Annotated in this window: 53 protein-coding genes; 29 read left to right on the top strand and 24 right to left on the bottom strand. The window is 65.6% G+C overall.

Annotation, left to right across the window (positions count from 1 at the left end; translation table 11 throughout):
- Nucleotides 1-763: SDR family NAD(P)-dependent oxidoreductase (locus tag AC5RWT_RS16285; RefSeq protein WP_494081046.1), on the bottom strand; the 763-nt coding region annotated here is incomplete at its 3' end.
- A gap of 121 nt (nucleotides 764-884) precedes the next feature.
- Between AC5RWT_RS16285 and AC5RWT_RS16280 the strand changes: the two genes are divergently transcribed.
- Nucleotides 885-1373 (top strand): MarR family winged helix-turn-helix transcriptional regulator, encoded by a 489-nt coding sequence (locus tag AC5RWT_RS16280; protein ID WP_494081045.1) that lies wholly within the window; start codon nucleotides 885-887, stop codon nucleotides 1371-1373.
- Nucleotides 1374-1661: 288 nt separating this feature from the next.
- On the opposite strand, the gene AC5RWT_RS16275 is transcribed toward AC5RWT_RS16280, so the two are convergent.
- The 5 genes from AC5RWT_RS16275 to AC5RWT_RS16255 all read right to left on the bottom strand — a co-directional run bounded on the left by AC5RWT_RS16275 (nucleotide 1662) and on the right by AC5RWT_RS16255 (nucleotide 5440).
- A complete protein-coding gene (locus AC5RWT_RS16275; RefSeq protein ID WP_494081044.1) occupies nucleotides 1662-2525 on the bottom strand; it encodes an ABC transporter ATP-binding protein in 864 nt (287 codons plus the stop codon).
- Nucleotides 2515-3288: an ABC transporter permease gene (locus AC5RWT_RS16270; protein ID WP_494043013.1), complete on the bottom strand. Its 774-nt coding sequence runs from the start codon at nucleotides 3286-3288 to the stop codon at nucleotides 2515-2517. Before AC5RWT_RS16270 ends, AC5RWT_RS16275 begins: the two co-directional genes overlap by 11 nt.
- Complete coding sequence (locus AC5RWT_RS16265; protein ID WP_494043014.1) at nucleotides 3285-4130, bottom strand: ABC transporter permease; 846 nt, start codon at nucleotides 4128-4130, stop codon at nucleotides 3285-3287. The genes AC5RWT_RS16270 and AC5RWT_RS16265 overlap by 4 nt, the downstream gene beginning before the upstream one ends.
- Before the next feature lie 246 nt (nucleotides 4131-4376).
- Nucleotides 4377-4625: a PLD nuclease N-terminal domain-containing protein gene (locus AC5RWT_RS16260; RefSeq protein WP_494081043.1), complete on the bottom strand. Its 249-nt coding sequence runs from the start codon at nucleotides 4623-4625 to the stop codon at nucleotides 4377-4379.
- Nucleotides 4626-4696: 71 nt separating this feature from the next.
- Nucleotides 4697-5440, bottom strand: a complete 744-nt coding sequence (locus tag AC5RWT_RS16255) for an NUDIX hydrolase (RefSeq protein ID WP_494081042.1) — start codon at nucleotides 5438-5440, stop codon at nucleotides 4697-4699.
- Between the two features lie 72 nt (nucleotides 5441-5512).
- On the opposite strand from AC5RWT_RS16255, the gene AC5RWT_RS16250 reads away from it, so the two are divergent.
- Nucleotides 5513-6115: an NAD(P)-dependent oxidoreductase gene (locus AC5RWT_RS16250; protein WP_494081041.1), complete on the top strand. Its 603-nt coding sequence runs from the start codon at nucleotides 5513-5515 to the stop codon at nucleotides 6113-6115.
- A gap of 59 nt (nucleotides 6116-6174) precedes the next feature.
- On the opposite strand, the gene AC5RWT_RS16245 is transcribed toward AC5RWT_RS16250, so the two are convergent.
- Complete coding sequence (locus AC5RWT_RS16245) at nucleotides 6175-7218, bottom strand: LLM class flavin-dependent oxidoreductase (protein ID WP_494081040.1); 1044 nt, start codon at nucleotides 7216-7218, stop codon at nucleotides 6175-6177.
- Between the two features lie 29 nt (nucleotides 7219-7247).
- The gene (locus AC5RWT_RS16240; protein WP_494081039.1) at nucleotides 7248-7898 is read right to left on the bottom strand and encodes an NADPH-dependent F420 reductase; all 651 of its coding nucleotides are present in this window, start codon (nucleotides 7896-7898) and stop codon (nucleotides 7248-7250) included.
- A 93-nt stretch (nucleotides 7899-7991) separates the two neighbouring features.
- Here AC5RWT_RS16240 and AC5RWT_RS16235 point away from each other — a divergent pair, with 93 nt between their 5' ends.
- The 4 genes from AC5RWT_RS16235 to AC5RWT_RS16220 all read left to right on the top strand — a co-directional run bounded on the left by AC5RWT_RS16235 (nucleotide 7992) and on the right by AC5RWT_RS16220 (nucleotide 10207).
- The gene (locus AC5RWT_RS16235) at nucleotides 7992-8498 is read left to right on the top strand and encodes a MarR family winged helix-turn-helix transcriptional regulator (protein ID WP_494081038.1); all 507 of its coding nucleotides are present in this window, start codon (nucleotides 7992-7994) and stop codon (nucleotides 8496-8498) included.
- A gap of 10 nt (nucleotides 8499-8508) precedes the next feature.
- Nucleotides 8509-8802, top strand: coding sequence for a DUF503 domain-containing protein (locus AC5RWT_RS16230; RefSeq protein ID WP_353918177.1), 294 nt, complete (start codon nucleotides 8509-8511; stop codon nucleotides 8800-8802).
- Between the two features lie 112 nt (nucleotides 8803-8914).
- On the top strand, nucleotides 8915-9346 hold the full coding sequence (locus tag AC5RWT_RS16225) for a hotdog fold thioesterase (RefSeq protein ID WP_494043021.1): 432 nt from the start codon (nucleotides 8915-8917) through the stop codon (nucleotides 9344-9346).
- Nucleotides 9347-9376: 30 nt separating this feature from the next.
- Complete coding sequence (locus tag AC5RWT_RS16220; RefSeq protein WP_494043022.1) at nucleotides 9377-10207, top strand: aldo/keto reductase; 831 nt, start codon at nucleotides 9377-9379, stop codon at nucleotides 10205-10207.
- A 58-nt stretch (nucleotides 10208-10265) separates the two neighbouring features.
- Here the strand turns inward: AC5RWT_RS16220 and AC5RWT_RS16215 are convergent, their stop codons facing one another.
- Entirely contained in the window at nucleotides 10266-11369 is a 1104-nt protein-coding gene (locus tag AC5RWT_RS16215; RefSeq protein ID WP_494043023.1) for a fatty acid desaturase family protein, read from the bottom strand.
- A 303-nt stretch (nucleotides 11370-11672) separates the two neighbouring features.
- Between AC5RWT_RS16215 and AC5RWT_RS16210 the strand changes: the two genes are divergently transcribed.
- The 4 genes from AC5RWT_RS16210 to AC5RWT_RS16195 all read left to right on the top strand — a co-directional run bounded on the left by AC5RWT_RS16210 (nucleotide 11673) and on the right by AC5RWT_RS16195 (nucleotide 14618).
- Entirely contained in the window at nucleotides 11673-11879 is a 207-nt protein-coding gene (locus AC5RWT_RS16210) for a cold-shock protein (RefSeq protein WP_353918173.1), read from the top strand.
- 154 nt (nucleotides 11880-12033) lie between these two features.
- Nucleotides 12034-12732, top strand: coding sequence for a hypothetical protein (locus AC5RWT_RS16205; protein ID WP_494081037.1), 699 nt, complete (start codon nucleotides 12034-12036; stop codon nucleotides 12730-12732).
- A gap of 1 nt (nucleotide 12733) precedes the next feature.
- Nucleotides 12734-13423: a PspA/IM30 family protein gene (locus AC5RWT_RS16200; RefSeq protein WP_494081036.1), complete on the top strand. Its 690-nt coding sequence runs from the start codon at nucleotides 12734-12736 to the stop codon at nucleotides 13421-13423.
- A gap of 223 nt (nucleotides 13424-13646) precedes the next feature.
- Nucleotides 13647-14618, top strand: a complete 972-nt coding sequence (locus tag AC5RWT_RS16195) for a D-2-hydroxyacid dehydrogenase (RefSeq protein WP_494081035.1) — start codon at nucleotides 13647-13649, stop codon at nucleotides 14616-14618.
- Here the strand turns inward: AC5RWT_RS16195 and xdhC are convergent.
- The 3 genes from xdhC to AC5RWT_RS16180 are packed head-to-tail and all read right to left on the bottom strand — an operon-like array spanning nucleotide 14615 to nucleotide 19313.
- Complete coding sequence (gene xdhC / locus AC5RWT_RS16190) at nucleotides 14615-15475, bottom strand: xanthine dehydrogenase accessory protein XdhC (protein ID WP_494081034.1); 861 nt, start codon at nucleotides 15473-15475, stop codon at nucleotides 14615-14617. The two genes, AC5RWT_RS16195 and xdhC, sit on opposite strands and share 4 nt — an antisense overlap.
- Nucleotides 15475-17853 (bottom strand): xanthine dehydrogenase molybdopterin binding subunit, encoded by a 2379-nt coding sequence (xdhB, locus tag AC5RWT_RS16185; RefSeq protein WP_494081033.1) that lies wholly within the window; start codon nucleotides 17851-17853, stop codon nucleotides 15475-15477. The genes xdhC and xdhB overlap by 1 nt, the downstream gene beginning before the upstream one ends.
- Nucleotides 17850-19313: a xanthine dehydrogenase small subunit gene (locus AC5RWT_RS16180; RefSeq protein ID WP_494081032.1), complete on the bottom strand. Its 1464-nt coding sequence runs from the start codon at nucleotides 19311-19313 to the stop codon at nucleotides 17850-17852. Before AC5RWT_RS16180 ends, xdhB begins: the two co-directional genes overlap by 4 nt.
- 253 nt (nucleotides 19314-19566) lie before the next feature.
- On the opposite strand from AC5RWT_RS16180, the gene AC5RWT_RS16175 reads away from it, so the two are divergent.
- Nucleotides 19567-20052 carry an SRPBCC domain-containing protein gene (locus tag AC5RWT_RS16175; protein WP_494081031.1) on the top strand — a complete coding sequence of 162 codons (486 nt, stop codon included), beginning with the start codon at nucleotides 19567-19569 and terminating at the stop codon, nucleotides 20050-20052.
- Nucleotides 20053-20065: 13 nt separating this feature from the next.
- Here AC5RWT_RS16175 and AC5RWT_RS16170 read toward each other — a convergent pair whose 3' ends face one another.
- Nucleotides 20066-20854 (bottom strand): IclR family transcriptional regulator, encoded by a 789-nt coding sequence (locus tag AC5RWT_RS16170; RefSeq protein ID WP_494043031.1) that lies wholly within the window; start codon nucleotides 20852-20854, stop codon nucleotides 20066-20068.
- 242 nt (nucleotides 20855-21096) lie between these two features.
- Between AC5RWT_RS16170 and AC5RWT_RS16165 the strand changes: the two genes are divergently transcribed.
- The 8 genes from AC5RWT_RS16165 to AC5RWT_RS16130 all read left to right on the top strand — a co-directional run bounded on the left by AC5RWT_RS16165 (nucleotide 21097) and on the right by AC5RWT_RS16130 (nucleotide 29765).
- Entirely contained in the window at nucleotides 21097-22500 is a 1404-nt protein-coding gene (locus AC5RWT_RS16165) for an LLM class flavin-dependent oxidoreductase (RefSeq protein ID WP_494081030.1), read from the top strand.
- Nucleotides 22501-22547: 47 nt separating this feature from the next.
- The gene (locus AC5RWT_RS16160) at nucleotides 22548-23870 is read left to right on the top strand and encodes a flavin monoamine oxidase family protein (RefSeq protein WP_494081029.1); all 1323 of its coding nucleotides are present in this window, start codon (nucleotides 22548-22550) and stop codon (nucleotides 23868-23870) included.
- Nucleotides 23871-23879: 9 nt separating this feature from the next.
- Nucleotides 23880-24392: a flavin reductase family protein gene (locus tag AC5RWT_RS16155; RefSeq protein WP_494081028.1), complete on the top strand. Its 513-nt coding sequence runs from the start codon at nucleotides 23880-23882 to the stop codon at nucleotides 24390-24392.
- Nucleotides 24393-24506: 114 nt separating this feature from the next.
- Nucleotides 24507-25205, top strand: coding sequence for a dienelactone hydrolase family protein (locus AC5RWT_RS16150; protein ID WP_494081027.1), 699 nt, complete (start codon nucleotides 24507-24509; stop codon nucleotides 25203-25205).
- 180 nt (nucleotides 25206-25385) lie between these two features.
- Nucleotides 25386-26390 (top strand): lactate/malate family dehydrogenase, encoded by a 1005-nt coding sequence (locus AC5RWT_RS16145; RefSeq protein WP_494043036.1) that lies wholly within the window; start codon nucleotides 25386-25388, stop codon nucleotides 26388-26390.
- Between the two features lie 44 nt (nucleotides 26391-26434).
- On the top strand, nucleotides 26435-28045 hold the full coding sequence (mdlC, locus tag AC5RWT_RS16140) for a benzoylformate decarboxylase (protein WP_494043037.1): 1611 nt from the start codon (nucleotides 26435-26437) through the stop codon (nucleotides 28043-28045).
- 147 nt (nucleotides 28046-28192) lie between these two features.
- Complete coding sequence (locus AC5RWT_RS16135; protein ID WP_494043038.1) at nucleotides 28193-29179, top strand: squalene cyclase; 987 nt, start codon at nucleotides 28193-28195, stop codon at nucleotides 29177-29179.
- 136 nt (nucleotides 29180-29315) lie between these two features.
- Nucleotides 29316-29765 carry a hypothetical protein gene (locus AC5RWT_RS16130; protein WP_494043039.1) on the top strand — a complete coding sequence of 150 codons (450 nt, stop codon included), beginning with the start codon at nucleotides 29316-29318 and terminating at the stop codon, nucleotides 29763-29765.
- 305 nt (nucleotides 29766-30070) lie between these two features.
- Here AC5RWT_RS16130 and AC5RWT_RS16125 read toward each other — a convergent pair whose 3' ends face one another.
- From AC5RWT_RS16125 to AC5RWT_RS16115, 3 genes are all read right to left on the bottom strand, one after another.
- Nucleotides 30071-30871, bottom strand: a complete 801-nt coding sequence (locus AC5RWT_RS16125) for a hypothetical protein (RefSeq protein ID WP_494081026.1) — start codon at nucleotides 30869-30871, stop codon at nucleotides 30071-30073.
- A gap of 17 nt (nucleotides 30872-30888) precedes the next feature.
- Nucleotides 30889-31047 (bottom strand): hypothetical protein, encoded by a 159-nt coding sequence (locus AC5RWT_RS16120; protein ID WP_494081025.1) that lies wholly within the window; start codon nucleotides 31045-31047, stop codon nucleotides 30889-30891.
- Nucleotides 31048-31173: 126 nt separating this feature from the next.
- Complete coding sequence (locus AC5RWT_RS16115; RefSeq protein WP_494081024.1) at nucleotides 31174-31317, bottom strand: hypothetical protein; 144 nt, start codon at nucleotides 31315-31317, stop codon at nucleotides 31174-31176.
- A gap of 198 nt (nucleotides 31318-31515) precedes the next feature.
- Here AC5RWT_RS16115 and AC5RWT_RS16110 point away from each other — a divergent pair, with 198 nt between their 5' ends.
- From AC5RWT_RS16110 to AC5RWT_RS16100, 3 genes are all read left to right on the top strand, one after another.
- On the top strand, nucleotides 31516-33081 hold the full coding sequence (locus AC5RWT_RS16110; RefSeq protein WP_494043043.1) for an amino acid permease: 1566 nt from the start codon (nucleotides 31516-31518) through the stop codon (nucleotides 33079-33081).
- Nucleotides 33082-33399: 318 nt separating this feature from the next.
- Nucleotides 33400-33825, top strand: a complete 426-nt coding sequence (locus tag AC5RWT_RS16105; RefSeq protein WP_494081023.1) for a pyridoxamine 5'-phosphate oxidase family protein — start codon at nucleotides 33400-33402, stop codon at nucleotides 33823-33825.
- A gap of 164 nt (nucleotides 33826-33989) precedes the next feature.
- Nucleotides 33990-34439 carry a hypothetical protein gene (locus AC5RWT_RS16100; RefSeq protein WP_494081022.1) on the top strand — a complete coding sequence of 150 codons (450 nt, stop codon included), beginning with the start codon at nucleotides 33990-33992 and terminating at the stop codon, nucleotides 34437-34439.
- An 88-nt stretch (nucleotides 34440-34527) separates the two neighbouring features.
- Here AC5RWT_RS16100 and AC5RWT_RS16095 read toward each other — a convergent pair whose 3' ends face one another.
- Nucleotides 34528-35721, bottom strand: a complete 1194-nt coding sequence (locus tag AC5RWT_RS16095) for an AI-2E family transporter (protein ID WP_494081021.1) — start codon at nucleotides 35719-35721, stop codon at nucleotides 34528-34530.
- A 205-nt stretch (nucleotides 35722-35926) separates the two neighbouring features.
- Here AC5RWT_RS16095 and AC5RWT_RS16090 point away from each other — a divergent pair, with 205 nt between their 5' ends.
- The 3 genes from AC5RWT_RS16090 to AC5RWT_RS16080 all read left to right on the top strand — a co-directional run bounded on the left by AC5RWT_RS16090 (nucleotide 35927) and on the right by AC5RWT_RS16080 (nucleotide 37346).
- Nucleotides 35927-36439, top strand: coding sequence for a hypothetical protein (locus tag AC5RWT_RS16090; protein WP_494081020.1), 513 nt, complete (start codon nucleotides 35927-35929; stop codon nucleotides 36437-36439).
- A 91-nt stretch (nucleotides 36440-36530) separates the two neighbouring features.
- Nucleotides 36531-36893, top strand: a complete 363-nt coding sequence (locus AC5RWT_RS16085) for a hypothetical protein (RefSeq protein ID WP_494081019.1) — start codon at nucleotides 36531-36533, stop codon at nucleotides 36891-36893.
- A gap of 81 nt (nucleotides 36894-36974) precedes the next feature.
- Nucleotides 36975-37346, top strand: a complete 372-nt coding sequence (locus AC5RWT_RS16080; RefSeq protein WP_494043049.1) for a VOC family protein — start codon at nucleotides 36975-36977, stop codon at nucleotides 37344-37346.
- A gap of 62 nt (nucleotides 37347-37408) precedes the next feature.
- On the opposite strand, the gene AC5RWT_RS16075 is transcribed toward AC5RWT_RS16080, so the two are convergent.
- The 4 genes from AC5RWT_RS16075 to AC5RWT_RS16060 form a co-directional block, all read right to left on the bottom strand.
- Nucleotides 37409-37612, bottom strand: coding sequence for a cold-shock protein (locus AC5RWT_RS16075; RefSeq protein ID WP_127512273.1), 204 nt, complete (start codon nucleotides 37610-37612; stop codon nucleotides 37409-37411).
- 559 nt (nucleotides 37613-38171) lie between these two features.
- Nucleotides 38172-38678 carry a ferritin gene (locus tag AC5RWT_RS16070; protein WP_494043050.1) on the bottom strand — a complete coding sequence of 169 codons (507 nt, stop codon included), beginning with the start codon at nucleotides 38676-38678 and terminating at the stop codon, nucleotides 38172-38174.
- A gap of 83 nt (nucleotides 38679-38761) precedes the next feature.
- Complete coding sequence (locus AC5RWT_RS16065; RefSeq protein ID WP_494081018.1) at nucleotides 38762-39280, bottom strand: YbaK/EbsC family protein; 519 nt, start codon at nucleotides 39278-39280, stop codon at nucleotides 38762-38764.
- Complete coding sequence (locus AC5RWT_RS16060) at nucleotides 39277-39999, bottom strand: alpha/beta fold hydrolase (RefSeq protein WP_494081017.1); 723 nt, start codon at nucleotides 39997-39999, stop codon at nucleotides 39277-39279. Before AC5RWT_RS16060 ends, AC5RWT_RS16065 begins: the two co-directional genes overlap by 4 nt.
- A gap of 141 nt (nucleotides 40000-40140) precedes the next feature.
- Between AC5RWT_RS16060 and AC5RWT_RS16055 the strand changes: the two genes are divergently transcribed.
- From AC5RWT_RS16055 to AC5RWT_RS16040, 4 genes are all read left to right on the top strand, one after another.
- Nucleotides 40141-41265 (top strand): DNA alkylation repair protein, encoded by a 1125-nt coding sequence (locus AC5RWT_RS16055; RefSeq protein ID WP_494081016.1) that lies wholly within the window; start codon nucleotides 40141-40143, stop codon nucleotides 41263-41265.
- 261 nt (nucleotides 41266-41526) lie between these two features.
- Nucleotides 41527-42291, top strand: a complete 765-nt coding sequence (locus tag AC5RWT_RS16050) for a glucosamine-6-phosphate deaminase (protein WP_494081015.1) — start codon at nucleotides 41527-41529, stop codon at nucleotides 42289-42291.
- Nucleotides 42292-42337: 46 nt separating this feature from the next.
- Nucleotides 42338-43342, top strand: coding sequence for an LLM class flavin-dependent oxidoreductase (locus AC5RWT_RS16045; RefSeq protein ID WP_494081014.1), 1005 nt, complete (start codon nucleotides 42338-42340; stop codon nucleotides 43340-43342).
- A gap of 225 nt (nucleotides 43343-43567) precedes the next feature.
- Nucleotides 43568-44710 carry a hypothetical protein gene (locus tag AC5RWT_RS16040; RefSeq protein ID WP_494081013.1) on the top strand — a complete coding sequence of 381 codons (1143 nt, stop codon included), beginning with the start codon at nucleotides 43568-43570 and terminating at the stop codon, nucleotides 44708-44710.
- 52 nt (nucleotides 44711-44762) lie between these two features.
- On the opposite strand, the gene AC5RWT_RS16035 is transcribed toward AC5RWT_RS16040, so the two are convergent.
- The 3 genes from AC5RWT_RS16035 to AC5RWT_RS16025 form a co-directional block, all read right to left on the bottom strand.
- A complete protein-coding gene (locus AC5RWT_RS16035; RefSeq protein WP_494081012.1) occupies nucleotides 44763-45743 on the bottom strand; it encodes a GmrSD restriction endonuclease domain-containing protein in 981 nt (326 codons plus the stop codon).
- Between the two features lie 124 nt (nucleotides 45744-45867).
- On the bottom strand, nucleotides 45868-47418 hold the full coding sequence (locus tag AC5RWT_RS16030; protein WP_494081011.1) for a hypothetical protein: 1551 nt from the start codon (nucleotides 47416-47418) through the stop codon (nucleotides 45868-45870).
- Nucleotides 47419-47823: 405 nt separating this feature from the next.
- A partial coding sequence (locus AC5RWT_RS16025; RefSeq protein WP_494081010.1) for an NAD(P)/FAD-dependent oxidoreductase occupies nucleotides 47824-48941 on the bottom strand: 1118 nt, incomplete at its 5' end.

Here is a 48941-nt window from a genome sequence, read left to right as displayed (position 1 = left end):
GCAGCCGGTCGCCGCCCACGCCGATCGCCTGTCCGGTCACCTTGGCGGCCGCATCGGAGGCGAGGTAGGCAACCAGGCCGGCAACGTCGTCGGCCGTGCCAAAGCCCAGGTCCTTGCGGAAGAAGTCCGGCATGGCCTCGCCGCGCTCGTCCGCCTCGACGGCCTTCTGGAAGAACGGCATGGTCTTGGTCATAGCCGTGGCGGCCACCGGGATGACGGCGTTGGCGGTGACGCCGGCCTTTTTCATCTCCAGCGCCCAGGTGCGGACCATCCCCACGATGCCGGCCTTGGCGGCCGCGTAGTTGGTCTGGCCGAAGTTGCCGCGCTGGCCGGTGGGCGAGCCGATGGTGATGATCCGGCCGGCCACGCCGTTTTCCTTGAAGTAGGCGTAGGCCTCGCGTGCGCAGGTGAAGGTGCCGCGCAGGTGCACGTTGATCAGCAGGTCGAAGTCCTCGTCCGTCATCTTCAGCAGCGACTTGTCCCGCAGCACGCCGGCGTTGGTCACCAGGATGTCCAGGCCGCCGAAGGTCTCGACGGCGGTGCTCACCAACTGCTTGGCCGTTTCGGTGGAGCCCACCGGAGCGACGACGGCGGTGGCCTTGCCACCGGCTGCCGCGATGCTGGCGACGGCCTCCTCGGCCACCTGTGCGTCAACATCATTGACCACGACGGCGGCGCCCTGGCGGGCAAGCTCCTGGGCGTAGGCCAGACCGAGGCCGCGGCCGCTTCCGGTAACGATGGCTACTTTTCCGGCCAGTGACATTTAATGCTCCTTGTTCCTGCCCCAAAGGGGTACATGGGTTTATGCTGGTCTGAAACCAATGACAACCCATATGATTGAAAAAGTCAATCATATTTCCGGTATCGAGATGTAGCGAGGGAACATGCCCGCACCAACCACGGCCGAGGCGACCGTCTCCAGCCAGCCAACGGCAGGAAACGGCCTTGAGCGGCTGTACACCACGGACCTGGCCAGCGAGATCGAATTCCTCACCGCACGCGCGCGGTCGCTGGGCTCCGGGCGCGCCAACAACATGCTGGCCGAACTTGACTTGAAGGTGCGCTCCTACTCGGTCCTCTCGCTGGCCTGCAGCGGGCAGAACCCGTCGCAGCGTGAACTGGCAGACTTCCTGAGCCTGGACCCCAGCCAGATCGTGGCCCTGGTGGATCAGCTGGAGAACCGCGGCGCCGTGAGCCGTGAAGCCGACCCACGCGACCGCCGGTCCAAGGTCATCGTCCCCACCGCGGCCGGCCGCCGGCTCTACAAGCGCGCCGAAGCAATCGTCCGCCAGGCCTCCGACCAGTCCCTGGCCCCGCTGAACGATCAGGAGCGCGAGACGCTTCGCGACCTGCTCCGCCGCATCGCCTTCTAGCGGGCCAACCACTCCCCCTGCCAGGCCCCTCGCTGCCCCTCCCCGCGACCAAACACCCCTCCCTTCGCAGCCAAACACCTCTCCCTAACACCCCCTCCGAGTCCCACCCCCAGCCCCCCTCATCGACTGCTCAGATAACGCCCTTTTCAGCGCTGAAAAGGGCGTTATCTGCGTACTCGATTTCGGCGGTGTCGCCGGGGTGGGACGCCGGTTAAAGAACCCGGCTAAAGAACGGAGCCGGCCACTTCCACGAAGGAAGTGGCCGGCTCCGGCCGTTTTGGTGCTTGCCTAGCTTGCGCTGCCGGCCTGGGTGGCGGCGGCGGGGCGGTGGCCTTGCTTGGCCCGCTGGATCTGCTCGTAGACGTGGTGGCGCAGCTCGATGAACCGCGGCAGTGCGCGGGTGTTGAGCTGGTCGCGCTCGTCCGGCAGATCGATCTCCAAGTCTTCCTGGATCACGGTCGGCGAGGAGGACAGGATGATCACGCGCTGGCCCAGGTACACCGATTCGTCGATGTCATGGGTGACGAACAGGACGGTCACGCCGAGCTTCTTCCAGACCGTGCGGATCAGATCCTCCAGATCGGCCCGGGTCTGCGCGTCGACCGCGGCGAACGGCTCGTCCATCAACAGCACCTCGGGCTGGTAGGCCACCGCGCGGGCGATCGCCACGCGCTGCTGCATACCGCCGGAGAGCTGCCACGGGTAGGACTGCGGCACGTGGTCCAGGCCCACGGCCTCCAGCGCCTCGTCCACCAGTTTGTCCCGCTCGGCCTTTGCCATGCCGGCGTTCTTCAGCGGCAGCTCCACATTCTCGCGCACCCGCATCCACGGGAACAGCGAGCGGCCGTATTCCTGGAACACCACCGCCATCTTTTTCGGCGGGCCGGTCACCCGGGCCCCGTCGAGCAGCACCTCGCCCTCGGTTGGTGCCAGCAGGCCGGAGATGCACTTGAGCAAGGTGGTCTTGCCCGAACCGGACGGGCCCACCAGGCAGGCCAGCTCCCCCGCCTTCAGGTCGAAAGTCAGGTTGCGCACCGCCTCGATGTCGCCGCCGTCGGTGTGATAGACCTTCTTGACGCCGCGGACCGAGAGCATGGCCTGGCCTTCGGGCAGGGTCCTGCCGGTCGAAACGGGAGTGGTTTCAGGCTGCATTTTCTACCTCTCGCAGGCCGTGGTACCAGCGCAGGATCTTGCGCTCGGTCCATTGGAAGATGAATGACATGGCAACACCGATCAGGCCCAGCACCACAATGCCGGACCACATCTCCGGAATCGCGAAGGAACGCTGGAACTGCACGATGGTAAAGCCCAGTCCCGAGGACGAGGCGAACATTTCGGAAATGACCATCAGGATCAAACCGATCGACAGGCACTGGCGGACACCGGCCATGATCTGCGGGCCGGCCGAGGGCAGCACCAGGTAACGCACCCGGGCCCACCCGCCGATCCCGTAGGTGTGGGCCGAATCCGAGAGCACCGAGTCAATCGCCCGCACACCCTCGATGGTGTTCAGCAGCACCGGCCAGATGCAGCCGGAAATGATGACCACAACCTTCATCGAGTCGGTGATGCCCATCAGCAGCATCAACACCGGAATCAGCACCGGCGGCGGGATCGCACGGAAGAACTCCAGCACCGGCTCGGTGAAGTCACGCAACCATTTGACCGAACCGATCAGCAGGCCGGCGGCAATACCGATCACGATCGCGGCAATCACACCGATCAGCAGCCGGCCGATCGAGGGCAACACATCGGTGAGAATCCGCTCACCGAACCAGGTCTCGGCGAACGCGTCCGCGAGGGTGGCCGGGGTCGGAACGAAGAAGTTCGTCGTGCCCAGCGTGGAAGCCCACCAGATCAGGACCAGGATCACCGGCAGGGCCAGCCCGTAGGCAATGCCTTTCAGGACTTTCACACGATCACCTCGGAACGGATGGAGGAATGCCAGGACAGCGTCTTGCGCTCAATGAAGCGCATGAGCAGGTTGATCAGCACACCGATCAAACCGGTGGCCAACACCAGCGCGTACATGCCGGAAATCGCCCCGCCGGACTGTGCCAGCGCGATTTCCCGGCCCAGGCCCGGGGAACCGATCACCAGTTCGGCCGTGATCGCCAGGATCAGCGCCACCGCAGCCGCCAACCGCACACCGGTCATCAGATACGGCAACGCGGTGGGGAACACCACGTAGCGGACCCGGGCGAACCGGCCCAGCCCGTAGGACTTCGCGGTCTGCATCGCCACGTTATCCACGTCAGCCACCCCGTAAAGCACCTGGATGAAGACCTGCCAGAACGAGGCGTAGACAATCAGCATCAGCGAGGACTCGATCTTCACCCCGAACAGCAACACGGCCAACGGAATCAACGCCACCGACGGAATCGGCCGCAGGAACTCCACCGTGGAATTAGTCACCTTCCGCAGGAAGTTGGACGAACCGATGATGAAGCCCAGCACCACGGCCAACAGCACCGCCATCAGCAAGCCCAGGAACCAGGCCAGCATGGTCTCGCCCACAGCCAGCCAGAAAGCCGTCAAGCCGAAGTCGTTGAACAGCATCGCAATGACCTCGGAAGCCGGCGGCAGGAAGCGCGCTTCCACAATCCCCACCCGCGGCACCAATTCCCACACCAGCAAAAACGCCAGAATCCCGGCCAACCCCAACAACTGCTTCGTCGGCCGCTTCTTCGCCGGGCGCCTGCGCGACCGGCTGGCCGCGGCACCCTGGCCGTCTGTTGTGACCGCCGGAGCGCTCATGGCAGCAGCCCGTTCCGGTGCGGCGCTTTATTCAGCGCACATTTCATTTCCACTCCTTCTGCCCCGAGGAGAACGGGGATACAGACCGCGCTTGTTCGCTGACCGAACACGCGTTCACTATTTCAAGTGTGGTCGATGCCACTCAGTGACGTCAAACACTCTAGGGCATCGTTACGCAGCCGACACCACAAGACAGTGTTTGACGGTGTCTGAGGCCGATGGATTGAAATTGTCAACGGATTGTGCTTAGAGATTCAGCCGCTTTCGGCCTAACAGGAAGTAGGCCATGGGCCCGATGAAGTTGAGGAATGACGCCGCGAACCACGCTGGCTTTGGCCCGTTGACCAGCGCCTTGGGCCGCCTTTTCAGGTCCCTCAGCGCCGCGGTCTGCAAAGCAATCTGTACTGCGGCCGTCACGGCAACACGCAGCCTCTGGTCCCCGCTCAGATCTTTGAAGGACTTTTTCTTGGTGGCCCTCTTCAGTGCGTTCTTCATGGCGGTCTCCCGGTCTATGCAGGCAGCAGGTGCCCCAAGTCTAGGCGGGCATCCGCGGCGGGAGTAGGGGTTTAGTGGTCCCGTTCGTACCGCCACGGGAGCGAACCGGTGGAGAGCCGGTGCCTGGCCCCGGCGGAAGCCGCCGGCCCCGGACCTGGGTACGCGTCGTCACCCGCCCAGACGATGGTCTGGCCGGTGACCGGATCATCGACCACGTAGCTCTCAAAGTCGAAGGGCTGCGCCCCGCGAGCCGCATCCAAGGCACCGGCCACGGTGGCGAAGCCGGTCAGTTCGTGCAGCGTGACCCAGGTCGGCGGGACCAGTTGCATGCGGCCGGACTGATGCAGGCGGAGCGCTTCCTGCGGCGACAGCCACGCGTAGCCGGCCAGTTCGCCGTCGTTCAACTGGACCTCTCCGGCCGGCGCGGCTGCCACGAAAAACCATGTCTGGAAGCGGCGGACCAGGCTGTGGCGGGGCACCCAGTTGGACAGGTGCACCAGCTCCTGCCCGGCGATCCGCAGCCCGGTTTCTTCAAACGTCTCGCGGACGCCCGCATTCCTCGCCGCTGCCAACTGCTTGGCAAGGCTATTGACGACGGCGGTGCCCGCCACTGCGGGCACGTCGGCTTCCGCTTCGGCCCCCGGATAATCGTCCGGGTCCACCTTGCCGCCGGGGAATACCCAGGCCCCGGCGAAGGTTCCCTTGCCAGGCCGTTCCAGCATCAGGACCTCGAGTCCGTCCGCACCGTCGCGCAACAAAACGACCGTTGCCGCCAGCTCTGCTTGGTTCGCCTGACTGTTTACCGCGTTGTCCACGTCCCCTAGCTTAGGTCCGTGGCCGAAACGTTGGTGCCAGTCGACCGCTTCACCCCACGAGAGGACCTCCAGATGAAGATTGCCGTCTACGGCGCCACCGGCATGGTGGGCAGCCAGATCACCGCAGAGGCACTGCGCCGCGACCATCAAGTCACCGCGATTTCCCGCGGCGGCACCGAGATCGACGGCGCCACGGCCCGGGCGGCGGAGCTCTCCGACGTGAAGACCTACAAGCAGATTGCCGGCGAGCACGACGTCGTCGTCGTTTCCATCCCGCCGTCGCGGACCGGAGATTCCCACGCGCCGTTCGTGGAGGCGCATGAGGCGATCTCCGAGACCCTCATCCCGTCGCGGCTGTTCGTGGTGGGCGGCGCCGGCGCGACCGAGGTGGACGGCGTTCAGCTGAAGGATCTGCCAGGCTTCCCGGAGGACTACAAGCCCGAAGCCACCACCATGGCCGAAGTTTTGGAACTGTACCGCTCCGCGTCCGGCCTGGAATGGACCATGCTGGCCCCCGCGCCGCAGATCGCGCTCGGCGAGCGCACCGGAACCTACAAGCTGGGTGCCGACTCCCCGGCCGGCGAGAGTGTCTCCACCCAGGACTTTGCCGTGGCCGTGCTGGACGAGCTGGAGAACCCGCAGCATGAAAACCGGCGCTTCACGGTAGCCAACTAGGAACACCCTCCCCGTGGCCAGGGCGCCGGCGCTCTTCAGTACCGGCGCCCTGGCCACGCCTACTTTAGGGACAGCAGGCGCTTGACCCGCGGCTTCACTTCGGTGGCCAGCAACGTGATGGATTCGAGCAGGTGTTCATGCGGCAGCCCGCCGATGTCGGTCTGGAGGAAGTGCCGCATGTGCCCCAGGTGGCCGTGCAGATGGACGATGCGCTCGGCCACTTCATCCGGGTCGCCCACGTAGTAGGCGCCCGGGGCATCCGCCTGGGCCAGGAAGGCGCGCTTGTCCGGCGCGGGCCAGCCGCGCAGCCGCCCCATTTCCACGTTCAGGTTGTGCCAGCCCGGGTAGAACCGGTCGAGGGCTTCCTGCTTGGTTGGCGCCACCAGTCCCAGGGCGGCCACGGACACCTTGATCTCCGGACCCGCATGGCCGGCCTGGGCGGCGCTGCGCCGGTACAGCTCGGCCAGCGGCGCGAACCGGTGCGGGGCACCGCCGATGATCCCGTAGGAGATGGGCAGCCCCAACTGTCCGGCCCGGGCCGAAGACCCCGCGTTGCCTCCGGTGGCCAGCCAGATGGGGAGCCGTCCGGCGGCGGGGCGCGGCACCACGGCCAGGTCCGCGATGGCCGGCCGCCGGGAGCCGCTCCAGGTCACTTCGGGCGCGGCGCTGTTGTTGATGGTCGTCAGCAGGTCCAGCTTCTGCGCATACAGCTCGTCGTAGTCGCCCAGGTCGTAGCCGAAGAGCGGGAAGGTTTCGACCGACGAACCGCGACCCGCGGTGATCTCGATCCGGCCGCCGCCGGAGATCGCGTCCGCCGTGGCGAACTGCTGGAAGACGCGGACGGGATCGTCGGTGGAAATGATGCTGGCGGCGCTGCCGAGCTTGATCTGCTGCGTCGCGGCCGCGGCTGCTGCGACGATCGCGCCGGGTGAGGACGCGGGCATGCTGGTGGTGTGGTGTTCGCCGATCCCGAAATAATCCAGTCCGGCGCCATCAGCGTGGACGATCGCCTCGAAGAGATTGCGGACCGCCTCGGACGTAGCGCGCTGCGAGCCGTCCGGATTTAGCTGCGTGTCGCCGAAGCTGTAGGCACCGATTTCCATGCTGTTTCCTGTTCTGCCCGATGACGAAGTCAGGGAAGGGCGGGTTCGTTTGCCCCGGCCAGGAGGCCGCGGAGCTGTTCGGCGGTGTGGGTTGCGTTGAAGATGTCGGTCCCGGGTTGGAAGAGGCGGCCGGCGGACAGCGGTCCGGCATCGATCGGGTCGTAGCCGAGCCGGTCGATGAATCCGGCGACCAGGGCCTTGGCGTCGTCGTCGTCCGAGGCAAGCGCCAGGGCCCGGCGAGCGACGGAGCCGGCTTCGCGGCCGTCCACTTCAAGCTCTCGATAGCCGATGTGGTTCAGCGATTTCACCAGGCGCGCGCCCGCCAGGAAGTCCTGAATGACCTCGCTGCTGCCGCGCGCGTCGTCGTCGAAGTCGGAAATCACACCGTCGGTCTGCGCCCAGTAGTTCATCGCGTCGACGACGATCCTGCCCGCCAACAGGTCCGGACGCAGCGTGCGGTACTTGTGCAGCGGAACGGCCGCGACGACGAGGTCCGCCGCCGCAACTTCGGCCGCCTCGACCGCTTCTGCTCCCGGCGTGATGATCTCGGCCAGCAAGGCGATCTCGGCTGCCGGCTTGGCCGTGGCGATCTTCACCCGGTATCCGGCCTTGAGCGCCTGCCGGGCCACGGCGGTGCCCACCCGTCCCGCTCCCAGAATGCCAATCACGCCAAGGTCCATGTCGACTCCACTTGATAAAAGTATGTTGCTGGACAGACTATATTGCCAACAGATTATCTGCGCAACTTCGTGTAACCGGTTATGATGTGTGCCATGACAGGAGCACCAGCAGCGGCCGCCGACCGGACGCAGGACCAGATCCCCGGCGATCTCGGCTGGAATTTGGGCATGGTGCTGCGCGGCTATCAGTCCCGGTTCGAGGAGGCGGTCGCGGACATGCCCGAGGGTATCCGTGGCTACCAGGTCCTCTCCGCCGTCGTCCACCGGGATCCGCCTAACCAGCAGGCGCTGGGCGCACATCTGGCCATCGACCGGACGGTGTTGACGTATCTCCTGGACAAGCTGGTGGCTGCCCGCCTGGTGGAACGCGTCCCCGCGGCCAACGACCGGCGCGCCCGGAAGATCATCCCGACCGGGCAGGGGCGCACGGTGCTCTCGACCTACGAGGTCCGCGTGGCCGCTGCCGAACAGAGACTGCTTTCGGGCCTGGCCGTGGGAGAGGTCGCCGAATTGTCCGGACTCATTCGACGGCTCGCCATGGAGATCCACCGTGCCCAGCCGAACTCCAACCCGTGCGAGGCGATGGACCACCTGCCCTAGACTCGTCCCCATGTGGATCGGCTGGATTGAGTTCGACCTGCTCTTGGGCGACGTGCATTCGCTGAAAGAAAAACGCTCCGTGCTGCGGCCGATCATCGCCGAGGTGCGGAAACGGTTCGACGTTTCGGTGGCCGAGGTCGGCCAGCAAAGCCTCTACCGGCGGGCGGAGGTGGGCATCGGCCTGGTCGGCGCCGATCGGGCCCATGTGGTGCAGGTGCTGGACACGGCCGAAAACTACATCGCCTACCGGCCCGGCGTCGACCTGCTGAGCACCAGGCGGAAAGTTCTCTCCAGCGAGGACTGATGCCCGGCAGCGGGCGCCGGGGGCCGCGGGGGCGCCGGGGGCGCATCGTGCGAGACGGATCTTGGTAGCGTGGATCACGCCAATAATCCACGCCACGTCCGGGAGGACTCCGTTGACCACCCCCGCCACCAACGCGCAGTTCGCCACGGTCGAGGACCTTGTCCGCCACCGTTACGCGTCCGACAAAGCATCGCAGCACCTCGGCATTGAGGTGCTAGAGGCCGAAGAAGGACGCGTGGTGATGGCCATGTCCGTCCAGGACTACATGCTGAACGGCCACCACATACTGCACGGCGGATACTTGTTCACCTTGGGTGACACGTGCTTCGCATTTGTCTGCGAGTCGCTGGGCCGCCCGTCCGTCTCCCGGCAGGCCGAAATCACCTACATCGCCCCCGGGGCGGCGGATTCACGGCTGGTCGCCACCGGAATCGAGCGCACCCGCTTCGGCCGCAACAACATTGTGGACATTTCCATCCACGACCAGGACGGACAGCACCTGGCCGAACTGCGCGTGTTCGGCGTGCTAATCCCGAAGAAGTAGTTCCGCATCCCCGGTACGAAGGAGCCTCTCATGGACACTGTGCCCACGATTGACCTCAATAACGGCGTCGCCATCCCGCAGCTTGGCTTCGGAGTTTTCCAGGTACCGCCGGCCGAAACGCAGCAGGCGGTCGAAGCTGCTCTGGAAGCAGGCTACCGCCACATCGACACGGCTGCCGCGTACCGAAACGAGTCCGGCGTCGGCGCCGCCATCAAGTCCAGCGGAATTGCCCGTGAGGATTTGTTCATCACCACCAAGCTTCGCAACGGCGAACAGGCCAACGCCCGCAGGGCTTTTGACAACAGCCTGCGCGAACTCGGCCTGGACTTCGTGGACCTGTATTTGATCCACTGGCCGGTGCCTTCGCAGAACCTGTACGTGCAGGCGTGGCAGGCGCTCGAAGAAATCTACACCGAAGGGCTCAGCCGGGCCATCGGCGTCTCCAACTTCCTGGCCGAGCATCTGGAGACCCTGCTGGCAGCCGGGGGCCCGGTGCCGGCGGTCAACCAGATCGAGATCCACCCGACCTTCCAGCAACGCGAAGTGGCGGCGCTCAGCCGCCGGCACGGCATCGCCGTCGAAGCGTACAGCCCGCTGGGCCAGGGCGCCGACTTGGAGAGCCGGACGGTCACCGCCATCGCGGCAAAGTATTTGGCGACTCCGGCCCAGGTGGTGCTCGCCTGGCATCTGGCGAACGGCAACATCGTGATCCCCAAGTCCGCCAATCCGGACCGGATAGCGAAAAACCTGACCGCAGCTCGGCTCACGATCGATGCGGAGGACCTGGCCGCCATCACTGCGCTCGACGCCGGCGGCCGCGTCGGCGCCGATCCGGCCACGGCGGCTTTCACCCAGCTCTAGAAACGACGGTTGCCGGTGTCCGCGCTGGACACCGGCAACCGGGCGAAGCTGTTGGGCGCTAGAGCCGGCGGTACTCGGCCACCATCGGGCAGTCGAACGGATCCCGGGCGGAGAGCCCCACCTTGTTCAGGTACTGCACCACAATTCCGTAGGACTTGGGCAGCGACGTTTCCGTGTACGGGATCTTGTGAGTGGCGCAGTATTCGCGCACAATCTCGGCGGCCTTGGCCAGATTGGGCCGCGGCATGCTGGGGAAGAGGTGGTGCTCCACTTGGTAGTTCAGCCCGCCCATGAAGGCGTTGATGGAGCCGCTTCCAAACCGGGTACGGCCGATGATGTTACGGCTGGTCAGGACCTGCCGGCTGAGGAAGTCCACCTTGGAATCCTTGGGGATCAACGGCATGCCCTTGTGGTTCGGCGCGAAGGACGCACCCATGTAGACGCCGAAAACGGCCAACTGGACCCCGATGAAGGCGAACGCCATGCCGGTGGGCAGGAAGATGAAGATCGCGGCGATGTACAGCGACAGCCGGGCGAAGAGGATGGCTAGTTCGCGCTTGCGGCCCTTGACCTGACCGCGGGCAAACAACGATTTGATCGACGTGGCGTGCAGGTTGAGGCCCTCCAGCATCAGCAGCGGGAAGAAAAGGTAGCCCTGGCGGCGGGTGAACCAGGCCATCAGGCCCTTGCGCTCGGCAGCCTGCTCCGGCAGGAAGGAGATGGTGTCCTGTTCGATGTCCGGATCTTTGCCGATGGTATTGGGGTTGCCATGGTGGCGGCTGTGCTTGTTCATCCACCACTGGTAACTGATGCCCACCACGGCGTTGGCCAGGAACCTGCCGGCACGATCGTTGGCCGGACCGGTTTCGAAGACCTGCCGGTGGGCCGCCTCATGGGCCAGGAACGCCAGCTGCGTGAACAGGATGCCCAGTGCGCCGGCAATCAACAGCTGGAACCAGCTGTCGCCGAGCAGTACGAATCCGGTGACCGCGCCCGCCAGCCCCAGCGCCAGCGCAACAAAGAGGCTGATGTAAAACCCCCTGCGCTTTCGCAGCAGACCTGCATCCCGCACCGTACTCAACAGCTGGGAGTAGCCGCTCGCGGCGGAAGAACCGCGCTTGCTACGGGTAGAAGTTGTCGGGGGAGATACAGATATGCTCATGCAGCCTTCAGTGGATCGGGTCCGGCTTCCCAGCCGTGGAGTAGGGCGAGTGCCCCGTAGATGAAGATCACTTTACGGTAGCAACCTGAACGAGTCCTGAACAGAGGTGCCTTGGTAGTGCCATTCGGCATCCCGGCCGCTATCCTGTACAGTGAATCTTGTAGTTGTTGTGTTGCGCATTTGATTTTGAGCAACAGGTCCTTCACCGAAGGATCTGTGCTTCTCTGAACGGCGGACGAAAAACACCGCTGCAAGCGATTCGTGAAGTCCGCGGATCGTGAATTACTCGGAGGAGTACAAAAAATGGCAACTGGAACCGTCAAGTGGTTTAACTCTGAAAAGGGCTTCGGCTTCATCGCTCCGGACGACGGCTCGGCCGACGTCTTCGCTCACTACTCGGCCATCGAGAACAGTGGCGGATACCGCGAACTGCGTGAAGAGCAGAAGGTTGAATTCGAAACCGTGCAGGGCCCCAAGGGCCTGCAGGCTGCTAACATCCGCGGCCTCTAAGACGGCAGCGGCAACGCCGCACTAGTCTTCCAATAGAGCCGGTTCCCACACGGGAACCGGCTCTATTGTTTTGCCGCATTGTTTTGCCGCCTGTTTTGCCGGCAACTTTTTCTCCTACTGGCAGGAACTGGGCATACGGGGGCAAACTGTAGGCATGAGCATGACCCCAGCCACCGCCAGTTCCGGATCCTTTCTGGCCGACATGGTCTTGCAGATCCTCTTGTTCACCGGCATCACCATGTTGTGCATCGGCACTGCGGCTGCCATGGGCCTGTGGCTGATGATCCGCCGGATCCGGCGCTCCCGCAGGCTCCGGAACGGACTGCGCACCGGGACCCTGACCGTGCGCAGCTACACCAAGGACGACGCCGGCCGCCGCCTTGCGCGGCAACGGCTCGGCCTGCAGCGCTCGGCCGAAGCGACGCGACGCGCGTTGGCAGCCGCGTTCGCGGAGAGCCGCTTCGTCGGTGAACTGCCGCTGGTGGCGGACCGGCTGCAGGCCGCGTCCCGGTCACTCGATGAACAGTTGAAGTTGGCCGAAGGGGAGCCGGAGCCGGGAGTGAAGCGATCTTTGGCCGCCAGCCTGGACGGCCGGGTCCAGCAGCTGAACCGGCTGTCCGGCGAACTGCGGCAGCATCTGATGGAAGCCGGCTACTCCGCCGATGCCGAACAGCTGGAACTGGCAGGCAGACACCTGTCCCGCGAGATCGAGGCGCTGCACGCGTGGTCTTCGGCCTACCGCGGCGCTCCTTTCGGCCACAGCACCACGGCCCCGCCCCGCGGCTGGCTGAACGTCCAGCCGCGCCGCCGGCCCGCCCCGGCGCAGCGCCGGCCCAACCCCACCAGGAGCTAATGTGTCCATCAAACGCCGCATCGGACGCATTATCAGTGCCAACCGTACGGCTAAAGAGGCACCGGTGGATCCACTGGCCACCATCGCGGCAAGCCAGCAGCAACAGTTCGACGCGGTGGACCAAGCTCGCCGCAGCGTTGCCGACATCGCCGCTGACTGCCGGCGGATCGAGTTGCTGCTGGACGAGGCCAAGGCGGAGCAGGCGTACTGCGACCGCTACGCCGAAGAGTGCGTAGCCAGGGGCGACGACGACGGCGCCCGCGAAGCCCTGCACCGCAGCATCACCGCGTCCAAGCGGGTCCAAGCGCTCTCCCGCCAGTATGAACGCATGGCCGAACAGTGGCGCCAACTGAACGGCGAGCTGGGCCGGCTGTCTATTCGGATCGACGAAAGCCGGATGCAGTTCCAGACTCTGCAAGCCCGCCACAGCGTGGCCCAGGCCACGCTCGGCATGCAGCAGGCCGCATCGGCGGCAGCCGGCAGCGCAACCGATATACAGTCGGCCGCACGGGAGGCCGAGCGGGAGACCCGGCGGATCGAGGCAGAGGTTGCTGCCCGGAATGAAATTGCTTGGTCGGACCCGGACTCGCCCCAGGTGCAAGAAGCTTTTGAGTGGCTGGAGGCTGACGCGCACGTGGACGGCCAACTCGGAAAACTCAAGACCAAGGGCAACCAGCCGCCCCGCCCGTGAAACTCCAGGTGCCGGTGAGCTCAAGTCACCAGCGGACGAGGACGTGGCGCGCCGAGCGCTTGTGCTCACCGGTGACAAGGCTTGGTCGCCCCGGGATACCCTTTGACTCATGCCCGCAGAATCTGCCAACAGTAACCGGATGCTTGACCTGGGTGAGGGCTGGAATGCGGGAGGCATTAGCGGAACGCGAAGCCCTCGAGCCCAGCGACGCGGAGGGCGCCAGATGACGGCCGACAAGCCGGTGGTCGCCGTCCTGTACAAGGACAACCTACCGCCGGGAATGGCGGACGTGGAGGCTGCCGCCGAGGTACGGTATGCCACCGCGGACCAACTGGCCGACGCGCTCGATGGGGCGCAGGTGCTCTTGCTCTGGGACTTCTTCTCCTCCGCGCTGGAGGATGCCTGGCCTGCCGCCGGCTCGCTGGAGTGGATCCATGTGGCAGCCGCCGGCGTGGACAAGCTCCTGTTCGAGGACCTGCGGGGATCCGGCGTGGTGGTGACCAACGCCCGCGGCATCTTCGACCGGCCGATGGCCGAATTTGTGCTCGCCGGGATGCTGGCCTTCGCCAAAAACCTGCCCGGTCTGCTGTCCCTGCAGCGGGAGCGGACTTGGCAGCACCGGGAGACCGAGCGGCTGGAATCCAGCCGTGCGCTGATCGTCGGCACCGGTGCGATCGGCCGCGAGATCGCACGCGTCCTCAGGGCCGTGGGCCTGCGCGTCGCCGGGGCCGGGCGCACGGCACGCAGCGGTGACGCGGATTTCGGCGAGGTATACGCATCGTCGAACCTGGCCGCCGTCGTCGGCGACTTTGACTGGGTGGTGATGGTGGCACCGCTGACCGAGCAGACCCGGCATCTGGTCGACGCGCCCGTCCTGAAGGCCATGAAGCCCACCGCCCGGCTGATCAACGTGGGCCGCGGTGCCAGCGTGGATACCGACGCGTTGGTGGAGGCCCTGCAGGCTGGCGCCATCGCCGGAGCGGCTCTGGACGTGTTCGAAGTCGAGCCGCTGCCAGCCGACCACCCGTTGTGGGCGATGGACAACGTGATCATCTCACCGCACCTGAGCGGCGACTCCGGGGGATGGCTGCCGCAGCTCGCCGGCCAGTTCGCGGACAACTTCGGCCGCTACGTCCGCCAACAGCCGCTGGAGAACGTGATCGACAAAAAGCTGGGCTTCGCCGCGCCGTCCTAGACGTGCTTAGCGGGCGCCTTGGGGTTCTGCCGATAGGGCGGAGTGGCTGGTCCGGAGGCTGCCGAAACCGCGCTGCCCAGCTTGACGAGGAGTTCCGCGGCGACCGCGACGGCGATGGCAGCCGGCGCTTTCCCGCCGACGCCCGGCAGCCCGATGGGGCAGCGGATGGAGTCCACGTCCTCGTGTCCTTCCGCGCGCAGCCGCTGGCGGAAACGAGCCCATTTCGCCGTCGAGCCGATCAGGCCAACGTCCAGGCCGCCCCGGCGCAGGGCGGCGTCGCACAGCAGGAAATCCTCGGCATGGTCGTGGGTCATGATGTAGACCTGCGAGCCGGCCGGCAACGCCTGCAGCACCGTCTCCGGCGCCGGCGTGTGGTGGGCCGTGACCGTGGCGCTGCCGGCGGTCACATCGGCCAGCCGGAGCGGATCGAGTTGCCCGGCCCGGCTGTCGATCAGGTGCAGCCGCAGGCGCAGCCGGGAGAGGATCCGGGCCAGCTCGAACCCGACGTGCCCGACGCCGAAGATCGCCACCACCGGATCATTGCGCAGCGGTTCCAGCAGGACCTGCACCTCGCCGCCGCAGCACTGGCGTCCGTGCTGGTTCGCCGCGTGCTCGTTGAGCGCAAAGGTCAGGGTCTCCGGCGCGCCGGACGCCTCGGCGATCAACCGGCGGGCACGGTCGATCACCTCGGCCTCAAGGTTGCCGCCCCCGATGCTATCCCACAGCGCGTCCGCGGCGATGACCATCTTGGCGCCGGCCTCCCGGGGTGCATGGCCCCGCACGGAAACCACGGTGGCGAGCACGCCGGGGCGTCCGTCGTCGCGCAGATTCTGCACCGCAGCGAGCCAGTCCATCATCAGCCCGCCCCCGCTGCGGCCGGCGTGGTGACGGGTGCTGCGCGCCCGCCGGCGGCAGCCCGGGCCTCCTGGACAGCCCAAAACACGGCTTCCGGCGTCGCCGGGCTGGGCAGCTCGAGCGGACGGACTGCCGGCCCGAAGGCAGCAGCGGCGGCGCGCAGGGCTTCGCGCACGCTGAAGGCAAGCATCAACGGTGGCTCCCCCACCGCCTTGGACCCGTACACCACGCCGCTTTCGGTGGCCCGCTCGTACAGGTGGGCGTTGAACTCCTCGGGCATCTCGGAGAAGCTGGGGATCTTGTAGGTGCTGGCCGCCTGCGTTTCGAGCCGGCCGCGGTTGGGCCCGGCGGACGTGTCCCAGCGCAGTTCCTCCAGGGTCAGCCACCCGGTGCCCTGCACGAACGCGCCTTCGATCTGGCCCAGGTCGATCAGCGGGGACAGGCTGTCGCCGACGTCGTGCACAATGTCGGTGCGCAGGAACCGGTAGGCGCCGGTGAAGCCGTCAACCTCCACCTCGGAGACGGCGGCGCCGTAGGAGAAGTACTTGAAGGGCTCCCCCTGCATGTTGGCGGCGTCCCAATGGATGCCCTCGGTCCGGTAGAAGCCTGCCGCGAAGAGCGGCGTGCGCTGGAAGTAGGCCGTGTGCACCAGCTCGGCAAAGGACAGGCTCTCGGTTGAGCCCAGGCTGGTCACGCGGCCGTCCACGAAGCGCACGTTGTAGGGCTGGGTGTCCAGCTTGCGCGCCGCGACTTCGGCCAGTTGCTCGCGGATCTGCTCGCACGCGTGCTTCACCGCCCCGCCGTTGAGATCGGCACCCGAACTCGCTGCCGTTGCCGATGTATTGGGCACCTTGTCCGTCCGCGTCGGGGCCAGCCGCACGAAGTCCAGGGGCACGCCCAGGGCGGTGGCGGCCACCTGGCGCATCTTGGTGTGCAGCCCCTGGCCCATCTCCGTGCCGCCGTGGTTGACCAGCACCGAACCGTCCTTGTAGACGTGCACCAGCGCTCCGGCCTGGTTGAAGGCGGTGAAGTTGAAGGAGATGCCGAACTTCACCGGCGTCATCGCCAGTCCGCGTTTGTGGTGTTCGTGGGTGGCGTTGAACTGCTCCACCGCTGCCCGGCGCCGCTCGACGTCCGCCCGCAATGACAGCTGCGCCCAGATGTCGTGCAGCCGTTCGGCGTGCCGGACCGGTTGACCGTACGGCGTGCTCTGGCCCGGTGCATAGAAGTTGCGACGGCGCAGCTCGGCCGGTTCGATGCCCAGCGCCGGCGCGCAGCGGCCCAGGATGTCCTCGATGACCAGCATGCCCTGCGGCCCGCCGAACCCGCGGAACGCCGTCTGCGATGTCTTGTTGGTCTTGGCGATCCGGCCGAGGACCTCCACGTCGGGGATGAAGTAGGCATTGTCGATGTGGCAGAGGGCGCGGGCCAGGACGGGCTCGGACAGATCCAGGCTCCACCCGCCGTCGGACGTGATGGTGGCGCGCAGCGCGAGGAGCAGCCCGTCGTCGTCGAACCCCACCTCCCAGCTGGCGTGCATCGGATGCCGCTTACCGGTCAGGGTGATGTCCTGGGTGCGGTTCAACCGCAGCCGGACCGGCCGCCCGGTGAGCACCGCGCCGAGCGCGGCGACGGCGGCCAGCCCGTGCGGCTGCATCTCCTTGCCGCCGAACCCGCCGCCCATGCGCAGGCACTGGACGGTGACCTCGCTGTTGGACAGGCCCAGCACGTGGGCGACGATCTCCTGGGTCTCCGAGGGGTGCTGGGTGGAGGACTGGACGAAGACCTGCCCGGACTCGTCAACATGGGCCAGCGAGGCGTGGGTCTCCAGATAAAAGTGCTCCTGGCCGCCGAACTCGAACGTTCCGCTGAACCGGTGCGGCGCGCGCTGCAGCCCGGCCTCGGCGTCGCCGCGGGCCACCACCGGCTGATTTCCCTGGTAGCTGGCCGCATCAATGGCCTCGGTGAGGGTCAGCAGCGACGGCAGTTCCTCGTAGTCCACCTCCACGGCCGCTGCCCCCAGCCGCGCGGCCTCGGCGGTTTCGCCCAGCACCCAGCACACGGCGTGGCCGTGGTACATCACCTCGCGCGGAAAGAGCGGTTCATCGTCCTTGGCACCGGCGTCGTTGACGCCGGGCACGTCAGCGGCCGTCAGCACCCGCACCACACCCGGAATTGCCGACGCCGGCTCTGTGCGCAGCGCCGTCACGTAGGCGTGGGCGTGTGGTGCCTGCACCGGCCACGCATGCAGGCACCCGCGCATGCGTCCAACCAGGTCGTCCGTATAGAGGGCTGTTCCGGTCACATGCAGCGCCGCGCTTTCGTGCGACACCGTCTGTCCCACGGCGGGATTGGTTGGCCGGTCGGCTAGCGACGTCACCGGATCACCTCCAGTTCCGGGGCGCTTTCAGCATAGAAACGCAGCATCGCCTGCTCCAGCATCGCTGTGCGGTAGCGGGCGCTGGCCCGGTGATCGTCCATCGGCGTGCCTTCACCCGCCATGATGCCGGCAGCTTCCGCCGCAATCTCCGCGGTCAGTTCCTTGCCGGTCAGCGCGTCCTCGGTGGCTCTGGCTCGCAGCGGCGTCGCGGCGACGCCGCCCAGTCCAATCTTCAGCTCGGTCAGCACGGCGCCGTCGAACCGGGCCGCGAAGGCGACCGCCACCGAGGAGATATCGTCGAAGCGGCGCTTGGTCACCTTGTGGAAGGCGGTGCTCGGGGCCAGCGGCAGCGGCACCCGAACGGCGCGGATGATCTCGTCAGGTTCCCGCACGCTCTGGCGGTAGCCGGTGAAGTAGTCGCCGAGGGCCACCGACCGGTCGCCGCGTCTTGAGGTCAGCAGCAGGGTGGCGTCGAGCGCCAGCAGGACCGGCGCGGCGTCGCCGATGGGAGATCCGGTCCCGAGGTTTCCCCCGAGCGTGGCGCTGTTCCGGATCAGCCGGGAAGCGAACTGCGGGAAGAGTTTGCCCAGCAGCGGCACCCGCCCGCCCAGTCCCCGCTCCACTTCGGTGAGCGTGAGGGCGGCCCCGATGTCCACGTAGTCGGCCCCCAGGTTTAGGCGCCGCAGCTCCTCCATCCGGTCGATGGCCAGGACTAAGCGCGGGCGGTTGTGCCGCAGGTTCCGTTCAACCCCGACGTCGGTGGCACCGGACACGAGGACGGCGTCGGGATCCTGCTCCAACCGGTCCAGCAGTTCCTGCAACGTTCCTGGACGGAGGAATTCCGCCCCGTCGGAGACGAAACGGGTCAGCCGGACGGCCGGTGCCGGCGCCTCCCGCCGGGCGGCCAGCGGATCCCCGTCGGCAGGCTCATCGAGCGCGAAGGCGGCGTCGCGGATGGGCCGGTAGCCGGTGCAGCGACACAGGTTTCCGTTCAGCGCGTGCAAGTCGAAACCGTTGGGGCCATGGTGGGGCTCCGGCTCGCCGGCGGCGGCGGCGGGCCGCCGTTCGGGACGGTAGTACTCGGCCGCCATGGCGCAGACAAAACCGGGCGTGCAGTAGCCGCACTGGGAGCCGCCGCGGTCCGCCATTTCGCGCTGGACCGGGTGGAGCTCCTCGGTGCTGCAGGCGCCGGGAGCGCGTCCGAGCCCTTCGGACGTGACGACTTCCCCGCCGTCGAAAGCCAGCGCCGCCGGCAGGCAGGAATTGACCGCGGTCCAGCGGGTGCGGTCCGGACCGTCGGCGCGCGCCACCAAGACCGCGCAGGCGCCGCATTCCCCTTCCGCGCAGCCCTCCTTGGCCCCGGTCAGCCCTTGGCCGCGCAGCCAGTCCAGCAAGCTGACCTGCGGCCCGGCGGCCAACACCCGCGGCACGCCGTTGACCTTCACCTCATGCGGCTCCATTGCCTCACGCTCCTCCGCCGGCGGAACACGGGCTGGATCTCAGCAGTCCCCGGTCGGCTCGTCGCCGTAACTGCCCATGATAAAACGTGACGACCCGCATTGGAATGGTTGCCCCAAAACACCCATGCAGGGCACGACGGCGCGCGGCTTCCGCCGCTGCGCACAGTTCCGTTCCGTGGCGGACGGGGGCCTCGACTGTTACCGTCGAAGCCAATCACGCGCCCAAAGAACACCACGTCGCAAAGGCTGGACCATGGACGAGAACGCTCACAGGGTCGACACGGGAAGCCTGCTGATCAGCGCGACGCCGTCCACGATCTACCGCGCGCTGACCGACGCCGCCAGCCTGGAAAAGTGGCTGCCGCCGGAGGGCATGGTGGCCCGCGTGGAGCATTTCACGCCGGGGGTCGGCGGCGGTTTCCGCATGGTCCTGACCTATCTGGACGCCTCCGGCCATGGCAAGACCTCCGAGACGACCGACGTCACCAACGTCGAATTCGTTGACCTGATCCCGGACGAGAAAATCGTGCAGCAGGTCAGATTCACGTCCGACGACGCCGGTTCCGCCGGAACGATGACCATGACGTGGGACCTACGGACGCAACCGGAGGGCACCCTGGTGAGCGTTGCCGCCACCAACGTGCCGCCGGGCATCTCCCCCACCGATCACGAAGCCGGGCTGGCCTCGTCCCTCGCAAACCTCGCCGCCCACGTCGAACGAGGAACCGGCGCAGACTAGTCCTGCCTGCGGGCTAGCCGAGGGCCTTGGCGATTTTCTCGGCGGTGGTGTGCAGGTGCTCCACGATGCTGGGCAGGCGGCCGGACTTCATCCGCTGGTCCGGCCCCGTCGCGGTGAGTCCGCCGAGGAGGAAACCGTCGGCGTCCCGGACGGCTACGGCCACGGCAAACAGGCCCTCCTCCAGTTCGTTATCGAGCACGGAGTACCCGTTCCGCCGGACCTCGTGGATTTCCTGCAGCAGGACACCCCGGTCGGTAATGGTCCGCCGGGTGATCGGGGTCAGCGTTTCGGGCAGCAGTTGGATGATCTTCTCGTCGTCCAGATCAGCTAGCAGGATCTTGCCTGTCGCACTGGCATGCAACGGGTATTGGCGATGCACATACAGCTGCGAAACGCTGAGAATCCTCGACGCCGAGGCCTCGGCTATGAGGTCGTACTCCGTGGCGCTTTTGTTCAGTGCGAAGGTGACCGTTTCGTTGATCTCCTGGGCGAACCGTTCAAGGATCGGCTGTACCTTCGCGCCCACGCCAGCCGTCGGGTCGGCGAGCCGCCCGAGCCGCGCCATTTCCCAGCCGAGCGTGTAGTTGTTGTCGGACCGGTCGACGAACCCGACCTGCTCCATGCTCAACAGCAGGCGGAAGGCGGTGGGACGTGTCAGGCCTACGTTCTGCGCCAGTTCGGTGACAGTGATCCCCTGGGGGTGGCGGCCCAGCTCGCGCAGCAGCGTCATGGCCTTAACGACGGACTTGTTGGTGAGGTCCGGCGCGTCAGCGCCCTCCGCGTTTGATTCTGTCTCCGGCATGATCAGGCATTCCTCTCGGCCGTAGGGCCGGTTGTGACGGGCACTACCACCTTATTCCGTGAACAGGCCGCCATCCCCGTTCGGGCATTGAACGTTGCGTTCGAACGTGAGCGGCTTTCGCGCCGACAAACATCCACCAACACCATTGACACTACCGTTGCCCATCGCTAAATTGAACGTCACGTTCAGAAGTTGAACATACAGCCCTCCTCTTTCCAACGGTGCAAGGACGTGTCGCTGCTATGAAAGACCAGCCCCTGATCCTCTTCGCCTTCGATACCAACTCCCCGGCTCATCTCACTGCGGGCTCGTGGCGCAACGAGGCGGACCAGGGCCACCGCTACAAGGATCTGGCGTACTGGAAGGACCTCGCCCGAATGCTCGAAGCCGCCGGTTTCGACGGGATCTTCCTAGCCGACACCATCGGTTACCACGATGTCCACGAAGGCCGCCCGGACGCGGCGCTGCGCGATGCCGCACAGTTCCCTATCAACGATCCGATGATGTTGATCAGCGGGATGGCGGCAGTCACCGAGAGACTCACCTTCGGCGTCACGTCCTCGCTGACCTACGAACCGCCATACCTGATGGCGCGGCGCTTCAGCACGCTGGACCACCTGACGGGCGGGCGCGTGGGCTGGAATATTGTCACCTCGTATTCGGAGTCCGCGGCCAGGAACGTGGGGATGTCGCAGCAGCTTGAGCACGACGAGCGGTATGAGCTCGCGGAAGAGTACATGGAGGTCCTGTACAAGCTGTGGGAGCAGTCCTGGGAACCCGGCGCCGTCGTGCGCGACCAGAAGGGTGCCACCTTCGTCGATCCGGTCCGCGTCCACCCCATCGAGCACAGCGGCAAGTACTTTTCCGTCCCGGGCATCCATCTGTGCGAGCCTTCCCCGCAAAGAACTCCCGTGCTGTTCCAGGCCGGCTCCTCCCCTCGTGGAATGTCCTTCGCCGGGCGCCACGCCGAGGCCGTGTTCATCAACGCGGTTTCGGTGGAACAAGCCCGCCGCGGCGTCGAGAAGATTCGGCAGGCCGCCGTCGAAAACGGCCGCGATCCCTACGACATCAAGGTGGTGGTCCTGCTGACGGTCATCGTCGCACCGACCGATGAAGAGGCCAAGGTCCTGCACCAGCAAGCCCGCGCCAACGTCAGCCTTGAGGGCGCACTGGCTCGTTTCGCCGGCTGGACCGGCATCGACCTGTCAGCCGCCGACCTCGACGCGCCGCTGCAGCACGTTAAGACACGCGGCGTGCAGTCGATCGTGGACATGTTCTCCAAGGCCGACCCGGACCGCGAGTGGACGCCGCGCGCCGTCGCCGAGTTCCTCGGGATCGGCGGCACCGGAAGCACCATCGTGGGCTCACCCGGTACTGTCGCCGCCGACATCCGGCGCTGGCGCGACGAAGCGGACGTGGACGGCATCAACCTCAGTTACATCACCAAGCCGGACAGCTGGAAACACTTCATCGAGCACGCCCTGCCCGAACTGCGCCGCCAAGGTCTCGCCGCAGAAGCCCCCGAGCCCACCGACGCGCAGCTGACCCTTCGCGAAAAGCTGTACGGTCCCGGGCATCAACACACACTTCCGGGCCACCCGGCCACCGGACATCGCGCGGGCACCGCCGTCGCCCTCACTTCCTAAATCAGTCCAGGCAACACTCACGAACAGACGAAGCAGGAGAACCACAGATGACTGAAACCACCGATGTCGTCATTGTCGGCGCCGGATTCGCCGGACTGATCACGGCCCGCGAATTAACGCTCCAGGGCCTGGACGTCGTTGTCCTGGAAGCCCGGGACCGGATTGGCGGCCGCACCTGGACGGACCACCGGCTCGGCCACGACCTGGAGATGGGCGGCACCTGGCTGCACTGGACGCAGCCGCATTCCTGGGCCGAGGTCACCCGCTACGGCCTGGAAGTGACCCGCGGCCCCCGCTCCGAGGAGACCTTTTGGCTGGCCGGCAGCCAGGTGCGCCGCGGCAACCTCGAGGACTTCATGAAGCTCATCGACCCGGGCATGACCCGCCTGCTCGAAGACACCATGAAGTGGATCCCCCGCCCGGACATGCCCCTGACGGCGCCCGGGATCGAGGACGTCGACCAGTTCAACCTGCAGGAGATGCTCGACCAACTGGACTTGTCCGTGGACGAGCGCAATGCCAACGAAGCGGCTTGGGTCGGTCACTTCAACGCCCCGCTGGAAAGGTGCGCCTACACCAACGCCCTGCGCTGGACGGCTGCGACGGCCGGCTCCTGGCATCTCATGCACGAGGCGTCGGCCATCTTCCGCCTCGCCGGCGGCACCCGCAGCCTGGTGGATGCCATCGCCCGCGACTCGGGGGCGGATATCCGGCTCGGCTCCCCCGTCTCCTCAATAGAGCACGACGCCGAGTCCGCCTTGGTCAGCTATGGCGCCGGGCACCGCATCTCGGCATCCCGCGTGGTCCTCACGGTCCCGCAGAACACCCTGTACCAGCTCGACGTCGCACCCGCCCTGCCGGAGGGCAAGATCCGCCCGAGCATGGAGAAGACCGCGTCGCAGGGAGTCAAAGCCTGGATCCGGGTCCGCGGCCCGATCAAGCCGTTCTTCGCCTACTCCTCCCAGCACCACCCGCTCTCGGTGGTGCGCACGGAATTCATCAGCGAGACCGACGCCGTGCTGGTCGCGTTCGGCGCCGATGCCACACGGCTCGACGTCAACGACATCCAGGCCGTCCGCAGCGCGCTGAAGGTCTGGCGCAACGACCTTGAGGTCCTGGAAACAACCGGCCACGACTGGATGGCGGACCAGTACTCGCAGGAAACCTGGCTGATCCAGCAGCCGCGCCAGCTGACCCGGTACCTCGCGGCCCAGCAGGAAAACACCGGCGTGCTGTACTTCGCCAGCAGCGACTACGCCAACATCTGGGCCGGCTTCATCGACGGCGCCATCGAAAGCGGCCTGCGCGCCGCGCGGGACGTCAAGGCCAGCATCACCGCAGCCACCGCCGAACTCGCCCCCACGACCTAAGGAAGAGTCATGAGCCTCGCGGCCGTCACCCCGGCAATCCAGCCCGACCATTACCGCGCCGTCATGCGCCACTTCCCCACCGGCGTCGCAGCGATCTGCGCCGCCGATCCGGCCACCGCCAGACCCTGCGGTTTGATCGTCGGAACCTTCCAGGCGCTCTCGCTGGACCCGGCGCTGGTCACCTTCAGCATCGCCCGCACGTCCACCAGCTGGCCAAAGATCCGCCGCTCCGTCGTGTTCAGCGTAAACCTGCTCGCCGCCGGACAGCAACCGGTCTGCAGGGCACTCGCGGGCAAGGCCGAGGACAAGTTCGCGGCCATCCAGTGGAAACATTCCGCGTACGGCACCCCGCACATCGTCGGCTCCCTGGGCTGGATCGACTGCACCGTCCAGCAGGAGCTCGACGGCGGCGACCACGTCCTGATCATCGCCAAAGTCCTGGAGATGACTGCCGATGACGGCGACCCCCTGGTCTTCCACGGCGGCCGGCTCGGTGGCTTCCGCGAAAGCACCGCGGCCTGAAGCCAAGCCAGCAGCTGAAGTCCCCGCCGTGGGGCGCCGGGGTCGGCCGGGAGACATCTTCGGCGCCTGTCCCTAGACTGATGCCGTATGCCCCGAGCGATCAGGAGTAGGACTTTGGCTGAAAACCCGACCTTCCAGAATGTCACCTTCGAGTCCGCGGGCGGCGAGGCCCACGGCTACCTGGCGCTGCCGGAGTCCGGATCCGGCCCCGGCGTCATTGTCATCCAGGAGTGGTGGGGCCTGGTGGACCACATCCGAGATGTGGCCGACCGTCTGGCGGCCGAAGGCTTCGTGGCGCTGGCCCCGGACCTGTTCGGCGGCCGCATCGCCCACGACGGCAAGGAAGCGGCGCAGATGATGTCCAAGCTGCCCGAGGCGGAAGGCGCCCGCCTGCTGGCCGGCGCCGTCGACTACCTGCAGGCCCACGAGGCCGTCACCAGCTCCACCGTGGGTGCCATCGGCTTCTGCATGGGCGGCGGTTTTGTGCTCGCGCTGGCCGCGCAGCAAGGCGAACGGGTCAGCGCCGCCGTGCCGTTCTATGGCGTGGGGCAGGCGGTTCCCAAATCCTACGAGGGTGTCCGGGCCGCCATCCAGGGCCACTACGGCGAGCAGGACACGTCCTACCCGGTGGACAAGGCCAAGGCGCAGGAGGAGCAGATCCGCCGCGAATCCGGCGCGGAAGTGAACTACTACTTCTATGACGCCCCGCACGCCTTCCACAACGACGAAAACCCGCAGGGCAACTACCGGCCCGAGGCGGCCAAGCTGGCTTGGAGTCGTGCTGTGCAGTTCCTCAAGGACAAGGTGAAGTAACCTCCCTAACCCAAAGGTACGACGTCGGTGCGGCACCGACGTCGTCCGTTGCCTCTTCAAGACGGGGGACGGCCGCTGCCGGGCAAACGGCGGCCGGCAGCAGCCGGGGCTCGGACGTAGGTATGCTGCACAAGACCCTGGGTGTCGACGATCAGTTCCTTTGAGACGGAAGAAGAGACTGTGAAAGCTGAAACCAATCCGCCGCGGGCCGAGCAAAGACCGGACGAAGGTCAGGCGTGGCCCCGCAGCATCGCCGTGATCGGCGCTGCCGGGCTCATCGGGTCGGGCGTCGTGTACCAACTTGCACTGGCCGGCGTAGGCCAAACGATCCAACTGGTCGACGTCAAAGAGAACGTTGCGCGCGCCCATGCCATCGACATTTCTGAGGCCCAGGTCCTGGCCGGCGTCAGGGCACCCCGGCTGAGCGTTGTTAATCCAGCAGCTACTGACTCCTGGGAGGCAGCCGACGTGGTCATCGTGGCCGCGTCTGCCCCGGAGGTGCCAGGCGGGGACCGGCGCGACTTCTTGGCCGCCAATCTGCGGTTACTCAGGCTGCTTGCCCCGGCGATCGAGAAGCTGTCGGGCAATGACGGCATCGTCCTGCTGCTGTCCAACCCGGTCGACGTGCTCGCCGAGTGCCTGCACCGGTTCACCGACATCAGCCCCGACCGGATACTGGGCTACAGCATCAACGATTCGGTGCGGTTCCAAGCCGCAGTAGCCAGGGAACTCGGAATAGAACCGCATCGGGTCCACGCCCAGGTCCTGGGCGAACATGGCAATGGACAGGTGCCGTGCTTCAGTTCCCTGCTGGTCGACGGCGCACCGGTCGCCCTGTCCGCTGCCCAGCAAGAACATATCCGCGAGGACATCGATGGCTGGTTTCAGCGCTGGTCTGCCCTGGAGCCGGGCCGCAGTTCAGGCTGGACCACCCCACTTGGTGTTCTCCGCATGATCGGCATGATGGCCCGCGGCGAAACCTTTCCCGCAGCCGCTTGGACCGCGGGAGCTCAAGGGTATGACGAAGCCTTCATCGCCTTGCCGGTCACGATGAGCTCCGGCAGAGTCAAGATGGCAGACTGGCAGGGCTACCCCGAGGAGCAGGCTGCGCTGGTCAAAGCTGCAGCGTCTGTGCGTGAGGCAGCCGCCCTCAATCTTTCGCAAGAGCCGGGCCGCCCCGACTAACCAACGCAGTAACCGCAAACAAAGAATTACTAGGAGGCAAACCAGTGGCCAGCACACAGAAGACGGTACTGGAGACGACCTTGGACGTGTTCCGTGCCCACGGCATGACCACGATCTTCGGCAACCCCGGGTCCAACGAGCTCCCCTTCCTCGCCGGCCTGACCGATGAATTCGACTTCATCCTCGGACTGCACGAGCAGGTGGTGGTGGGGATGGCCGAGGGCTACGCCCGCGCCACCGGCAGGCCCGCGCTGGTGAATCTCCACGCCGCCTCCGGGTCGGGCAACGCCATGGGCGCGCTGACCAACGCCCACTACGGCCATATCCCGATGGTCATCCTGGCCGGTCAGCAGGTCCGCCGCACCGTCGGCCAGGAGACCATGCTGGCCAGCGCTGACGCCTCGATGCTGCCGGCCCCGCTGGTCAAGTACTCGCACGAGCCGCTGGCCGCCGAGGACGTGCCGCGTACGCTTTCCCAGGCCGTGTTCGAGACCTCCGCCCAGCCGCGCGGGCCCGTCTACGTTTCGGTCCCGCTCGATGACTGGGCGGAACCCGCCCTCGACGACGACGCCCTGCTCACCGAGCGGTCGGTGGTGACCGCCGGCGGCCTCCCCGATGCCCTGGCGCAGGAACTCATCGCGGCAGTCGACGGCGCGAAAAAGCTCGCACTCGTCGTCGGCCCGCATGTGGACGCCGCCGCCGTCGACGATCCCAGCGTGTTCGACGCCGTGGTGTCGCTGGCGGAGAAAACCGATGCCTCCGTCTTCGTCGCGCCGTCGCCCTCGCGCGGCCCCTTCCCCACCACCCACCCGAACTTTGAGGGCGTCATCGTGCCGGGCATCCAGTCGGTGCGCGACCGCCTGGCCGCCCACGACGTGGTGCTGGTCCTCGGTGCCGCCGTCTTCCGCTATCACCGCTGGGAGCCGAGCAACTACCTCGAGGCCGGGACCCAAGTTATCCAGCTGACCCAGGACCCCCGCGAGGCGACCCGCGCGCCGTTTGGCCGGTCCGTCGTCGCCGATATGGCAGGCGCGGCGAAGACCTTGGCCCAAGGCGTGAAGGATCGGGGCCAGCGGCGCGGCGAGCCCGGTACCCGGGAGCTGCCGGCGGCCAAGACCTCGCCGGACGGGATGACCGGCACCGAAATCCTCGAAGTGCTGAATGCCCACGTCAATGACACGGTCGCCTACGTCAACGAGACCACCACCTTGGACCTGGACTACCTCGAGCGCATCGCCATCGACCGCCCGGGCATGTACAACTTCCCGGCGTCGGGCGGCCTAGGCTTCGGCCTGCCGGTGGCGGTCGGCATGTCGCTCGGCGATCCCGGAAAGACCATCGTGGCGACCGTGGGCGACGGCTCCGCGAATTACGGCATCACCGCGCTGTACACCGCGGCCCAGCGGCAGACCCGGACGGTGTTCGTCATCGTCAACAACTCCAGCTACGGTGCCCTCGCCGGCTTCGCCCAGCGGATGGGCGTGCCGGACGTGCCCGGCCTCAAGCTCGGCGGCATCGATTTCGTCTCCATCGCCGAGGGCTACGGCGTGCCCGCCGAACGGACCAGCACGCGCGAGGAATTCGAGGCGGCCTACCAAAAGGCGCTGCAGGGCACCGGTCCGGTGCTGATCGACGCGCAAGTAGTCGGCGGCTGATTTCCCCGCAGCGCCTTCCCGGCTTGAGAGGACGACGTCGGCGCCCACCCGGGTGCCGACGTCGTCCTTGCGGTTTCCCCGCCATTTCTGCCGCCCACGGCTCAGGGCCGGTGTTGTTCCGTTCGGGCGGCCGCTACTCTGTTCCCCATGGACCCCGAGACGGTGCCGCTCGACTGGATGCTCGACTCCGACCCGGCCCTGCGCTGGCAGGTCGAACGGGACCTCGCCCACGCGCCGCCCGAGCAGTGGATGGCAACTAGGGCGCGTGTGGCAACGGAGGGATTCGGGGCGCAACTGCTGGCGCATCAGGACGCCGATGGCCAGTGGGCTGGCGGCGCCTACTTCCCGGTCGACTTCGACTTCCAAGGCCCGGAAGCAGCCGAGGAAGCCGGGCAGCCGTGGACGGCCACCACCTGGACGCTCAACACGCTGCGCGATTGGGGCCTTGATGCGGCAGTACTCGCCGGCACCGCCGAACGGCTCGCCGCCAACAGCCGCTGGGAGTATGACAACTTGCCGTACTGGGACGGCGAAGTGGACTGCTGCATCAACGCGTTCACGCTCGCCAATGGCGCCTGGCTGGGTGCCGATGTCAGTGGGATCGCTGCCTGGTTCCTTGAGCATCAATTGCTCGACGGCGGTTGGAACTGCCAGTGGGTAGAGGGCTCCACCCGCTCCTCGTTCCATTCCACCCTCAACACGCTGAAAGGGCTGCTGTACTACGAGTCCGCCACCAGCGGAACGGACGAACTTCTCGCCGCCCGTCACACCGGCGAGGAGTACCTGCTGGAACGCCGCCTGCTCTACACCAAGTCCACCGGAGAAATCGTCGGGCCGTGGGCCACCCACTTCGCCTACCCGTTTCGGTTCGTCCACAGTGCGCTGCACGCCGTGGACTATTTTAGGTCTTCCAACCTGTACGACGGCGCCGCACCCGACCCCCGGCTGGCCGATGCCGTGGAAGTGGTCCGCTCCGCCCGCCGGCCCGACGGGACGTGGCTGCAGGAACGCCGCCACCCCGGACGTGTCTGGTTCGAGGTCGATGTGCCGCCCGGGGAACCGTCCAAATGGCTCACCTTCTACGGCACCCGCGTTTTGGCGTGGTGGGACCACGCCGGTCAGATGTTGGCGTAGGAATGGGCCCGGCCAACCCTCAGCAAAATTTCGCCCGGGCAGACCGCCAGGATGGCCCTACCGGGGATTCTGATATACCGTGCAGCGATACCTCTCGGAAGGCAGCCGCAGATTTAGCGGCAGGGACGAGGACATCATGGATGACGCACAGAACCGCCAGGACCTAACACGGCAAATCGACGAGCGACGTGATGACATCAGGGCCTTTCTCCGCCACGCGCGCCCCAGACGCAACCGACTGACCACCGTCAGCATCATTTCCAGCTCCGCCGTTGCCGCGTTGACGGCCGGGCCGGGTTTCGGCCAGGACAGTTTCAACGCAGCCGTGGCCGGCATTTTCTCGCTATCCAGCCCCTCGGTCGTCTGGCAGATCATTTGTATCCTGGCTTCGCTCCTCTCCCTTGTCGCTGCCGTAGCGTCCAGCCTTGCCAACTCACGCAACAGCGCAGAGCAGATCTCAACGGCAGAATCCGCCAGCGCGCAACTCGACGGGCTGCTGACCGCCTTGAAGTACGGCGAGCTGCCGCTGGGCGACGCAGCCAGGCTCTATCAGGAGTACAGCTCGAAGGCCGCCTTCATCGACTAGAAGCCCGGACCGATGACGGTCCGGGCTTCATAGTTTCCTGACAACTGTCAACTGCAGTCGCCGCCACCACCGCCGGCATCTCCTCCATAGGCGGTGGCTCCAAAACCTGCTGTGCTGGCTGCCTCCGTGTTCACTGGAGCCCGGGAACTCTTTGCTTGTCGGCGGTCAGCGCGGGCACCGAGAACCACCCAAGCGATACACGCCGCACAAAGTACGGCAAATATGATGGCAAATTCCATGCCTGTCTCCTGTCGTTGAGCTCAGAGTATGAGCGGAATGAACTGCGGGCAACAGTTTCGGGCTGATCAGGGGTTCACCAGCAGGTTCTTGTGCGGTTGGCGCCAACCGTCAGCCAATTCGTTGCTGGCGTCGTAGTCATCGACAACGAGCTTCGCCTTCACGCCAGCGGATTCCAGTTCCACGCTGGGGACGCGACTGCAGCTGGCAGATGCTGTGTCGGCTGTCAGGTTCTCCACGACCACACAGATATCGCCTTTATCGGGATCGTTCGGAATTGCGGCATAGAACGCGTGGGCGTCATCCTTGGCCAGCAGCCGAGCGCTGTCTGCCTTGACGCCGAATAGATGCTTGGCGTCGCCGGTCAGTGCGTCGGACGGTTCTTCCGGAGCGTCGAGAACAGCCATCCGGGGTTGCGGATCATCCAGGCCGCGCACCAGCAGGTTGGGGTGCAGGTAGCGCCAGCCTTGGGCCAGGTCTTTACTTGCGTTATAGCCATTGAAGGCCAGCTTCGCTTCCAGGAGGCCGGGAGTTCCGTCAACCTCCCAGCCTACGTAGGAGGTGGCGGAGTCACCACATCCAACAGCTTCCTGCGTCCCCTCCTGAACGACCACGCACAGGCTGGCGCCGCCGCTGCTCTCGGAGCTGCCCGCCAGTGGCACCAAGGAGTAGAACTTGTAACCGCCTTCCTCCGCCAGCAGCTGCTTGTTGGATTCGACGGTCAGGTTCTTGGAATCGCCTGCGGGGGCGTCGATCAAATCTGCCGAGGCTTCCGGATCGGATGGCTCGGACCGTGGTCCGCTGGTGCAGCCCGCCAGCGCCAGGAGTACCGCAGCACCGGCTGTCAGTTTGGTCAGCGTGCGCATCATGTCCCTGTCTGTAGGTATTACCGCTTCACTGCGTACTTGGCGCCGAGGTTCTCGGCGAGGCCTTCCAAATGCGTATTTCTTTGCGGATCCTCTACGAGAGAGACAGACCCGGGGATACCCGCCGCGCTGACGTAGAGCTCGTGCAAAGAGAAGTGGTTCGCCTGGTGCCTACTCACGCACGTTTACCCTTCTTCGTGGCAACATTTGTCTCAGGCTAACCGCGGGCTGGCTGGTACGCGAGGGTTTCCGATGTTGCGAAGCAATAACTTCCTAAATGAGAGCAGCCATGCTGGCTTCGTCTTTTAGGACAGACGCCGGATGCATTCCGGGCCATGCTGGACGTAGATGGGCAGGGCCATCTGGATGGGAATTGTCCCGACCGGCTCGTCCAGCAAGTCGTTGATCGAGGTTTGTCCTTCCAGCTCGACGATTCGACTCTTCTCCATGAATCGACCCTACGTTCAGATGAGTCAGCCGAATCCAAGACACGCGATGCCTCCCTTTGATTCCGTGCACGAGAACGGGAGACGGCGTCTGGCTGGGAGTGTAAGCAGCTGGGGAGACCTGAACGTCGAGCAAAGGTTCGCCCACATTGGCCAGATAAAAAGGTATCCGAGGCGGGCCATCCTGAGAATACTGGTCCCATGAGCCTCTTTCGGACCAAGTCAATCGAACAGTCCATGGCGGATTCGGAGGAGCCAGGGCGGGAGCTTAAACGCACCCTGAGCACCTTCGACCTCATGATCCTCGGCGTGGCGGTTGCTGTCGGAGCTGGTATCTTCTCAGTCGGGGCGAAGGCTGCCGGCAGCTTTGCTGGGCCGGCCGTGACCTTGTCCTTCGTGCTGGCGGCCGTCACCTGCGCGCTGGCCATCATGTGCTATGCCGAGTTCGCTTCAGCCATCCCGGTGGCAGGGAGCGCCTATACCTACACTTACGCGACCTTGGGCGAACTGCTGGCGTGGATCATCGGGTGGGACCTGATCTTGGAGCTGTTCACGGCCGGGGCGGTCATCGCCAAGTACTGGGGGATCTATCTCAGCAATGTTTTCCTGCTTTTCGACATGGATGTCCCCTCCACGGTCAGTGTTTTCGGTCTGGAGCTGACCTGGGGTCCGCTGCTGATCGTTGCCATCTTCACCACCCTTTTGGTGCTCGGCACCGAACTGTCGGCCCGGGTGAACAACGTTTTTACCATCATCAAAGTGGCCATTGTCCTGTTCGTGATCGTCATCGGCTTCACGTACGTGCGGGCGGAGAACTACACTCCCTTCGTACCGGATCCGGTTCCCACCGCGAGCACCGGGGGAAGCGTCTGGACCCAGTCGTTGTTCTCCTTCCTCAGCGGTGCTGAGCCTCAGCAGTACGGTGTACTGGGCATTCTGGCAGGCGCGGCGCTGGTGTTCTTCGCCTTTATCGGTTTCGACGTCGTGGCTACCAGCGCGGAAGAGGTGCGCAACCCGCAGAAGACGCTTCCGCGGGGCATCTTCGGCGGCCTGGCCATCGTGACCGTCCTGTACATCCTGGTAGCCCTGGCCCTGACGGGAATGGTTTCCTATAGGGATCTGGCGGCGGCTGATGAGGCCTCCCTGGCCACCGCGTTCATCGACGTCGGGGCAGACTGGGCCGCGCAGGTCATCTCGGTCGGCATCCTGATCGGGCTCACCACCGTCATCATGGTCCTGCTGATGGGCCTCGCCCGGGTTGCCTTCGCGATGAGCCGCGACGGCCTGCTGCCGCGCTGGCTGAGCCACACCACCGAGCATCAAAAAACCCCGGCCCGGGTGCAAATCCTGTCTGGAGCACTGGTGGCCTTGGTCGCCGGCTTCACCAACGTGGACGTGCTGGAAGAGATGATCAACATCGGCACCCTCTCCGCCTTCATTCTGGTGAGCATCGGTGTCGTCGTGCTGAGGAAGAAACGGCCGGACCTGCCGCGCGCCTACCGCGTGCCGGGCTCACCGGTGGTGCCCATCCTGGCCGCGGTGTTGTGTTTCTGGCTGATGCTGAACCTAACCACGCTCACCTGGCTGCGCTTTGCTATTTGGCTGGTCATCGGCCTGGCCATCTACTTCCTGTATGGCCGCCAGCATTCGCGGCTGAACCATCCGGAGCTGATCCCGGTGGAACACGAGCGCGAGGAACACCACCGGCTGGAGCACGAGCAGCGCGTCCGTGAACGAAAGGAACACCGGCGCAACCCGGAACCGTAGCCTGAGGAAAAGTTCTCCGTGTTCTGCTTCCGCGACAGTGCTGACGGCCGTCGAATCCGTCAACCGCCGGCCAGTTCGGTGGCAACGGCGCGGCAGGACTAGGGAGCCCGGCAGACGTCAGGGGGCTGATCTTTGAATCTTGTCCGGACAGACTGGTCTCATGGTCGCCACACAGGGTCCGTTCTCGAAGGAAGACGAGGATTCTGTGGCGAGAATGTGACCGTCCGAGCTTCCACGGAAGACAATGAGCCGGGGCCACATCGGTTCACACAACCCATTGGACGTCCGCCCTTAACATCTCGCGGAAAAGAGCAGCTCATGATGCCAGATCAAGAGCATCCCGTTCTAGAACTCGATTCGACCGACTCGTGGAACCTGCTGGCTGGGTCCGAACTGGGGCGAATTGCCGTCTCTGTGGGCGATGTGCCCGAGATCTTTCCCGTCAAATACCTCGCACACGAGGGCATTGTTCTTTTCTGCACGGCGGAGGGGAGCAAGCTGGTAAACCTGACTATCAACCGTCACGTGGCGTTTGAAACCGACGGGTTCACGGAGGATTTCGCATGGAGCGTTATTGTTCACGGCACGGCGGAAATCCTGCCTAATAGGGCCGAGACGGAGGCCGCAGAGAAACTGCTGCAGCATTCGTGGATTCCTACGGTGAAATACGTCTTCGTGGCCATCACCCCTGAGAAGGTCACCGGGCGCCGCTTCGCCCGGGGCCCTGCCCCTGATCGCTGGTAATCGCATCACGCTAAGCAGCGCCGCAGCCAAAACAACAACCGCCGCATTATGCCCTGAGGCGTCAGGCGCAACCTTCCATCTCGGCGGCCTCTGACCGCCCGGGAGCGGGAATTCGGTGTCCTCCCGTACGGACCATGGCAGGCACGGGGTGGGAAAATGACCGTATGAGCATCAACGTGTCATCCCACGAACCGGCACGGGGAAACTCGCCGGACTCGACACTGCGGCTGACCTCCGTGGTGGCGGTTTCGCGGGAACTCTACGGTGCTGATGCCCCGGCCAGATACACGGTTTCGGTTGCGTTTTCCCGGCGTGTTCTTCCGGCCGAAGCGCGCCTGATACAGGGACCGACGACTCACGAGCGGCTCAGGGAGCAGGGTTATGGCCACATCAGCCTGGTGATCACCGAAGCACGGCTGGAGATCGTGAACACCAGTCTGGAAGAGCTGAAAGCCGGTCTGGCGTCCGTCATCGGTTCCCTGGTCCGGGAAATCAGCGACCAGACACGGCGAGAGCAGGAACAACTGGATGAAGATGCACTGTCAAAGCGTCTAGCCCATGAGGCCCGGCGGGAGGAAATCGAGACCCTGGCCCACGACATTTCCTTCGACTAGCCCTTACGTGGGGCCAGCATCCCCCACTTCTCCGGCGGCTGCAGAAGGGGCTCTGACCGCATTGGTCCCTTCTCCTGACGCTGGCGGCTCAACGGCGTCTTCCCGGGACCTGCCGAAGAGTTGAGGCAACTGCTGCCTTGCGCTCGGCGATATGCGACTTCCACAGTGCTCGGGAGCTGCCCTTCGTTCCGACCCGGTCCGGCCCGGTGCCGGTCATTGGTTGGGTCCAGATTTTGATAATCGCCCAGGTCACCGCCGCCAGCGGCACCGCCAGCAACGCACCGATGATTCCGGCGAGGATGACACCGGCTGCCAGGGCCAGGAGGATGACGAGGCCGTGCAGGCGCAGCGATCTCCCCATCACAATCGGCTGCAGGACATGACCGTCGAGTTGGTTGATTGCAATGACGATGGCCACCACTATCAGCGCCACTAGGGGCCCGTTGGCGACCAGCGCGACCAGGGCGGCAAGTGTCCCGGCTACCGCCGCCCCAACCATGGGTATGAAGGCCCCGAGGAAAACGATGACGGCCAGCGGAAGGGCCAGGGGCACCCCCAGTATGAATAGAGCCGCGCCGATGACCACAGCCTCGATCAAAGCGATGATCGCCGTGCCCCGCACATACTGGCCCAGCACCACAAGGGTCCTCGCCCCGGAGCTGCGCAGTCTACGCTGGCGCTCACCGTGAAAGGGCCGGAGGAAGAAGTCCCAGATCCGCCCGCCGTCCTTGAGGAAGTAGAAGAGGACGACGGCGCTCAACAGGACACCCGTGATGACCTCCGCCGCCGTCGAAATGCCGACCAGAGCACCGGCACCGAACTGGCTGCTAGTGGCAAAAGCGGTCACGGCGTCAATGCCCCTGTCGATCGTTTCCTGGTTCAGGGGCAGGGGTCCGGAAACTACGAACTTCCGGAGCTCCTCGAATCCATTGATGGCGGCTGTGCCCAATTCGCTCCATTCGCTGCGGACCGCGAAGACTATGCCGGTGACAATGCCTCCGAGCACGACAACGGCGGCCAGGAAGGTGATCCAGGTTGCCACCGCACCGGGAAGCCCTCTGCCGCGCAGGAAGGCGACCACCGGGTTGAGCGCTGCGGCCAAGATGAGGGCCACCATGAGCGGGATGACGATGAGCTTAAGCTGTATCAGCCCGTAGATCGCAACGGACACGGCGATCAGGAGCAATATGAATTGCGCGGCACGAGTACCTGCCCGGCCGAAGCCATCGGCCCACAGGCCGCGGATCTGGAAGGCGCCGCCGGTAGACGATGTTGTTGCCATAGAAACCATCCCCATATCTCGTGCTGCATTAGTTCTTTCAGGATGCGCCGCCCAACTCGGCCCGCCAAGAGACCAGTGCCGTCCCGAGGGATGGACGGCTACCCCGGAAACGATGCGGTATCTCGCAGACTGCCAGGTCCCTGCCCAAGTTTCTTTCCCCAGATCGGTTTACCTCCTGTATTCCGGGCTAGTGTGAAAAGAGCCGGTGACAACGCTGGCAGTCAGCAGGGATAGCACAATGAATATGGATATCTCCAGCTCCGCACAATTCACCCAACACTTGGAAAGCGTCGGTGGCGACGCTACGGCGGTTAAAAATTTCAGCTTCGTTCCCGCGGACGGCGACACGGTCGAAGATGTAGCGCTACAGTTGCGCACTGAAAATATTTCGCATGGAAGGCCTGCCGGAGATCAGTTCACGCTCCACGCCCTGGCAGAGATACTGATCAGCACCAGAGACGAGAAAGCCCCCTCACCGCCTCCGGACCGGTCCCTGCCCGGGGAGTACCAGCTGGAAATCTATCTCGCGGCTGGTTCAGGGACCCGCACCCGAGTGCCTCGGATGCACCTCAACGACGCCAAGGTGTGGGCCCAGAAACGGATCGATGGCGCCGGAGCGTCCTTCGGCGCCATCTATTTTCCCACCGGCGGCAGCGACCGGCGCGGCACGGGATCCCTCGTCTCCAGATACGACCGGAACGTCGGCTGGTACGAATAACCCGCGCCGGTGCGGCTTCTCAAACCCCTGGTTCACAGTCACATATTCCGGCTCACCCGCAGGGCAGCCTGACTTCCCCTCGCTTAGTGAGGTGAGCAACGTGCAGAGATTTTTCGCGTCCGGCGGGGAAGGGCGCAAAGTCGACGCCTCGGTAGAGGCATACATCATGAACACGCTGGTTGGTAAAGGCCACTTGTTGCAGATGAACCGGATCGGAGCGATCACTGCCGTCACGGCGGAGCTGAACCCAGGCGCATTTCAGACGGTCGTTTGGGATTGGCGTGCCCAGCAGGACCCGGACATCGGATGGATCATTGCCGAATTTAAGACCTTGGAGCCGGCCGAGGGCTTCCATTTCGCCCTGACCGAGTCGCTGTATCACGGAGAGTTTGGCAGCAGCATGCGCGACGAAGCCGCGCGGTTCCCTGCGGCGGGGACGATCCTGCCAGACTGATCCGCACGGTGTTCAGGCACCACTCGGACCGGCCGTGGCTATCATCGGAAGAGTTCATCATTCTGCAGAGTGGAGTAACGCATGGAACTCGGCGCCTTTTCGATCAGCCTCGCCGTCAAGGACATCGCGGCTTCTGCTGCGTTTTACAAGAAGCTCGGTTTTAGCGACCACGGCGGTGATATCACGCAGAACTGGCTGATCCTGAAGAACGGTGAGGCCGTGATCGGGCTCTTCCAAGGCATGTTCGAGAAGAACGCGTTGACCTTCAACCCGGGCTGGGACCAGAACGCCAAGGCGCTCGACTCGTTCACGGACGTGCGTGATCTCCAGCGGGAACTGAAAGCGGAGGGCGTGGAATTCCTGTCAGAAGCAGACGAGGGAACGGGCGGCCCCGCAAGCTTCATGCTGCTGGACCCGGACGGCAACCCGGTTATCGTGGACCAGCACGTCTAAGCAGCGTTCCACGAACTGCGCCCCGGACCACAAGGGTCCGGGGCGCAGTTCGTTTCAGATTGTTAAAGCGTGCGGATGTTCTCGGCCTGTAGGCCCTTCGGGCCTTGAACCACGTCGAATTCCACCCGCTGGTTTTCCTCCAGGGAGCGGTAGCCGCCGGAGGAGATGGCCGAAAAGTGCGCGAACACGTCCGGACCATCGTCATCCTGGCTAATGAAGCCGAAACCTTTTTCGGCGTTGAACCACTTGACGGTGCCTGTTGCCATGCTGATTATCCTTCTTGGGCGCACCGCCGGCTCCCGGTCGGGAACCTATCCCCGCAGGCGTCCACTTACAACCTAGGGGCGTCGAACACCGGCGGCAAGACCCCCAGTGAACCTCGACGGAAGCAGCGCACCATTTGTGGTCGACGTCGGTGCCCAGCTGAGCACCGACCTCGCCCCTCGCATTGCCACCTGTCTTCGCCGGCGGTGCGAGAGCGAGCTGGTCGTCGAGCCACAGCGGTCCGGGGCCGTCGTTGACCAACTTCATCCGTGTGCCAAACGACGGAATAGGACGCCAGCAGCTGCGTTCATCCGGCGCAAGGGATTGATGCGAACTCGACCATCGGGAAAGTGGGAAACGCCTGCCACACCCGTACTCAGGCTCTCTTCTCCTGATCGGCTCCGGGCTCTGCCCTCCCCGAGCACAGCTTTGAGACCGAGTCGACCCGGGAATCGGCACCCTGTCAAGGGTGCTGCCACCCACAGAAAGGACGACGTCGGTGCCTAGGCGAGCGCCGACGTCGTCCTTTGCGTTGTGGTTGAGGTGGGGGAACCTCGGTTGTTAGCTGTCTTCGCCAGCCGTGCGGGAGCCGAGCTGCTCGTCCAGGCGCAGCAGGCCGGGGCCGTCGTCGTTGACCAGCTTGACACGGCCGATGATCTCGCCGACCGTGGCTTCTTCTTCCAACTGCTCCTCGACGAACCAGTTCAGCAGCGGGATCGAGTCGATGTCGCCCTCCTGCTGCGCCAGCCGGTACAGGTCGCGGATGGATTCAGAGACCTTCTTCTCGTGCGCCAGCGAGGCTTCGAACGCCTGCAGCACGGTCCCGGCGGACACCGCGGGAGCGGTGATCGCCTGAATCTTCGGGTGCGCGCCGCGGTCCATCATGTGGTCGATGAACTTGTTGGCGTGGACCACCTCTTCCTCGGCCTGGGCCCGGAACCAGCCGGCGATGCCGGGCAGGTCGACGGCATCCATTTCAATGGCGAGCTGGCGGTAGACCACGGAGGCCTGAAGTTCCAGCGTGACCTGATCGTTGAACGCTTCTGCAAGTTTTCCTGTGAGTCCCATGCTTCCCAGATTATGTGCCGGTTTGTATCACCGCCACCAAGGTAAGGCAAGCCAAGATAAGGGAAGCCTGCACTATCGTCCGCTCAGCTGCCGGTGGCGTGGACCGGCACAGCTGGCTTGGCCAGGCCCTCAACAACGACGGCGTGCGGCAGCTTGGCCAGTTCCTGCGGCCTGAGCAGCAGCTTGCTGGTGCGGTTGCCGCCGCCCATCACCACGAGCTCGCGCTCCAGCACCGCGGCGTCGATGTAGATGGTCTGGCCCGAGGTGCCGACGGCGGTCACTCCGCCGATCTCCATGCCGGTCACCGCTTGGGTGGTTTCGGCATCGGCGAAGGAGGCCCGCTTGACGCCCAGCAACTCGCGGACCGACTTGTTCACGTCCAGCCGGGTGGTTCCCAGCACCACGCAGACCGCGTACTTGGCCGGCTCCACTTTCTTGGACGTCACCAAAATGGTGTTCGCCGACTGCTCCAGCGAGAAGCCGTAGTGGTCGCAGAACGCGGCGGTGTCCGCCAGATCCGGATCGCAGGCCAGAACCTCGTAGGTCAGGCCGTGCTCGGCGAGCGCCGCCGCAACCGCGGGCAGCAGGGCGGCGGCGCTCATGATGCCTGGGTTGCCCCCGCCGTCTTGGTGACCGCGGCCAGAATGGCCTCGCCCAGTTCGGCCGGCTTGGTGAACTGCGGCCAGTGGCCGGTGGGCAGATGGACGTATTCCACATCCTTGATATTGACCAGTTCCACCATCTGCGGGGCCCCGGCGTCGATCCAGCCCTGAAGCTCTTCCGGCGTGAACTCGCAGGTGATGATGGTGGCCGGGACGTTGAACCGGCGCTCGTCGGAGAGGTGCTGCGGGTCTTGGGCGACGCCCCTCGGCTGCGGGATGGCGCGGGCCCGGAAGGCGGCGCGGAGTTCGTCGTCCAGGTCGGTCAGGTCCTCGTCGCCGAAGAGGCTCCAGTCCGGCAGCGGCACCTCGTCCCCCTCGGCGGGCAGCTCGTCGTTGATCACACCGCCCTCGCCCAACGGGCCGCTGTCCACGTAGATGGCGCGAAGAACGCGGTCCGGGCGCTGGTCCACCACGCCGTGGATGATGGCTCCGCCACCGGAATGTCCCACCAGGATCACCGGCCCGCCCAGCTCGTCCACCGCTTTCACCGTGGCATCAATGTGGTCCCGGAGGCCGATGCCCGCGCGCGGCGCATCCACGGACTCCAGCCCGGGCAGTGTGAGGGGGTAGACCCGATGCCCTGCGGCTTCCAGCGGCGGAGTCACCTCCGACCACGACGACGCGTCCAACCAGAATCCGGGTACCAGAATGATGTCCATGTCAGGTGACTCTAGTGCCCGGGCAGTGGCCCGGGACACCCCTCGGCCCGAATTCAGGACAGCTGCTGTCCTATGACTGGCCGTGCGGGCGGTCTGAGCCCGGTGGCGCCGGCGGGGAGCCATAGGCTGGGCTGTGACAACATGGCAGAGCCGACGCGGAGGACCACCTTGGGGATCATGAACGACCTGCTGGCTCCGTCCGCGGTGGCGCAGCTGCGCGCTTCGCTGACCGTGGCAGCCGGCCAGCCTTCCTGGCCGGCCCTCGGAGACGCCGGCCGCCGGCTCGAACCACTGGCGCTGCGGGCCCGGGCCGGCCTGCTCGCAGCGGCGCTGATCGAAGACCTGGATGCCGGCTACGAACGGGCCGCCGAGGTTTTTCGCACCGCCCTCGCCGATGACGGCTTCACCGGCTGGCTCCTGTGGCCGGTCGGCGAGGCCGCGGTCACGCTGGCACTCCAAAATAGAGGCGAGCGGGCCTTCGACGACGCGTTGGATCTGCTCGCGGAACTGACTCCGCGGATGAGCAGCGAGTTCGCCATCCGACGACTGTTGATCCAAGACCTGGACCGAGCCTTGGGAACCATCCGCGGCTGGACGGCGCACCAGGACGAACACGTCCGGCGGCTGGCCAGCGAAGGCACCCGCCCGTATCTGCCCTGGGCCGTCCGCGTACCCGGCATCATCGCCCGGCCTCCGACGACGCTACCGATCCTCGACGAGTTGTACCTAGACGAGAGCGAGACAGTCCGGCGCTCTGTGGCCAACCACCTGAACGACGTGTCCCGGCATGCCCCGACCGAAACGGTGGCGACCGCCCAACGCTGGAGCACGGAGCCGGGCGACGGCGCGGCCTGGGTAGTCCGGCACGGGCTGCGCTCCCTGGTGAAGAAGGCTGACCCCGGCGCCCTCGCCGCGCTTGGCTTTACCTCGGGCGCCGTGGCGGTGTCCGCTCCCCAACTGGACCAGAGCATCGTCCGCTTGCCCGGAGAACTGGGCTTCGCCGTCGAGCTCCGCAATGAAGCAGCGGTGCCGGCACGCGTTGCGGTGGACTACGTGGTGCACTACGTCAAGGCCAACGGTTCGCTGGCGCCCAAGGTGTTCAAGCTGGCGGTGGCCGACCTGGCACCGGGCGAGATGCGCCGATTCCGAAAAGTGCACGGCTTCCGGCAGATGACCACCCGCGTGCATTACCCCGGCCGGCACTTGGTTCAAGTGCAGGCCAACGGGGCGCTGTCACCTCAGGCGGGCTTCGACGTTATGACCTGACGGTGGCAACTGGCGACCCAGTTGGCGATCCGTCCGAGTTCGCTGAGCGCATGATCCGGTGCTGATCGCGGTGTCCGGCCGGCGCATTCGATAACCTTTCTGCAACCTGTTTGTGTTATGCCAGCGGATACACCGCCTCCTGCAGATGCGACAAGTACCGATGAAGGAACGTGTCATGAACTTTGACCTGCCCCCGCCACCGCCCATTGGCACCGCACAGCGCACTCTCCGTACCGGACTCGCGCAGCTGACGTGGCTCCCATGAGCGCCACGGTCGATCAGCAACGCAAGCTGCACGTTTCGCACCACGACGCAGCGGAGATCGGCACCGTGGCCGCGGACTTGGTCGCCGGGCTCGTCGAAGACCTGCCCCGGGCCGTCATTGGGCTGGCCACCGGGTCCTCCCCGCTGCCCCTCTACCAATCCTTGGCGCGCCGCCGCCTGGACTTCGCCGCTGTCCGCTGGTTCGCGCTGGACGAATACATCGGGCTGCCGGCCGGCCATCCGGAGAGCTACGCCGCGGTCATCGAGCGCGAAGTGATCACGCCGCTTGGCCTCGACCCCCGCACAGTTCTGCTGCCGGACGCGAGCCGGCCGGATGAGGAACAGGCGGCCGCTGACTACGAGGCGGCGATCGTGGCAGCCGGCGGCATCGACCTGCAGATCCTGGGCATCGGCCACAACGGCCATCTTGCGTTCAACGAGCCCGGTTCAGCCTTGGATTCGCGCACCCGGGTGGAAGTGCTGACACAACGCACCCGCCAGGCCAATGCGCGCTTCTTCGATTGCCTCGACGACGTCCCCACGCGCTGCATCACTCAGGGCCTCGGCACCATCCTGGCCGCCAAGCGGCTGCTGCTGCTGGTGCAGGGCCGAGACAAAGCCGAAGCGCTCCGCCAGGCCCTGACCGGCCCCGTCCACCCGGACTGCCCGGCCTCCGTACTCCAGCTGCATCCGGACGTCACCGTCCTCACCGACCTGGAAGCGGCCTCACTGCTTCCGGCCGGGGAGTCAGCGGCGAGGTGAATTGCGGTCGACGGAATAGCCGCCAGCTAGCCCTGTTGTGACTGGTATGCAGCTTCCGTCGATTCCCCTCTCCATCTTGGACCGCGCCAATGCCCGCGAAGGCAGTTCGGCGTCCGACGCCCTGGCCGCCACCGTCCGGCGGGCGCAGCATGCCGAGCAACTGGGCTACCACCGGTTCTGGGTGGCCGAGCATCACGGCGTGCCCGGGATCGCCGGTTCCGCCCCGACGGTGCTGATGGCCGCGGTGGCCGCGCAGACCAAGCGGATCCGCGTGGGCTCGGGCGGAGTGATGCTGCCCAACCACCAGCCGTTGGTGGTGGCCGAACAAGCCGCCACCCTGCAGGCGCTCTTCCCCGGCCGGATCGATCTCGGGATCGGGCGCTCCGTGGGCTTCACACCGGCGGTGCGCTCGGCGCTGCGGCAGGACCGGGACGCCGCGGACCGCTTCGCGGAGGACCTGGCCGAGCTGCTGTCCTACCTCGGCGGCACCGCCGCCATCACTGCCCGCCCGTACGACGGCGGTGCTACGCCGCCTTTGGTGCTGGCCACCGGCAAAGGCGCGGAGATCGCTGCCAAGGCGGGTCTCGCCGTCGTTGTTGGTGGTCCGGCCTTCACCGGGCGCAAGCCAGAATTGGCCCGCCGCGTGCTGGAGCGGTACCGGAAGAACTTCCGGCCCTCCGCCTATTACGCGGAGCCGTACGTGATCGCGTCGGCGAACGTGGCGGTGGCCGAATCGCCCGAAGCGGCGCGGGAACTCCTGCTGCCCGAGGCATGGGCGATGGCGCAATCACGCACCCGCGGGGAGTTCCCGCCGCTCGAGCCGGTGGACTCCATCCGGGCCATGTCGATGACGGCGCGTCAGCAGGCTCTCATATCCGAGACCCTGGCCGCTGCAGTGCACGGGACCGCAGACCAGGTGGCTCCGCGGCTCGGCCTGCTGCTTGAGGCCACCGGCGCCGACGAACTCATGGTCACCACCAACACCTTCGACACAGCCGCCCTCGCCGACGCCGACCGCCGGTTGGCGGCCCTCTTCGGGCTGCCCGCCTAAGCGCGCTGAACGGACATCAGCGGGCGTCGGGGGAAGGCGGCCCGCACCACTGGGACGGAGCCTGCGCAATCCGATCGCGCTTCCTCCGCCGCCGAGAGATTGAATCCTCCGTGTTGCGCCGTGGATCCGCCTTTGGCCGCTAGAATCCGATTGCGATGAGTCGTAGCCTGCCCAGTCCGGATGCCTCTACGCACCTTTCCTCGTAAGCATCCGGAAGAAGAGGCTATGTCCGCACGTCTGATCGTCGCCCTTGCATCGGCCGCCGCCGCGGTTGGCCTCACGGTATTCGCCGGACAGCCGGCCACCGCTGCGGAACCCGTGACGATACCCGCCGCAGCAGCCTACGAGGCGCCCGTCGTCTACGGATCCTCCTTGGACAGCTACCGCTGGGAGCCCTCCAAAAAGTTCACGGTCTGGCATGATCCGAGATCCTCCGGATACCGGATCGCCCTGCAGCTCAAGAGCGGGAGCAGCTGGAAGACGGTCGACTCCAAGGCGCCGGGCAAGCACGGCAAGACAACGCTCGGCTACAAGATGGCCAAGGAGGGCACCGTACAGGTGCGCATCGCGGCGACCGAGGGCAGCAGAACGCTGTCCGCGAGCCCGGCCCAGAAGGTCATCTGGAAGCGTGACCGATCCGTTGTCGACCACCGCTACTCGAACTACACAAAGCCGTTCGCGGAGGCCGAAGGCAGGGTGGCCGCAGGCGACCAGGCGCGGCACGGCGTCTACGTCTGGACCGGAAGATCTGCGCGCACCGGCGCCCTGCAAATGCACCAGAACGGCAAATGGGTCACGGTGCAGAAGCTCTCTTGGAAGAAGACCAGCGGCACTCCGCGCCTGGCCATTGCGAAGACGCCGAAGACGAAGTCCCACGTCACGCGGAAATATCGGATTGTTGTGAACGCCTCGGCGTACGAGAAAGGCTGGACCTCTAAGACCGGCACCGTCCGTCACGAGAACCCGCGCAGCTACACCGGATACCGCAAGCTTTCCTATGACTACATGAAGAACTACTGCCCCAACCAGATCATCACCGTGAAGAAAGGAGGGACAGCAAGCACCGCCCACTCCGGCTCGCTTCGGATCGAAATGGCACCGGGATACCAGGGCAGCCAGCACAAGGCGATCGCCCTGCATGAGTGCGCCCACATCATCACTTTCCGCCTCTACGGCCACGGTCTGGATGCGATGGACAGCCGGTTGAACAAGATTTTCAAGTCCAGCAACGGGGTCGAGATGGTCGCCGACTGCATGGCCTACCGGATGGGAGCCGACCGGAAGGCAGCGGTCAACTGGTACACGCAAGACTGCAAGGGAACCCGCGGAACGGCGGCAAAGAACATCTTGGCCGGCAAGAAACCCTGACCGGGGGCTCGCCGCCTAGTTGCGGAACGGAGATCATGATCCGCCCGCCCCGTCAGGACTCGCAGCCGACCCCGTCGCCGTCGCGGTCGAACTTGGTGTCCCAGCCCGGATCACCGGCCTTAATTGGTGCCGCACCTGCCTTCTTTACGGCGGTGCAGTTTTGGTAGAAGACATTGCCGCTGGCCGGGGCCCGCGCGGGAGTCTCCTTGACCGGGGCGGGCTTGGGCTTTGGTGTCGGGGCCGGAGCTGCAGCGACCGGCATTGCCACTCCGCCGTCGGCAGGAACCGGCTGGTCCGGGCACGAGGTGCTCAGGATGTTCTTGATCGTCGCCCGCTCCGCCTTGGTCATCCACAGCCCGTACTTTGCTTTCACCGCGGTCTGCAGGGCCACATATTCGCAGCGGAACGACTTGTTCGGCGGCAGCCAGGTCGCCGCGTCGCTATCGGACTTGGCCCCGTTAGTAGGGCCGTCGACGGCCAACAGGTTCAGCGGGTCGTTGGCGAACGCTTCACGCTGGTTCGGGGCCAACTGCTGCGCGCCCTTCTGCCATCCGTCCGAGAGGGCGACGACGTGGTCGATCTGCACAGCGCCGCTAGTGGTGTTACCCCGGACGAAGTCGATGGTCGCCGCAGTGAACGGATCGGTTAGCACCCCTGAAGTCACCACGCAGCCGCCGGCCTTGAGCACCGCGTGGTCCAGATCGCGTTGCAGGATGTCGTTGCGCGCATCGCAGCCGTTGCGGTCGGGATCCTTCCAGCCCTTGCCGAACTGCTCCCGGGAGTACCCAGTCTTCGGCGCCCGGCCCTTCACCTCAATGGTGGCCAACTGCTCCAGCGCCGTGCCGGCAGCGGGTCCCTGTTCAGCTTTTGGCTCGGGCGCCTCGGACTTCCCTTGGACACTGGGCTCCGGCGCCACCGGCGATGCGGCGCCAGCGGGTGCTTCGGTGACAACGGGTGCTTCAAGGACCGGGGTGCTGCAGGCAGTCAGTCCCGTCAGCAGCACGGCAGTGAGGGCAAGGCGGATGCTTTTCATATCCCTTCATGTGTACGGCACGTCCGAGCCCCGACGCTGGCGGACACACCGTTGTGCCGCCCACATACCAGCGCTGCCGGCCTGTGCGTGGGCCCCCGGTGTCCTCTTCGCCACTCTCGGGCAGCTATGAGCCGATCCGCAGGCCGTTCCAACCGCCGGCCCCGACGGTGACGCGCTTTTGGATCTTTTTTGAGGAGACCGGGTAGAAGTGCAGGTTGCCCTTCTTATCGCGGGCCAGGATTCCTGGCTGGCCGGTTGTCAGGTGCCCTTCGGCCGCGGACAGATGTGTCATGGCCTTCCAGCTGGAACCGCCGACCACCTTGCGGGTCTCTTTGATGAGCTGGCCCTTGCCGTTGGAGCGGTAGAGCTTCAGCTGCCCGGCGGCGTTGCGGGCGACCAGGTCCATCTTGGTGTTGCCGTCGAAGTCCATGGCCATCACCTGCAGGCTCTTCCAGTTGCCCGAGCTGAGCAGGTTCCGCGGCGCTGGCTTTGCGCCGTCTTTGTTTGCGTACGAGTACAGCTTGCCGTCGCGGTTCTTGGCAATGATGCCGGGGAATTTGTCGGCGGTCTTCCATTGGGCAACGAGGATGGTGTTGCGCTGCCAGCCGCTCGTGCCCAGCGTGGAGCGTTTGAAGCCGCCGTGCTTCATTCCGTAGTCGACGGTGAGCCGGCCGTCCTTCCAGTTGGCGATCAGGTCCTGGATGCCGTCGGCGTTCCAGTCGGCGATCTCCACGGTCAGGGATGTTCCCCAGCCGGCGGAAACGTAGCGGCGCTTGTTAAGGTCTCCGCCTCTGGCAGACGGGTAGATATAAAGCTTGCCGGCGGAGTCCACGGCTACGACGTCGCCGGCTTTGGCCTTGGGCGGGGCGAGGGCGGCCGGCATGGCTTTCAGGTCGTTGGCCAGCAGTTTCGGCATGTCGTAGGTGTAATGCGTAATGCCCGGCAGGACGGTCATCTTCGTGGCCGTGAACCCGAGGGCCTTGTATTTTTTCTCTGCCCGTTTGGCGGTATCCAGGGCAGACCAGGTCTTGAGGCTGGTCCCGCCTTTTCCGTCGCGGCTGCCGCTGATCCAGAGAAGCTTCATTTTCTTTACGGCCGCGGGGGGTGCTGTCTGCATGCCGTCGTATCCGCCGCCGCCAACGATGGTGGCCCCGCCGCCCTTGATCCAACCCTGGCGGTCCGCGAGGAGCTCATAGGTGATGAACTCGGCGCCCCCAGAGTAGCCGTGGAACCAGATTCGGCGGGAGTCGAGTTTGTACTTGGCGATCAAGTCCGTCGCCAACGAGCGGAACCAGTCACCGTTGCGGTCGGCGTCCTCCCACCAGGTAATGCCGCCCTTCTTGTCCGGGGTGATGACGGGGACCATGATCATGTTCTTCTTGGCGGCCTCAGCCGCCATCTTCTTCATGACGGAGCCCTTGGTGTGGTGGACGTAGGACTGGTCCGGGCGGGAGTAGTCGCCGTGGAAGACGAACAGGACGCCGACGGACTTCTTCGTATCGATACCGTTGGCGTAGACGTGGTATTTGCTGCTGAGACCGTTGGGCGCGGTGTAGGTCTGATAGGTCGCGCTGTACGGTGCCGCGGCCTGGGCTGGGGTGCTGACGACCAGTGCTGACGCGAGCAGGGACGATCCGAGGGCTGCTCCTAGGAGTGCGCGGATGAGGGACTTCATCAAACTGGATCCGTTCCTTAGTGCAGCCGGCCGCGGGAATGCGGGCACGCCTGTCAAGGGTTGCAATCGGACGTGAGGGCGCACGCGTAAGCGAATCTCCGAAAAACTTCAAGACCCCGCGGGTAGTCCGCCATAGCTGGGTGAACCAGAACCGAGGCGGTGAAGCGGCAATAAGTCAGGGACACGCATGGCCGGCAATGAAGTCGCGCTAGATATGGAGACAGCAAAAGGCCCCTACTTCCTTTTATTTACAAGGAAGTAGGGGCCTTTCGTTTGGTGGAGCTTAGGGGAATCGAACCCCTGACTTTTTCATTGAGCGGCCGCTGCCTCGCAAGGGCCGACCAGAACCGCTCCGCCCCGTCGGCAGCGGTCCGGCAGGCTGTATCCTGCCTCGCTGCGAGACACTCAGGCTCGTCCCTTCAGGATCAGGTGCCAGTAGATCTGCGGGAAGATCCGCCGGTCCATCACCCACTGCCAGCGCCGTTCCTTGGCCATCCTGAGGACCGGGTAGCTCGGTTGGGGTCGGTATTGGTCGTCGAACTCGGCAAAGAACGCGGTGCGGCGGCTCAGCGTGAACGGGCAGACTGAGTAGCCGTTGTAACGCGCGTCCGGCGCGTGCCCGGCCAAAACAGCGGTGAGGTTCTTCGCCAGTACCATGGTCTGTTTGCGGAGCGCCCCGCCTGACTTGGAGTTCCGTGTTCCTGCGGCGTCGCCGAGGGACCAGACGTTGGGAAATCGCGGGTGGCGGAGAATCTCTGGATCCACCTCGACAAAGCCGCCTGTGCTCCCCCTCGGCGGCAGGGGAGTGGCTTTCAGCCAGTCCGGCGCCGACTGCGGCGGAACCGCGTGCAGCAGGTCGTATCGGACCTCCCGGTCCCCAGAGGAGCGGTGCAGCACCATTCTCTGTTCCTCAGGATTGACCGCGGCTACGGTGGTGGAGGTCCACAGCGTGATCCCGTACTCGCTGATCTTGCGCTCCAGCTCCCGGTCCACCTCCGGCATCCCGAAGACGGTAGGCGTGGGCACCACCAAGTGCACGTTGATATCCCGCAGCACGCCCTGTTCGCGCCAGTAGTCGCAGGCCATGTAGGCAATTTTTTGGGCGGCACCTGCGCACTTTGCGGGCCCGGGCGGCTGAGTGAACACGGCGGTGCCGGCCTGCAGCCCTCGCACCAGGTCCCAGGTCTTGGGGACCAGCTCGGCGTCGTAATTGGACGAGCCGTGCGGCGAGGCCATCGCCTCGGCCAGCCCGGGAACGGCGTCCCAGTCCAACTGCAGGCCCGGACAGACCACCAAGTGCTCGTAACCAACGCGATCGCCTCCGGCCAGGACGACGACGTTCTCCTCCGGCCGCACGTCGGCCGCCTCCCCGCGGATCCAGTTAACCCCCTGCGGCACGACATCCGCCTGGGGGCGGACTGCTTCAGCCATCCGTGCAGCCCCGGCTCCTATGTGGGAGAACAGCGGTTGGAAGTAGTGCTGGTCCCGGGGTTCGATGATTGCGATGTCCTCAACGTTCCACC

The sequence above is a fragment of the Arthrobacter sp. Dra40 genome (genome assembly GCF_059091905.1).
The sequence above is the reverse complement of the archived record's forward strand: the minus strand, read 5'-3'. Positions and strand labels throughout refer to the sequence as shown.

Coding starts and splice junctions, on each gene's coding strand:
- AC5RWT_RS16280 (WP_494081045.1), top strand. CDS start 885: ATGCCCGCACCAACCACGGCCGAGGCGACCGTCTCCAGCCAGCCAACG.
- AC5RWT_RS16275 (WP_494081044.1), bottom strand. CDS start 2,525: ATGCAGCCTGAAACCACTCCCGTTTCGACCGGCAGGACCCTGCCCGAA.
- AC5RWT_RS16265 (WP_494043014.1), bottom strand. CDS start 4,130: ATGAGCGCTCCGGCGGTCACAACAGACGGCCAGGGTGCCGCGGCCAGC.
- AC5RWT_RS16260 (WP_494081043.1), bottom strand. CDS start 4,625: ATGAAGAACGCACTGAAGAGGGCCACCAAGAAAAAGTCCTTCAAAGAT.
- AC5RWT_RS16250 (WP_494081041.1), top strand. CDS start 5,513: ATGAAGATTGCCGTCTACGGCGCCACCGGCATGGTGGGCAGCCAGATC.
- AC5RWT_RS16245 (WP_494081040.1), bottom strand. CDS start 7,218: ATGGAAATCGGTGCCTACAGCTTCGGCGACACGCAGCTAAATCCGGAC.
- AC5RWT_RS16240 (WP_494081039.1), bottom strand. CDS start 7,898: ATGGACCTTGGCGTGATTGGCATTCTGGGAGCGGGACGGGTGGGCACC.
- AC5RWT_RS16235 (WP_494081038.1), top strand. CDS start 7,992: ATGACAGGAGCACCAGCAGCGGCCGCCGACCGGACGCAGGACCAGATC.
- AC5RWT_RS16230 (WP_353918177.1), top strand. CDS start 8,509: ATGTGGATCGGCTGGATTGAGTTCGACCTGCTCTTGGGCGACGTGCAT.
- AC5RWT_RS16220 (WP_494043022.1), top strand. CDS start 9,377: ATGGACACTGTGCCCACGATTGACCTCAATAACGGCGTCGCCATCCCG.
- AC5RWT_RS16215 (WP_494043023.1), bottom strand. CDS start 11,369: ATGAGCATATCTGTATCTCCCCCGACAACTTCTACCCGTAGCAAGCGC.
- AC5RWT_RS16210 (WP_353918173.1), top strand. CDS start 11,673: ATGGCAACTGGAACCGTCAAGTGGTTTAACTCTGAAAAGGGCTTCGGC.
- AC5RWT_RS16205 (WP_494081037.1), top strand. CDS start 12,034: ATGAGCATGACCCCAGCCACCGCCAGTTCCGGATCCTTTCTGGCCGAC.
- AC5RWT_RS16195 (WP_494081035.1), top strand. CDS start 13,647: ATGACGGCCGACAAGCCGGTGGTCGCCGTCCTGTACAAGGACAACCTA.
- xdhC (WP_494081034.1), bottom strand. CDS start 15,475: ATGATGGACTGGCTCGCTGCGGTGCAGAATCTGCGCGACGACGGACGC.
- AC5RWT_RS16180 (WP_494081032.1), bottom strand. CDS start 19,313: ATGGAGCCGCATGAGGTGAAGGTCAACGGCGTGCCGCGGGTGTTGGCC.
- AC5RWT_RS16175 (WP_494081031.1), top strand. CDS start 19,567: ATGGACGAGAACGCTCACAGGGTCGACACGGGAAGCCTGCTGATCAGC.
- AC5RWT_RS16170 (WP_494043031.1), bottom strand. CDS start 20,854: ATGCCGGAGACAGAATCAAACGCGGAGGGCGCTGACGCGCCGGACCTC.
- AC5RWT_RS16165 (WP_494081030.1), top strand. CDS start 21,097: ATGAAAGACCAGCCCCTGATCCTCTTCGCCTTCGATACCAACTCCCCG.
- AC5RWT_RS16160 (WP_494081029.1), top strand. CDS start 22,548: ATGACTGAAACCACCGATGTCGTCATTGTCGGCGCCGGATTCGCCGGA.
- AC5RWT_RS16155 (WP_494081028.1), top strand. CDS start 23,880: ATGAGCCTCGCGGCCGTCACCCCGGCAATCCAGCCCGACCATTACCGC.
- AC5RWT_RS16135 (WP_494043038.1), top strand. CDS start 28,193: ATGGACCCCGAGACGGTGCCGCTCGACTGGATGCTCGACTCCGACCCG.
- AC5RWT_RS16130 (WP_494043039.1), top strand. CDS start 29,316: ATGGATGACGCACAGAACCGCCAGGACCTAACACGGCAAATCGACGAG.
- AC5RWT_RS16125 (WP_494081026.1), bottom strand. CDS start 30,871: ATGATGCGCACGCTGACCAAACTGACAGCCGGTGCTGCGGTACTCCTG.
- AC5RWT_RS16115 (WP_494081024.1), bottom strand. CDS start 31,317: ATGGAGAAGAGTCGAATCGTCGAGCTGGAAGGACAAACCTCGATCAAC.
- AC5RWT_RS16110 (WP_494043043.1), top strand. CDS start 31,516: ATGAGCCTCTTTCGGACCAAGTCAATCGAACAGTCCATGGCGGATTCG.
- AC5RWT_RS16105 (WP_494081023.1), top strand. CDS start 33,400: ATGATGCCAGATCAAGAGCATCCCGTTCTAGAACTCGATTCGACCGAC.
- AC5RWT_RS16100 (WP_494081022.1), top strand. CDS start 33,990: ATGAGCATCAACGTGTCATCCCACGAACCGGCACGGGGAAACTCGCCG.
- AC5RWT_RS16095 (WP_494081021.1), bottom strand. CDS start 35,721: ATGGCAACAACATCGTCTACCGGCGGCGCCTTCCAGATCCGCGGCCTG.
- AC5RWT_RS16080 (WP_494043049.1), top strand. CDS start 36,975: ATGGAACTCGGCGCCTTTTCGATCAGCCTCGCCGTCAAGGACATCGCG.
- AC5RWT_RS16075 (WP_127512273.1), bottom strand. CDS start 37,612: ATGGCAACAGGCACCGTCAAGTGGTTCAACGCCGAAAAAGGTTTCGGC.
- AC5RWT_RS16070 (WP_494043050.1), bottom strand. CDS start 38,678: ATGGGACTCACAGGAAAACTTGCAGAAGCGTTCAACGATCAGGTCACG.
- AC5RWT_RS16065 (WP_494081018.1), bottom strand. CDS start 39,280: ATGAGCGCCGCCGCCCTGCTGCCCGCGGTTGCGGCGGCGCTCGCCGAG.
- AC5RWT_RS16060 (WP_494081017.1), bottom strand. CDS start 39,999: ATGGACATCATTCTGGTACCCGGATTCTGGTTGGACGCGTCGTCGTGG.
- AC5RWT_RS16055 (WP_494081016.1), top strand. CDS start 40,141: ATGGCAGAGCCGACGCGGAGGACCACCTTGGGGATCATGAACGACCTG.
- AC5RWT_RS16050 (WP_494081015.1), top strand. CDS start 41,527: ATGAGCGCCACGGTCGATCAGCAACGCAAGCTGCACGTTTCGCACCAC.
- AC5RWT_RS16045 (WP_494081014.1), top strand. CDS start 42,338: ATGCAGCTTCCGTCGATTCCCCTCTCCATCTTGGACCGCGCCAATGCC.
- AC5RWT_RS16040 (WP_494081013.1), top strand. CDS start 43,568: ATGTCCGCACGTCTGATCGTCGCCCTTGCATCGGCCGCCGCCGCGGTT.
- AC5RWT_RS16035 (WP_494081012.1), bottom strand. CDS start 45,743: ATGAAAAGCATCCGCCTTGCCCTCACTGCCGTGCTGCTGACGGGACTG.
- AC5RWT_RS16030 (WP_494081011.1), bottom strand. CDS start 47,418: ATGAAGTCCCTCATCCGCGCACTCCTAGGAGCAGCCCTCGGATCGTCC.